The sequence below is a fragment of the Pseudomonas sp. P20 genome (assembly GCF_016463925.1).
Lineage (GTDB): Bacteria > Pseudomonadota > Gammaproteobacteria > Pseudomonadales > Pseudomonadaceae > Pseudomonas > Pseudomonas aeruginosa.
In genome coordinates this window covers 394,442-440,139 of sequence record NZ_JAEMVM010000010.1, presented here as the reverse complement: position 1 = coordinate 440,139, position 45,698 = coordinate 394,442, and the positions used below count along the sequence as shown (strand labels likewise).

The window sequence follows — 45,698 nt, the reverse complement described above, 5'->3', positions numbered from 1 at the left end:
TCGCACGCCTACAAACAGGCCACGGTTGAGCGGCCGGATATCCCGAATCGGCTGAACCGCGAATTCGCGACCGAGCATCCCAATCAGGTGTGGTGTGGCGACATCACCTACGTCTGGGCGCAAGGCCGTTGGCACTACCTGGCCGCGGTGCTGGATCTGCATACCCGGCGGGTGATCGGCTGGGCGTTCTCGGCCAAGCCGGATGCCGAACTGGTGATCAAGGCCCTGGACATGGCCTACGAACAGCGCGGCAGGCCACAGCAGGTGCTGTTCCATTCAGACCAGGGCAGCCAGTACGCCAGCCGCCTGTTTCGGCAACGGCTCTGGCGCTATCGGATGCAGCAGAGCATGAGCCGTCGGGGGAATTGCTGGGATAACTCGCCGATGGAGCGCCTGTTCCGCAGTCTGAAGTCGGAGTGGGTCCCGTCAACGGGTTACCTGACGGCGCAGGAGGCCCAACGGGACATCAGTCATTACCTGATGCACCGCTACAACTGGATCAGGCCGCATCAATTCAACGACGGGCTACCGCCTGCGGTGGCCGAAGAAAAACTCAACCCACTGTCCGGGATGGGTTGACCACTACAAGATCGGATAGTGGCCATTTGCCCTGGAACAGTGCAAAATCCCCGCAATAGATCGGGACTTCAGGGAAGAATACGATGGCATGGCAAGTCATACTCCAACTCGACGAGCAAGCCTACTCGCCCGGCGTCGTACAACGAGCGGCCTACAGCATCGCCAGGGACTTTGTCACAGAAGTCCGGATGCAGGGCCAGCGAACCACCCTTCTGGTCACCCCCAATCCGACCTCAGCCAACGCAGCCACGTTCTGCCCCGAGCAGGTCAAATCCCTGCTGCTCCAGCAGCTGAATGATTTCGTCCTGCGCGAACGAATCCAGCAGGAAACCGCCGGCATCAGAGAGGCTCTGATCCGCACGGCACTGGTCGGCTGTAGCTATTGAATGGGGAGCGTCATCGCCACGGACGGTAGCTACCGACTACTGCCCTTCCGCTTCATGCGCTTGAACGGCGATAGCACAAAGAATGTGCTGATCACCGGGGATACCGGCGAACACCTGTTCATCTCGGACCCGCAATTGCGTGAACTGCTGAGCAAGCGCCTGCGTCCAGGAACTTCGCTGTACAAAGACCTACTAGCCAGGCATTTCATCTATGAGCCCGGCAGGCATGACCCGCTGCCGGAGATGGCCGCACAATACCGCAGTCGCAAGGACTTTCTTCTACAGGGTCCCGCTCTGCACCTCTTCGTCGTCACCTTGCGCTGCAACCATACCTGCCAGTACTGCCAGGTCTCGCGAGCACCGCTTGCCGGTGGCGGTCACGACCTGTCCGAACAAGACGCTATGGCCGCAGTGGAGCGCTTGTTCGAATCCGCGTCCCCCACTCTCACTGTTGAGTTTCAGGGTGGTGAACCTTTGCTAGCCTTCGAGCGCATACGTCAGATCATCGAGCGTGTGGTCGAGCAAAACGAGACCGAACAGCGCGATATCCAGTTCGTCATCACCAGCACATTGCATCACCTGACTGATGAGATCCTGGATTTTGCCCAAAAGCATCGCATCCAGTTTTCGACGTCACTGGATGGGCCAGCCGCGCTTCACAATGCCAACCGGCCCACCCCGACGCGCGACTCTTACGCACGAACCCTTGAAGGCATTCATCGCGTTCGCGAGCGTCTAGGTCACGATGCAGTATCTGCACTCACGACACTAACCGCCAAAAGCCTGGAACAGCCGCGAGCGATCATCGACGAGTACGTAAAGGAGGGCTTCTCCAGCATCTCTCTCCGCCCGCTCAGCCCCTATGGTTTCGCCTCCAAAAGTGCTCAGCGTCTCGATTACCCGATGGAGCGGTACGTTCGTTTCTACAAGGAAGCACTTGCCTATCTGCTGGAGTTGAACCAGCAAGGCATCTACCTCTCCGAGGGCTATACCGCACTACTGCTGAACAACGTCTTGACGCCCTTCTCATCCGGCTACGTCGACTTACGTTCCCCCATGGGCGCTGGAATTGGCGCTCTCGTTTATAACTACGACGGCTATGTCTATCCATCCGATGAAGCCCGGATGCTCCTGGAGATGGGCGAAGATGGATTGCGACTGGGCACTGTTCGACAACCGCTGCGCGAGTTGCTGAACGCGCCCGTGATGAGTCTGCTGCTCGAGGCAGGCATCGCGGAAGCCTTGCCTGGCTGCAGCGATTGCGCGTTGGTCCCATATTGCGGCGCCGACCCCGTTGAACACTTTGCCCGCCAGGGTGACCCGATTGGGCATCGCGCCTTCAGTAGTTTCTGTGAAAAGAACATGGGGCTGCTTCAACACCTGTTTGGTCTGCTGCGGAATGGAGACGAGAGTACCCAGCGTGTCCTGCTGTCCTGGCTGACTCGCCGTTCCTTCGCTGATATCCCTCACGTCGGCTACAGGGGGTAGCTCATGCTGCGCAGAGAAACTCAATTCGACATCCAGAACCTGTCCGGCCCGCGCCTGCTGAAAGTCATCACTGCCAGCGAACTCATCGAGAAAGGCACAGCCGTCTGTGCCGGTCATGCAACGTTCAACGACCTGGCACTCTGGGTCGAGGCACATGAGCTACGCGAACACCCTGGTCTACGAGCGCTACCGGTAGGCGCCTTCCTGTGCCCGGACCAGGACGCGCCGGATTTGCCCAATGCGGTATTGCAGCTTCGGGCACCGAAAGATCCACATGTCGTGCGCCCCGGGGACGTCATTGCGCTCTCGCCGGCCAGCAACCTTGTGCGCGTGCTGTATCGGCGTGGGGCCAACTCCAACCTGCTGTTCATCACCGATCGCTGCAACAGCTTGTGCCTGATGTGCTCACAGCCACCGAAGGACATCGATGACCGCTGGCACATCAAGGAAAACCTTCGCTTGATCGACCTGATGGACGCAGGTGAGGAGCACTTCGGCATCAGCGGCGGCGAACCGACACTGTATCGCGAAGGGTTGTTGGAGATTCTCGCCAGGTGCAGGGCCGTGCTGCCGGAGAAATCGATCCACTTGCTCAGTAATGGCCGGCTGCTAAAGGACTCCAGCTGGATACCCGAATTGAAACAGTTGGAGCACCCAAGCCTGAGCTGGGGTGTCCCACTCTATGGCGATAATGCCGACGACCACGATCACGTCGTCCAGGCGCCTGGAGCCTTCAGCGAAACCATGCAGGGCCTATACAACCTCACCCGAGCCAACCAAGTCGTAGAAATCCGCGTGGTACTCAGTCGTCTGACCACACCCAGGTTACCTGAGCTGGCCCATTTCATATTTCGCAACCTTCCTTTCGTTCGCCACGTGGCTCTGATGGGTATCGAAAGTACCGGCCTGGCGAAGAAGCATTATGAGGAGCTCTGGATAGACCCATTGGATTATCAAGAGCAGCTCAGCCAGTCCGCCTTTTTCCTGCACAACCGTGGCATCCCGGTTTCTATTTACAACCTGCCCTTGTGCGTATTGCCTGCGCAGTTGTCGCACTTTGCTCGGCAAAGCATTTCCGACTGGAAGAACCTGTTCATCGACGCCTGCCAAAGCTGCGCTGCAGCAAGTCACTGTGCAGGCTTCTTCAAATCCCACACCGACCGCTGGCAAAGCCGCGGTATTCGTCCGTTTTCCACGGAAGAGTTCGCCACTTATGCAAGGAGTGCTTCATGAGTTTGCTTGATCGTTGGAAGATTCTGATCGGCCACATCACCCTCCTGCCGGTCGCCGGCACTGCTTTTGCTCAAGCCAACCAGCTGCCTCTCGCCGACACAACCTGGGAGCCACGCAGCGACGCGCAACCGCCCGTATTCATGAACACTCTGAACGCCCCCGATGCCGTAAACATCTATGCCGCGCACCGCTCGCACAGTTCCCACCGGTCGCATAGCTCACACAGCTCGCATTACAGCGGATCGGGTGGGTACAGCGCCCCTCGCTACTACAGCCCACCGGCCGCTCCCACGCCGAGTTACACCCCGAACAGCTACTACACCACGCCCAGTACTTCGAGCAGCAGCAGCCGATCAAGTACCAACTTCAACAGCCCCGCATCGCCCTCCGTGGATACGACGACCAAGACCGTACCCGCGCGTCCCGCGGCGGGCGAGCTGTCCAACCTGGTGATGCGTGTGCAGACCGCGCTGATGGTGCGCAAATACTACGAAGGTGCGATCGACGGAATCTTGGGCAAGACAACTCGCGGCGCGCTGATGTCCTTTCAGATGGACAGTGGTCTGGACATCAACGGCCGGATGGATACATCGACGCTGAATGCGCTGGGCATCCGTATTCCTTGACCAGAGGCGAGACGACCAGAACATGACAATGCATGACATCAAGTCCAATCTTTATCCCTGCGCCCATTGCGAAGGCAGCGGAACCTGCCGCAACGGAGAGCAGCAGCTGTCCTGCGCGGTATGCATCAAGGAGAGCGAGCTGAAGGGAAAAAGCTTTGCAGGATTGCCCTGCATGGTGTGCGGTGGGATCGGCCAGGCTGAACCGAAGACCGAACGCATCAATAAGCGCATTCCAGCACTCGTCGGATTCATAGTCGTTTTTATGCTGCTTGGCGGCGTACTGATTTGCGGGGTTCTACAGAGCCGCTACTTTAGCGAAGTACTAGCATTCGCCGGCCCCTTGATCGGTAGCGTACTGGCGTACTACTACTCTGCTCAGCGCCATTTAACAAACTAGCGTCGCGATGCAATGCCGGTCATCAAGCATCCGCGCTTCAAGCGTTGAGCCAAGGCTCCATCGTTTCACTGCTGTACTCGGTCCTCCAGGCTGTGAGAGCTTTGTGATTACCACCCGTGGTCTCGGCGGTTTTGGATCAGAAGCTGGTCGCAGCCAAGGGCCGCGCTCGGCCAGGAGCGGACAGTCATCCCAGGGGATTGGTTTCGCCTGCGAAATCATGCCATATAGCTACCTTTCATCAGGGATGAGTACTGCGTTGGCGGAAATGGCCAAGATAGGCGTCCCTGCCTCGTCATGAGCAACAGGGAGCCTAATCGTGTATCTATCCGTCTTGAAACTAGAAAATTTCCGCCAGTTTGGCCAGGCTAACTGCGGCTTGGAAGTCACCTTTAACCGAGGTGTTACCGCGTTGGTCGGGGAAAACGATGCAGGTAAAACAGCCGTCATCGATGCGATCCGGCATGTACTGCAAACCCGTGATGCCGAATACCTGAAGCTTCAACTCCAAGACTTCCATATCGATGACAGCGGAGCTCAGGCCAGCACCATCACGCTGAGGTGCACATTAGATGGTTTGAGTAAGGCCGAACTGGGAGCGTTCGCTGAGTATGTCACCTACAAAAACGGCGTAGGTCGTCTACACATCCATTGGTCAGCCACACGTGTCCAAGGCTCAACTCTAACCCGCAGATGGGTGGATATTTCAGTGCGTTCTGGTGAGAACGGGGAAGGGCCGTCCCTGGATGCGGGGGCCCGTCTTCTGCTCGCCACTGCGTACTTGAAACCATTACGTGATGCAGAGCGCGAGATGTCGCCAGGCCGCAATTCCCGGCTCTCTCAGGTCTTGAGCAGCTTCCCAAGCATCGATGTCGGAAGCGCTTTCGATACCGCGACCCCGCCTGCTAGCCCCGTCGATGCAGAAGCGTTGAGCATTGCTGGCATGGGCGACTACATGCGCTATCTGGTGAATAAGCACAGCGCTATCGTCAGTGCTGAACATGCCATTAACCAGAACTACCTGGCCCCGCTTTCTCTTGCGGGACAGCCTCTGACAAGCCGTATCAGTTTCGGCGAGGGGGGGACCGAGGATGCGAGGCTCAAACAGATCCTTGAGCGCTTGGAGCTTGGGTTGCTTGATCACGCTTCGGGCGAGTCCCGGGGCGTTTATGGTTTGGGCTCAAACAACGTACTGTTTATGGCCTGCGAGCTCCTCCTGCTTGGAAAGGAGCCAGACGGCCTGCCGCTTCTATTGGTAGAAGAGCCTGAGGCTCACCTGCACCCGCAGCGGCAACTACAGCTCATGGAGTTTCTTGAGAAGGCCGCGAAACCTGCGGACGGTTTGAGACCGGTTCAGGTGATTCTGACCACTCACAGCCCGAATCTGAGCTCAAAGATTCCGATCCAGAATCTTATTCTCATGCATCGAGGGCGCGCTTTCTCGCTGGCTGAAGATCAGACCTGCTTGGGCGCCGATGACTATCGATTCCTCAGTCGCTTCCTGGACGTCACGAAAGCAGGATTGTTCTTCGCCAAAGGACTATTGGTGGTGGAGGGCGATGCTGAGGCGATCCTTCTGCCAGCCCTTGCGCGTAGGCTTGGAAAAGACCTGACCAAGCATGGTGTGTCGGTGATCAATGTGGGCGGCGTGGGGTTGCGTCGCTACTCCAAGATCATGCAGCGCCGAGATACGAGCAAGGGTGAAATCTCCATTCCGACGGCCTGCATTACCGACATGGATGTCATGCCCGACTGCGCGCCTGAGATTCACGAATTGGTAACGGGGCCAACAGATCCCAAGTGGAACAGTACTACCCGTCGCTGGAAGGCTGTGCGAGATTTCGGCGCGACTGCTGTAGAGCAAAAAGCCGGTATGGCTGAGCACCGCCAGAAGCGAATGGCAAGCGACGGGCAGTGCGTTCGAACCTTCGTTGCTGACCACTGGACACTTGAATATGACCTGGCCTTTTCCGGTCTTGCGCGGGAAGTGCACGCAGCGGCTTATCTCGCGATCAACGAGGAAAAGGTTGATCAGGGAAAGGTGACTAGAGCAGCTCTTTTGGTTGAAGCTGAAACCGCATTCAAGGCCATCGAGACAGCCCACTCCACCAAGGAGGCGAGGTGTTCCGCTGTCTACAAACTGGTCAAGAAAGCCTCCAAAACCATCACTGCCCAGCACCTGATCGACCTGATAGAAGAGCGTTTCGAAGCTAAGAAGCTAGATGCGGCAACTCTGCGTGGCTCGCTATCAAAGTCTGTGATTCACGCGATCGAATACGCCACCAGTGGCTTAGCTGTACCGCCGACGGGGTCTACGCTCACACCGGTTGCCATGGGCACGGTAGCTGGCACCTCAGCGGCTGTTGAGGAGAGCGAGGAATGAACCTGGCCCAGCTCATCAATCCGATAACCGATGGCGATGTGGAGTGGGTCACCAAGCTCATGAAGCTGGAGGCGTTGGACGAGCCTCGACGCAGCTTCCTGAAATCCATGAGCACACTGGACGTCTCTGCTTGCCCTGGTAGCGGCAAGACCACATTGGTGGTGGCCAAGCTGGCTATCCTCGCTCGCCATTGGAAGAGTCGAACTCAGGGGATCTGCGTCCTTTCACATACCAACGCAGCTCGGGAGGAAATTGAGCATCGCTTGGGAGGCTCGGAGATTGGGCAGCGCCTGCTTCGCTACCCACATTACATCGATACCATCCATGGCTTCACTGGGCGATTCCTTGCTTCACCGTGGCTGCGATCGAAGGGCATTCCACTCACTGCCATCGACGATGAACTTACGCATGCCGCCCGCCGGAAAGCACTGAAACCCTGGGAATACGCGGGCATGAAGAAAACGTTCGAATCGGCGTTCATCAAAGTGGAAAGTTTGCGCTTAAAAACTGTCGATTTCGACAACCCGCTCACCGGTTGGAGTCTGAAATTCGGGGCTCATACGGACACCTATAAAAATGCCTGCAAAGCGATGACTCATGCAGCGAAGACAGGGCATTTTTGCTTCGATGAAGTGTTCGTCTTGGCTGATGCGCTGCTGGTTGACGAGCCTGAGGTAGCGAGCGCTTTGCGAGCTCGCTTTCCCTGTGTTTTGGTCGATGAGATGCAAGATACGCGGTACGAGCAGGCCAACATCTTGAGCAAAGTTTTCCCGCGTCAGGATCCAGATGTTTGTGTCATCAGGGTTGGGGATCCCAACCAGGAAATCTTCGAAGTGAAGGTGGAGCTACCAGAGCCGTTTCCTGATCAATCGAGCACCATGGAAATCGCTAGTAGCTTCCGTTTCAATCAGTCGATCGCGTCCATCGCCAATCCCTTTGCCTACCTGCCGATCACTGGCGGCCTGGTAGGGTTACGGCAGAGTGGTGCAAACCAGCCTGCTCCCAACACCATCATCGTCTTCCCTGATGGCGACGTGAGTAATGTCCTGGATGCCTATGGGCAGCTGTTGATCCAGCACCTACCTGCAGGTGTCCGGACATCAGGTGTCTATGCGGTTGGAGCGGTACATCGACTGGAGAATGACAAGCCAGAGCACTACCCCAAAGCGGTTGAGCATTACTGGGCTCCGTATCAGTCAGAGGTTAATAAGCCTTCGTTCAAGCCGCGTACGTTTTCAGAGGGTGTGCACATCGCTCGTCGCTATGTTGCTAGGGATGCAACTGCGGCTCTAGGCGTGGAACTGATAGCGTCCTGCCTATTAAACCTGGTGCGCCTGGCGTTTCCCAGGGACGCGATTGTGGCCAGGTCTCGCAGTCATCAATGTGTCGAACAGCATCTTGCCGGTCGTGCTGGAGTGGTCGCCGCTTATCGCGGATGGCTCGAACGGCTGTTGTTCAGCCCCGCTGGTATTACCCAGGCGGAATGGGATGCAACGGTTGCCTCAGGCTTGATGGATCTTGCTGCGGATTTGGTCTTTTCTGATCAACTGCTGGCAGCAGCGGATGCTGAAGCCTATCTCGCCTGGTCAACTGCCCCTCTGGTAGAAGACCCAGGTGACAACGGTGGTGCGCTTCTCAACACATACAGGTTTGAGGTCGGTTCTGAGAGCGTCAACATCCGGTTGTCTTCGATTCACGCCGAGAAGGGTAAAACGCATGCTGCCACCCTGATTCTGGAAACGTACAACCGCACTCACTTCGTCAACAAGCTCTTGCCGTGGCTCGAAGGCAAAGCCTCAGCTGCTAAGCGTCCGAACGAGGCCGCAAAGAAGAGCATGATGCTCATGTACGTAGGGATGACCAGGCCGACCCACATGCTCTGTCTGGCCATGCGAAAAAGCGCGATGGGTGAGGGTAAAGCCGAGACCAAGAGGAGGGCAGCACTGCAGCAGGCAGGCTGGGCAATTATCGACATTTGATACGAACACATGGTTCGCCGTTTAGATCAATTGGCCGGTTTGAGCCTGTCGCATCAGGCATAAGTCGGCCATGAGCAGCCGTTTAGAGTAGAGAAAAAACCTGTCCCCTTTTCAACCGGTGACAGGCAGGAGGGCCGCGGGCTCGGCGCTCTGGTGCAGTGAGCCGATGTTTTCAGAGGACTTTGCTCCGCGATCAGCGAAGCATACGAAAGGCGACCGTCCTCATTTATCGAAGCCCTGTAGGCTGGTAGCAGGACCTCGGCTTGAGGCGAGTTCGGTGAGGCCACTGGCGCGGGCACTAGCGACCGGGTTTGAACGCCAGGAAGTCCTCCATGGCGTGGAACTCCAACTGCTTGGCCTTGCGCGTGGGAGACAAGTACGCCGCAATGTCGTCAAAGATGGCATCGGGATCCTTCAGGTCTGTATCTGTGTAGACAATGATGGGGATACCACGTTTGCGGAAATAGGCCTTGAGCTTACGCATTTCCTTCTCGAAGTTTGCCTGAGCCTCTTCATTGATTTGCTTTTGGGTCTTATCACGGGTGCCCTCCAGTCTGCCATGGGTTGACCAGGGCGAAAGCTCGAACCCGACCTTCGACAGGGTAAAAGGATCAATGATGGTGAAGTCGAGGCGATGCTCATGGCGCGCCACCTTTCCACCATAGCGCAGTTCTGGAATCAACAGTGGCACATCCAGTGGGTTCTCGCTATTGAGCACGAAATTGCAGTAGCGCCTGGCAATCGCCATTTCATGTTCGGAGCCGGAGTTGCGCACCAAGGTCTGGCGGAAGAATTTCAGGTAGTGATCGACGGAGGGAAATTCGATGCGATCATCTTCATCGGGTATCACGAATCCAGTCTGCAGGATGTGCCCGATGGTCCAGTAGTTCGGTTTGAAATGTCGAATTTCACTTTTATCGTTCTCCCAAGCTCCATTCTTGAACCGGGGGGTCACCAGGATGCCGTAGGACGCATTCTTTTGACCTATCCATATCTCCGCATCCTCCACTTCCGGACGCTTGCGGGCCAGAGCATCGAACTGACGCAGGTAGGTTCGAGTGAGGAAAAGCTTGAACCAGCGACGCACCGTCTTGGAGCTCTTGATATGCGCGTGGGCCTCGTAATAGGGGTTGCCAGGCCGCGCGGCAGGTCCGAGGTTCTCCAGAACATCAAGGAACCCACGGAGATAAAGCGTAATGAACTGCTCGGGCGAATCGATGACTTCGTTCTTGATGTCGATGTACTCGGCGTGCTTCCCGCCATAAGTGGCGTTCAACGAATGTTCGCTGGGATAGCCGGTGATATCTAAGACGTCCTCCTTGAGTTCATTTATCTGCGCCGTGAGTTCGTTAATCTGGCGATTGCGCTGCGTTTTTACCGGGTCTCTGGGGGCCACCGTAACTGTCCCTTTCCTTGGTCGTCACGCCGCGGGGGGCATAGCCCGTAGCGCGGAGCTGGAGTGCGGCGATTCGCGGTTGAGAATCCATGAATTTTCGCACGCACGGGCCAATGTCACCACCCCGCGCAGGGCAAAGAGCGCCGAGTTAGACTGGCAAGAGCATCACTAGTCGACAGGCTGCAGGGCAGGCAAGACTTGCACTAGGTGCAATCAGCACAAGACGCCGCAGGTCCAATCCATAGCCACTCCCAGTCGGCCAATAAGGCTCTTTTACGCGCTGAGCACAGCGCGCGTATAAAGCCGAGGGGGGGCTTCGCGCTGCGCATAGTGGAGGCTTGCGTCCGCGACTGTTCGGCAATACGCAGCATGGCGTCCAGGTTGTCGATGCACCACAGACCATCGATGCACAAGAGGCGGTCGGTCAGCGCCGCTTCGAGCAGTTGCGGGATGGTAGCCGAAAAGAACCCCGCTCCGCGGACGCCGGGCTCAGGGTCCAATTGTAGTTGCACTACAGGGAGATCCGTGAAACAAGGCCCGAAGCGCCCTCGGGGGGGAATTTGACTCCAAACTCTGCCCGCAGGCGCTCTTTTGCCGTGCTCTTGGTCAGGGTCATGTAGCGGTCGTGCCGCATCAACCACAAGGCTTTGATACCCTCGACCCGGTAGCGTTCTTGACGGCGGCGATAATCGCGCAATGACTGATATGAGCGCTGGATCTCGAAGGCCAGCTTGACGCCATCGCACTCTGCCCAAACGTCGGCTTGCCATCTCCCGGAGTTTCCAACTCCAGACATCTCCAAGGTGGCCCCGCAGCCAAGGTTCTCCAGCACGCTGCGAACCATGATTTTCGCTGCCAGATGCCATTGGCTCTCTTCGGATGCACTACAGGCACTGCCTGCATGTGCAGAGAAGGGATGGCCGTTAGGACTGAGCTTTGGAACGGCGGGAGCCGGGCAGCAGGGCATGAGCAATTCACCCATCTGATAGCTCACTTGAAGCTGCATCCATTGGGCAGGCGTCATCCGTAGGGCGTTGGCTACCCCACGACCATCGGCAAACCTGGCTTCAATCACCATTACCATTCAGGCGCATCCCCAATCGTGGCCGGCATTGACAGGCAGTTTATCGGTCGCTCTGGCATCAATCAGACTTGTCGGTTTCTTCAGAGGGCCTGAACGTCCGTGATGATTGCAGGTCCGTCGTTGTTGAAACCGACCAGATCGCCGCCATCGATATAGCTTTCCAAGAAGCTGAAGACCGACTCGATAGGGTCAGACCATCTCGCCCTAATCGCATGGGCAAACCACCTGAACTCGTCATCGCCGGGGAAGTCCTCAAACCCAGGCCCGTTCAGGAAAAGCCATTTGAAACACCTTATTGTTTGCGAGAAGTCCGTCACGATGAAATGGGATTTTTCGATCATCAAGAGGACTCGGTCAACACCATTGTGGCGAGTCTCTTCAAACCAGATTTGCTTCTGGTTGCCCTGCACGGTACCGATTCCAAAGACACAGAACTCCTGTTTAATGCCCCAGTACTTTTCGCTCCGGAACTTGGTTCCATAGATTCCCTCCACCTCGCCGAAAATGGCCACTGACCCGCCATTGAAGCTATTGTCCAAGATCAGGCACAGGTCGGAGTAGGCGATGAGTTTTGGTACGCTATCTTGAGATGCGTGAAAAGGAAAAATTTCTGTGAATCTGTCATTTAACCGGTGGCTAAGGGCGGAGTCCCTTCCTGAGATATGGAAGGTAAACGAGTCCAAATCCCTATTGAAGCAGATCCCATACAAGCCCTCCAGCCGCTCTAGGAGCTCAATGACGAGGTGTCCTCCGAGCTTTTGGTTGAAGAAGCTGGCCAAGAAATATTGAACTCCCCAATTCTGTACATATGACTCAACGTCGTTGAAGAAATTGAGAGGGAGATTTCCCCTCAATAAGCTCAAGCTCCACTGCGGAAACTCTCTGAAATTCCGAGGCGAGTAGGCGAGCTGTTTGTGCGAGTCGATACACTTCAAAACGCTGTAAAAGTGGGTGGCCCAATAGGATCTGGCATTTCCAATTAGGATTGGAGCCACGGGCGTAAGAATGCTGCGCTTGTTGCTTCTCATGGTGGAGCCGCTCGACAATTATTGCGTGTATACAAAACGCGGTAATGTAGCAAAAGCTGGTTGGCGTGGGGTGTAGTGGTCAATCAGTCCGTATATGGACTCCCCCTCATTGCAAGCTCCCGTCACTTTGGCGCCCGTGCCGACTGCACACGTATATCCGGCCTCTGATTTCGGCATCGTCTTCTGATGCTGGGCCATGATGGGCTATTCGCGCGCGGGCTCCCAATCGCTTCTACGTGCTCTGCGCACATGGACATTTGAGGGGTTTGCTCGCGCCGGTTCGACCGGTTTGCCATCGTTCAGGTTGCTTCGCAATCGTGGGTGACGGTCATTCTCTCGTAGCGTTTTGACTGATAGTGAGTCAGGCCGCAGTCCGTTCCGGCTGGTAGGCAGTGCCATCGCGCAGCATCGCCCAGGCCATGCGCGCGGTCTTGTTGGCCAGCGCGATGGCGGCCACGTTGGTGTGCGATCGTTCAGCCAAGCGGACGGCCCATTGGCTCAGCCGGTCATCCTTGGATGAAGCTGTGCGCAGCACGGATCGAGCGCCATGAATCATCAGTGTTCGCAGGTAGGCATCGCCGCGTTTGCTGATGCCCAGCAGTCGATCTTTGTCACCGGAGCTGTGCTGCCTCGGTGTCAATCCCAGCGAGGCAGCAAACTGTCGACCATTGGCAAACTGACGGGTGTCACCGATGGCCGCGACGAGGGCGGTGGCGATCATCGGGCCGACGCCGCGCAGTTGCTGCAAGCTCTGAGCGCTCGACTCATTGGCCGCAATCCCGGATATCTCGCAATCCAGCTCCTTGACCCGTTCATCCAGCATGCGCAAGTCGCGCCATAACCCATCCAGCAAATGCCGAAAGCGCAGCGTTAAACCGTTGTCTGCATCCTCCAGCCAGCAGGGAATGGCGCGTCGCAATGCACACAGTTCTTTCGGTGCAATCAGGCCGTACTCTGCGACCAGGCCACGAACCTGGTTGGCCTTGGCGGTGCGTTGCTCAATCAACCCTGCTCGAATGCGATGTGCCGCCTGAATGTCCTGCTGTTCAACCGTCTTGATCGCCACGAAGCGCATGCTGGGCCGGCTCATTGCCTCACAGATTGCTTCCGCGTCATTGGCGTCGTTCTTGTTGCTCTTCACGTAGGGCTTCACGAACTGGGGCGCGATCAACTTGACCCGAAATCCACGCGCCTCAAGTTGCCGAGCCCAATGATGGGCTCCACCGCAACTCTCCAAGCCAATCTCACAATCGGGCTCGGCCTTCTCCAGGATCGCTTGAAGCCAGCGTTCGCGAGATAACCGCTGCCGCCAGACAGGCCTCTCTTGCAGTCGACGCCGTGGATCTGGAACACGCTCTTGGCCAGGTCGACCCCAATGCGCATAAGCTTCATGTCTGGACTCCTTCTCATCAGTGACTGCGGTTCGCACCTTCAGTCTGGCACTCGAAGTGCCGAGGTGAGGGGGAGTCCATCCCATTGCTTCTGGCCGGCTGCTGCCTGTTGCGACAGGCCGGAGTCGACCCATAGCTGTCGCTCATGGACGGTAGCAATCGGCTATAGCCATTAGCTGCACCCGACGGCCTACAGCAGGCTGCGTTGAAGGAATTGCTAGCCAGCACCGGCGGCGACCATTTGGTAGTAGCTCAGATAAATTTGGCCTGTTTGTGCTGCATGCCGCTTTTTTCTAAGAAGCAAACTAACGAAGTCGATTCGCTCTTCCAGAACGGCCATTAGATCCCCTCCGTCGACTAGCAATATTGAGGCACCACCCGCTTGGTGCGCAGAAACGCCGTCTCCCGAAAAACCATTGATCGACAGGAAGATGCCCAGTGTATTTTCGAGCTTGGTCCTCACTTTGTCGGAAAAGACTGCTAGGTCAGCTTTATTGACGGGTTCTTTCTGCCACTTGGCCTCGAAGAGGTACTCAGTTCCGTCCAGAGAGAACGCTCCATCGATTTGCTCGCCAAGATTCTTGAATGAAGCCTTAGGGTCGAGATCGAAGAGTTCGAACAACTCATACATGACGCGCTCAAGTTCGAAGCCTCGGCTTTGTGCGTTGTCAGAACTGACCAATGCCATATAACGAGCCTTGATGGCTTCTAGCTTCTGCCGCACAGCCGCGTTTTCACGCAGCTTTTTGGCAGCGAGTTCCTGCCTTCGCTTTATTTCATCCTGCTCCTTTTTGATATCTTTGTGAGGCTCCACTAGTTGTTTAAGCTGATTGACTGCATTCCTCGCCTTCTCCACTTTTTGCGGACCATCATCAAGGGGCTTCAAATGTGAAAAATCAGTTATCTTGCAGAGCTCGTAGCAGACCTTTGTTAAGTCACCAAGATGAGATGCTGGATTCGCATACAGAAAATCGACAACATCAGAGGCAATTTGACGCTTGTAGTTCTCCCAGTTGAAGTTGTTGAGAATGCCTGGATTGGATAAACAAAGCTGTAGAAAGCCACGAAGTTCTGACTTATACCAGTAGACCGAACACAGCGCTTCTTTGAGCGCCATGACTCCGGCAGGTGAAAGCTGCTTTGCCATGTGATTCTCCCTTTGTAGTGATGGCCGACTTCTGAGTCCGCCGGCGGTCGAAGGCTGCCCGGTGGAACGAGAGGTTAGCCATTGTCGGATTCGGCGCCGGAACTACCGATAAAGTAGAAGTCTCGATCGATACATGCGCTTTCAAGTTGTTGCATATTGGCGGGCTCTAATCTATACAAAGGCATGTCGTGAAATAGCCATCGGCGCTGCCCCGAATATCTTGAATTTATATCTAGAGCAACAGCTTTGAAATAGAATTTTCCATTGTGAGCAGCATCCACGATGTAGGCTCTTCCATTCTTCGAGCGGCGCAGTTCCAGACTCATAGTATTCTGACCTTGCCTTGCCAGAAAATTAAAAGTCTGTTCTAAACGCCCACCTCGGCTGGCGGCTTCGATCACAAAGAGACCGGGCGAATAGTAATTTTCTGGCAACTCACTTGCAAAAACGAACTGCTTAGAGTCTTCCGGGCTGCGACAAAGATAGAAAACTGAATACATCAGACCTTACTCCGGATGACGGCGGAGCCGTTAAGAAGATCCTCAGCCGCCACGCTCTCAAACTTGTACTGCTCTGCGTCGACTCGTGTGGTGCCAACAATTGGTGACCACACCACGTTCCCATTGAATGTGTGGGTGCGTGTTGCATTTGCCTCTCGGATTTCATCTCTGTGCCTAAGGGCATCAATTCGAGAGAGCAGTAGAGGGTCTAGGTCAAAGAAGTCGCTGTCGCTGACTTCGATGTGGAGAACTGCTCCATCAAGTCCATGCCGATTAGCGGCCCAAGACTTCGCCACCCAGAGGTGTTCTCCCGTGTAGAATCCCATTCCGAGCTCACCTCCTCCTTTTTTAATTTCGATCCTGCCCGAGACGAGATCGTTGGCCGTTGTGTCCGATGTTCCGTGGTAGCAGTCAATGGGCATAGGTAAAAATGTCTAACGATTAGTCTAACAGGCAGACAAAAATTAAGATCTTTGTCTGCCTAGGGAATGAAGTGAACAACAGTTTAGCGCATTGCTACATGCCTACACTACTGACCTGTAAAAGTCATGCAGCGCTGCAGAAGCTGCGATGCACGCTCGAAATTTTCTTGCTGTTCTTGCATTTGATAAGCCCACTTTAGGCCGTGGAAGAAGTTATTTCTGAAACGCAAGACAATAATAAGCATGGCTGCTAGCTCGTCTCCTGGTGACGCTGAATTTCCTGATAGGATCGAACGAACTAAATCCGGTTCATCGTTATCTCGCAAATGCAGATATTCGAATCTACGGGTGGGCTCGCCATTTTGAAAATAGCGAGCCTTGAAGTATTCAAGATGTGGGATAAGCCAATTTTCCTTGAGATGACCTTGCTCTTCCCAATGCTGGGATTTTCTTATTATTTTCTTAGCTGATGCCGCAGAGCCCAAAACTTGCGCCTCGAATAAAGTCCACATGATTGTGAACGTATTCATTGCTTCAATCTCTTCTGGGGATAGCTGGCTAAAGCCTGGAGCGAAGCGCTCTATCGATTCTTTTACACTCACGCTGCCTCCTTGGCACATAACACGAGGTGTTGAAGCCAGCGAACTGCTTTAGAATAGAGGGGAGCTGGTGAAGCAGTGGATTAAATACACCACTTCTGCAGATCCCTTGGCTGGCGGTGTTTAGGCTTGCCCAAGGCTAACCTTAGAGAGAGCCGCTCACAATCCCTGTCCTCATGATCTGTAACGACTGACTTCTCTTGGCCGATTGCTGCCAGTCTTCACTGGATCTTCGGGAACCCCAAGCACTCGAAATCGCCATGCAGCTCAATGGTGAAAGATGGCACATTGCCAACAAAATACCCTTCCCCGCTACCGTTGTTTTATCGTTGTTGTCAGCCCCCGATCTGGCGGAAAAGCCCGCTCCATGAATCGTCATGGAGCCTCCCATGTTTCAACTCCTTTCCTGGATATCCAGGAAGCCTTCCCCCACCCCACCAACCAAAGCTGCCTCAGGGGGATTCCTCCCTCCTCTGAGCAGTATGGAGCTGCTCGGCACGCCTCGCCGCCGGCAGCTACTGGAGAACATCTGGCAGCGCGCCTCGCTATCCAAGCAGCAATTCGAGGAGATCTACCGGCGGCCACTGGCCAACTATGCCGAGCTGGTCCAACAGCTCCCAGCTTCGGAAAACCATCACCATGCCCATCCAGGCGGGATGATCGATCACGGCTTGGAGATCGTGGCCTACGCACTGAAGGTACGGCAGACCTATTTGCTCCCGATCGGCGCAGCGCCGGAGTCACAGTCAGCTCAGGCTGAAGCCTGGTCGGCCGCCGCGGCGTATGGCGCCCTGGCTCACGACATAGGCAAGATCGTCGTAGACCTGCAGGTTGAGCTGCAGGACGGCAGCACATGGCACCCTTGGAACGGACCGATCAACCAGCCTTACCGCTTCAAGTACGTGAAGTCCCGCGAATACCAGCTTCACGGCGCTGCCTCAGCACTCCTCATCCACCAACTGCTACCGCGCACTGCACTCGACTGGCTCAGTCGCTTTCCAGAGCTGTGGGCTCAATTGATCTATCTGTTCGCAGGGCAGTACGAGCACGCCGGGATCCTCGGCGAGATCATCGTGAAGGCAGACCAGGCCTCAGTCGCGCAGGAGTTGGGAGGTAATCCGGATCGAGCGCTGGCTGCACCGAAGCAGTCGCTGCAACGGCAGTTGGCAGACGGCCTGCGCTTCCTGGTGAAGGACAAGTTCAAGCTGAATCAGCCGGGCGGCCCGTCCGACGGGTGGCTGACTCAGGACGCACTCTGGCTGGTAAGCAAGCCTGCGGCCGATCAGTTGAGGGCCTACCTACTGGCTCAGGGAATCGAAGGGGTCCCCTCCTCCAACAGCACGCTCTTCAACATGCTTCAGGACCAAGCCATCATTCAGACCAACGCCGCGGACAAAGCCATTTGGACGGCCACGATAGACAATGGCGCCGGGTGGAAAAACAAGCTCACGCTGCTCAAGATCGCTCCAGCCTTGATTTGGACAGACCCTGCCGAGCGTCCCGCGCCCTACGGCGGATCACTCGTCGTTGAAGATGGAAGTACCTCCACGGAAAAGTCGGAATCGACCTGCGAAATCCCCATCGAACCAGTTGAACAGCCACAGGTACTAGAAGCCAAGATGACGCTCCGCCAACCTGCGCCGAGCGTTGCGAAACCGTCAAACGAGATGCGGGCGATTGCGAAGCCCACAACTGATGTTCAGGAAGAAACAGACGATTTGTACGCGCTTCTTGGTAGTATCAATTCGCCATCAGAAGAGCTAGTCACTAGCCGCGACTCACCGGCTGCTACTCCTACGAACACTCGCGGGGAGGAGAACCTACAGCAGCCATTAGGAACCGCGGAGCCAGCAGATTGCGCTCCCGAAACAGTTAAAGACGTATTTATGCCTAGCAGAAGCACTGATCTGGGACAGAGATTCGTTGGCTGGATGAAATCTGGCATCACGGCCCGTCGCCTGTTCATCAACGACACCAAGGCTTTGGTGCATACCGTCGACGGGACCGCCATGCTGGTCACGCCAGGAATCTTCAAGCGTTATGTCCAAGAGCATCCAGAGCTCGAAAAGCTGGCCCAGGCCAAGGATACGACCGGCTGGAAGCTGGTGCAGCGCGCGTTCGAGAAACAAGGGCTTCACCGGAAGACCAGTAAAAACCTGAACATCTGGACCATCAAGGTTTCTGGTCCTCGCAAGACGAAGGAGCTCAAGGCTTACCTGCTCCAGGATCCCAAACTGCTGTTCCCTGTGCAGCCTCTGGACAACCCAAGCCTCACGGTCATCACCGATGCCGAAGTAGGTGTGGAATGACGCCGCAGCAGCTCACCGAGGAGTACATCTTCGCGCACGATCTCCGAGAAGCCAGCGCGAAGATCTACCGCGCCGCGACCAAGGCGCTGCTCAAGCACTTCGGCCCTACGGCAACCGTACAGGAGGTGGACCACAGGTCTGTGCTGGGATGGCGGCGCAAGGTCCTGGAACAAGGCCTGTCGAAGCGGAGCTGGAACACGTATTCGAATCATCTGCGAACTATCTGGGGGTATGCCATCGAGCACGAGCTGGTGACGCACTCCCAAGTCAACCCGTTCAGAAAGACCACCGTCACCCCCCCCAGGCGAGCAAGCAAAACCGTCGCAGCCGAAGCCATCCTGCGCGCCCGCAATTGGCTCAACATGCAGGTCGGCGCCGAGCGCTGCACCGGCGATCGCGCACGCATCACTCCCGCCTGGTTCTGGCTTTGCACGTTTGAGGTCTTCTACTACACCGGCATCCGGTTGAACGCGCTACTGTGCATCCGCAAGCGCGACATCGACTGGGATAATCAACTGATCCTCATCCGCGGCGAGACAGAGAAAACTCATAAAGAGTTCGTAGTGCCAATAACGGAGGGGCTTGTGCCTCACCTATCGAGGCTCCTGCAAGAGGCCGATAGAGCCGGATTCGCCGATGACGACCAGTTGTTCAACGTCAACCGGTTCTCTCCGCACTACAAGAGCAAGGTGATGAACTCCGACCAGGTCGAAGCCATGTACCGGAAGTTGACCGAGAAGGTTGGGGTGCGGATGACCCCGCACCGTTTCCGGCACACCCTGGCCACCGACTTGATGAAGGCACCCGAGCGGAACATCCACCTCACGAAGTGCCTGCTCAACCACTCGAACATCCAGACCACGATGAGCTACATCGAGGCCGACTACGATCACATGCGTGCCGTGCTGCATGCTAGAAGCCTGGCCCAAGGCGCGCTGGAGAATGTCAGGAAGGTGGATTTCAGCGGCTCCCCGCAAGCCTCTGCCAAACCGAAGCCATGCGGGCAACCTCTCGCTCGAGTGAGTGAAGCGCCGCCACCGGAGGTCAGGACAGAGCCTGCAGAACCAAGGGAGCACACGTCAGGGACAGGCATTCAGGGAGGCCCAACCGCGTGGGAAGCAGAAGCGCTACCACAGCCACCTGACACCTTCGAGCAAAGCGTGCTGTTCACTCTGATGGCTCAACACTTATCGAACCGTGCCGCCTCGGCATCCGCGGCTCCCGCTGCAACAAGCGGATCGGGTGGATGGGGATCTGCCGCCCGAAGCAGTCTCGCCTAGCGATACCGGTACTGAGGGGCCGGCTACCGGACGAAAAGTAGCCGCGCCTCCCAGCAGATCGCTAGGCCTGTAGGAAGAATCTGGAATTACCGAGAGCGCCTGGATTCCAGCGCCTGCATGTTGGCAGAGCCGCGGAATTTCAAGGCCGAAACCGCAGTACCCTCTGTAATCGCTGATTACGTCGGGGGCGCATTGCTACGCCTGCAGAATGGATTCAGGACCTTAGAAACAGAAAAGCCCACCTTGATAGGCGGGCTATTCCATATTGACATCACGTCAATGCGGGCCTAATGTTCGGCCCAGACGGCTGCTGGACAAGTAAAAGGTGCAACACCCCTTCCTAGGCCTGCGCAACTCGCCCCTCTGAAAATGGTGGGTCGTGTAGGATTCGAACCTACGACCAATTGGTTAAAAGCCAACTGCTCTACCGACTGAGCTAACGACCCAACGCGAGGCGTATAATACTGATTTCTAACGTAAAAACAACACCTCTCGCGAATTTTTTTCAGAAATATGGCGTCGGGTCGGAAATACCAGCCGCCGCGAAGCCATCCGCACGCAGCCGGCAGCTATCGCATTTACCGCACGCACGTCCCTGCTCATCGGCTTGATAACAGGACACCGTCAGGCCGTAATCCACCCCGCGCGCCACGCCCGCCTGGATGATCTGCGCCTTGGACAGATACTGCAGCGGCGCCTGGATGCGGAAGCCATTGCCTTCCACGCCCGCCTTGGTTGCCAGGTTCGCCATGCGTTCGAAAGCCTCGACGAACTCAGGGCGACAATCCGGATAACCAGAGTAATCCACCGCATTCACACCGATGAAGATGTCACGGGCATCCAGGACCTCGGCCCAGCCCAGGGCGAGCGAGAGGAACACCGTATTGCGCGCCGGCACGTAAGTCACCGGTATACCTTCGCTAGGCGACTCGGGCACCGCGATGCTCTCGTCGGTCAATGCCGAGCCGCCCATGCCATTGAGGTCGAGCCCTATCACCTTGTGCTCGATCACGCCCAACTGCCGGGCCACGCGCTCGGCGGCCTGCAGCTCGGCACGATGGCGCTGGCCGTAGTCGAAACTCATGGTGTAGCAGGCGTAGCCGTCGGCCTTGGCCATGGCGACAACGGTGGCGGAGTCGAGGCCGCCGGAGAGCAGGATGACCGCTTTCTTCTGATTCATGATGGATTCCTCGTCTCAATGGCCCGGTTCGTCGTTCCAGAGAATCTTGTGCAGTTGCAATTGCAGGCGGACCGGCAGGTTGTCGGCCACGATCCAATCGGCCAGTTCTCGCGCGCTGACCTGATGGTGGCTCGGCGAGAACAGGACTTCACCGGCACGCTGGTCGAGGCGGTACTCGATCAGCTTGGATACCGCCCAGTCGTAGTCCTCTCGCGAACAGACGACAAACTTCACCTGATCGTTGTCGGTCAGCAACGGGATATTTTCGTATCGGTTGCGTCCGACCTCGCCAGATCCCGGCGTCTTGAGGTCGAGAACCTTGCTTACGCGCGGGTCGACCCGTGACACATCGAGGGCCCCGCTGGTTTCCAGGGAAACCTCGTAGCCGGCGTCGCAAAGCCGCTCCAGCAGAGAAATGCAATTCGGCTGGGCCAGCGGCTCCCCGCCGGTCACGCAGATGTAGCGAGGCTTGTAGGTGGCAACCCGCTCGAGAATAGCGTCCAGGCTAACGACGTCGCCGCCGCTGAAGGCATAGGCGGTATCGCAATAGTGACAGCGCAGGGGGCAGCCGGTCAGGCGCACGAAGACCGTCGGCAAGCCGGCGGTACGTGTTTCCCCCTGCAACGAGTAGAAAATCTCGGTGATGCGCAGGGTCTGTTGCATATTCAGCCACGGGCGTGACGACTGAACAGGTCGTCCGCCTCCGTTGCGGTAAATGAAGGGGCGCCACGGAACGTATCCTGTCGTGGCACTCGAAATCCCGGAAGGTCTCGCGAGGAGAGGCACGAAGATCAGCCGAGCTGAAACCATGCAGCTTCACGGGGGCGCAGATTCTAACGAAAAAACCCGCGACAGGCGCGGGTTTGTTCATCGGGAACGGGGTCAGCGAAGGTTCTTCAGGTCGCGCTGCGCCAGTTGGGCGGCCGAAGTGCCCGGGTACTGGGAAATGACCTGCTGGAGGATGCCCTTGGCCTTGTCGTTGTTACCCAGGCGACGCTCGACGTCCGCCAGCTTGTACAGCGAGTCGGGCACCTTCTGGCTGCTGGGGTAGCTCTGGCTGACCCGCGCGAAAGCCTGGCCGGCACCTTGCAGGTCGCCCTTGGCCAGGTTCACCTCGCCGAGCCAGTACTGGGCGTTGCCGGAGTACTGGCTGTTCGGGTACTTGCGCAAGAAGGCATTGAACGCCTGGCTCGCCTTGTCGAAATCCTTGCTCTTTATCAGGTCGAAGGCCGCGTCGTAGTAGAGCTTCTCCTTCGCCGGGTCGCCCGGCTCGCTACTCGGCGCCGGTGCGTTGTTGCCTGCGGGAGCCGCAGGCGCCCCATTGGCGTTGATGGCGCCAGCAGGTGCGGGATTCTGTGCAGCGGGAGCGCCACCACCGGAAATCCGACGGTCGAGGTCCTGGTAGCGTTCCAGGCTTTCCTGCTTGAGCTGCTGGATCTGGTTCTGCTGTTCCTCGAGCGTGCCACGCAGGCGAGCCAACTCGTCCTGCATCTGCTGGAGCTGCATGAACAGTTCGCCCTGCACGGAGGTGGGGGTTGTCACCCCACCTCCGGCAAAGGCGCCGCCGGCACCTGCCGTGCCATACCCGGAAGGAGGAACGTTGCCGCCATTGTTGGCGGCAACGCCGTCATACACAGGAACTTCCGCCCAGGCCGCTAATGGCAGGCTGAGCGCGAGGAACGTCAGGACACGCAGGTGCTTGGGCATAACGACTTCTTACTTCTTCAGCTCGACGCGACGGTTCTGAGCCCAGGACTGCTCGTCGTGGCCGGTAGCGACCGGACGCTCTTTACCATAGGAAACCAGTTCCAGCTGGGCCGGCGAAACGCCCTGCAGCACCAGGTAGCGCTGAACGGCCTTGGCACGACGCTCGCCCAGAGCCATGTTGTACTCGCGGGTGCCGCGTTCGTCGGTGTGGCCTTCCAGCACTACGCGCTGACCGCTGCCTTTCAAGTCTTTCGCGTGTACGTCCAGAGCGCGCATGGCTTCCGGCTTCAGGTCGGAGCTGTCGTACTCGAAGTAGAAGGTGGTGATCGCACGCAGAGCGGCTTCGTCGCTCAGGCTGCCGTCAACGGCACCGCTGTTGGCGCCATAGCCTGCGTTCGGGTCGACGCCGCCATTGGCACCTTCACCGGAAGCATCGCCGCCCTTGGAGGAGCAACCCACAGCCACAGCCATGGCCAGAGCCAGCGCAGCAAATTTGCCGAATTTCAGCATTTCCATCATGTAACTCCTAATGAACCCCAGTGTATAAGTTTGTAACCGTTGGCGACCGTCAGTTCAGGTAAGGGGACCAGGAAGGCTCGCGCACATCGCCCTGAGCGGTAGGGAGAGGTATCCGTACGCGTCCGTTGATGGATACGAGCATCAGCACGCCCCGGTCCTGCTGGCGGGTGGCGTAGATTAGCATGGTGCCATTGGGCGCAACAGTGGGCGAATCGTCCAGAGTGGTGTTCGACAGCACCCGCAGATTGCCGCGCTGGAGGTCCTGGGCGGCGATCTGGAAGTTGGTGTAGCCCTGCTGGCGGTGGACCATTACCAGGGTCTTCTCGTCGGCCGAGAGTTTCGGGTTGGCGTTGTAGTTGCCGATGAAGGTTACCCGGTCCACGGCACCGCTGTTCACGTTCATTTTGTAGATCTGCGGCTTGCCGCCACGGTCCGAGGTGAAGTACAGGGTAGAGCCGTCCTTGCCCCAAAAGGGTTCGGTATCGATCGCCAGGTTGTTGGTCAGGCGGCGCAGGGCGCGGCTGCCAAGGTCCATGACGTAGATTTCCGGGTTGCCGTCGCGCGACAGGACGAAGGCCAGGCGGTTGCCGTCAGGGGAGAATGCCGGAGCGCCATTCAGGCCCTCGAAATTGGTGATCTGCTCACGACGGCCAGTATCGACGTACTGGATGAAGATACGCGGGCGCTTCTGTTCGAAGGAGACATAGGCGATACGGCGGCCATCGGGCGAGAAGCGCGGCGACACGATGGGCTCGCGCGACTGCAGCAGGGTCACCGGGCGGGCGCCGTCGTAGTCGGAGCGCTGCAAGGTGTAGCGGGTGTTGTCGACCGAGAAACGCTCGGCGGTGACATAGAGCATCTTGGTGGAGAACGCGCCCTTGATACCGGTGAGCTTCTCGAACGACTGGTCGGCGATGTAGTGCGACATGTCGCGGAGCTGATCGGTGCTGCCGGTCACGCTGCCGGTCAGGACCTGCTGCTCGGTGCCGACATCGAACAATGCGTACTGCACCTGCAGGCGTCCGCCGGCAGGCACGATGTTGCCGACCATCACGTAGTTGACGCCAACTGCCTTCCAGTCACGGAAGATCACTTCGCTGGCCTGCGCCGGCTGGCTGATCATGTTCTGCCGGGGCAGCGGCTCGAAGTAGCCGGAGTTGCGCAGGTCGTTGCCGATGATATTGGACATGTCTTCCGGCAACACGTTGCCCCCCTGGAAGCCGAACGGCACCACGGCGATGGGAATGGCACGGTCGTTACCGCTGGAGATCACCAGCGGGTCGGCAGCCTGCGCAGCACCTGCCACCAGGGCCAGGGCGAAGAGCGCAATGCGAATCAGGGTACTCACAGACTCAAATCCTCCGGTTTAAAGATGATGCGGCGCTGACGATACAGGCTGTCGAAGGTAGCCCGCGGCAATTGCTGCATCTCGGGAATACGGCCGACGTTGCGCACCGCCGCCACCGCCGAACTGTCGAAAGGCTTGTCGCCACTCGAACGGCTGACGCTGGCATTGGTGATGGTACCGTCCGGCAGCATTTCGATCAGTACTTCTACGCTCATTCCATTACGCGCCGATGGAGGACGCCGCCACTGCTGGCTCACCAGGTTGACGATCAGGTCGTCGAGACTGCCGGTGACCTCGCTGCCCACCTCGTCGGCCAGGGCCTGCTGGCGCTCGGTCGTATCCGAAAGCAACTCGGCCAATGCCTGCGCCTTCTTGTCCTCGGCAGCCTTGCGGGCTGCCGCGGCAGCGGCGGCGGCCTTTTTCTTGGCGGCCTCGACGGCGGCTTTCTTCTTCGCCGCTTCCGCAGCAGCCTTCTTCTTGGCCTCCTCGGCCGCTTTCTTCTTCGCGTCCTCGGCTGCCTTTTTCTTGGCGTCCTCAGCGGCCTTTTTCTTGGCCTCGTCCTCGGCGCGCTTCTTGGCTATGTCAGCCTGCTTCTTCTGTTCGGCGGCCTTGGCCTCGGCAGCTTTCTTGGCTTCATCGGCCTTTTTCGCCTCGGCGGCTTTCTGGGCCTCGGCCTTTCGAGCCTCGTCAGCCTTCTTTTGTTCCGCCGCTTTCGCAGCAGCGACCTGCTGCTGTTCCAGCTTTTGTTGCTCGAGTTTCTGCTGCTCGAGCTTCTTCTGTTCGAGCTGCTCGACTTCGTATTGCTTGGAGGCGGTCTTCTTCGCCTCGCCAGCGATCTTCTGGTTGGTCTGTGTCGTCGCCTGGCTCTTCGACTTGAGCTGGTAGAGCGTGGCCTGCACGATCGGCTTGGAGGGAGGAAGCTCCGGAGCAAACGCCCAGCTGACGAACAGCATGGCGAAGATCAGAACGTGCAGGACCACCGCCAGGACGACGGGCCAGAAATAACTCTCGGAAGGCGAGCGTTCGAACTGTTGCTTCAAGATCAGGGGGCCTCGGTAATCAACCCGACGTTGGGCACACCGGCCTGCTGCAAGGCACCCATGGCGCCAACCACCGCACCATAGTTCACCGCCTTGTCGCCGCGGATGAATACCTGGGTGTCCGGACGGGCACTCATGATCTTGGTGACTGCATCGGTCATCTGTTCCAACGACACGGCACTATCGGTCTGTTTTTCAGTATCCACTTCGCTGCCGACGTTCCAGTAATAGGAACCGTCGGCCTTCACCGAAAGGGTCAGGACCTGCTTGTTGTTGTCCTGAGGCAACGCCTCGCTGGACACCTTCGGCAGGTCGACCTTGACCCCCTGGTTAAGCATCGGTGCGGTCACCATGAAAATCACCAGCAGTACCAGCATCACGTCGATGTAAGGCACCACGTTCATTTCCGCGACCGGCTTGCGCTTGTGACGAACCCTTGCCATATCGGCTTACCTCTCAGTCGTCTTAGTCGTCGCTGGTGTGCACCTTGCGGTGCAGGATGGCCTGGAACTCGTCGGCGAAGGTGTAGTAACGACCGATCAGCATCTCAGAACGTGCGGAGAAGCGGTTGTAGGCGATGACCGCCGGGATCGCGGCGAACAGGCCGATGGCGGTAGCGATCAGCGCTTCGGCGATACCCGGGGCGACGGTGGCCAGGGTTGCCTGCTGCACGGTGGCCAGGCCACGGAAGGAGTTCATGATACCCCAGACGGTACCGAACAGGCCGACGTACGGGCTGGTGGAACCGACGGTTGCCAGGAATGGCAGGCTGGCTTCGAGTTTCTCCTCCTCACGGGAGATGGCCACACGCATGGCGCGCGCCACGCCCTCCATCACCGCATCGGGATCGACGCCGGGCTGCTGGCGCAGACGGGAAAACTCCTTGAAGCCGGCACGGAAGATCTGCTCGACGCCGGAGTCCGGGTCCGGATTGCTACCGGCCTGGCGGTACAGCTTGGACAGGTCGATGCCCGACCAGAAGCGTTCTTCGAAAGCATCCAGTGCCTTCTTGGCGGCGCGCATGGCATTGCCGCGCTGGAAAATCATGATCCAGGATGTGACCGAGGCGGCCACGAGGGTCAGCATGACCAGCTGCACCACGATACTGGCGTTGCTGATCAGGCTCCACATGGAGGTATGGTCGACGACGTTCGGTTCCACTTTAATCTCCTGCTGAAAAAGAATCCGGGCTTCCGGCAAAAGCCGCACGCAACGTTTCGGGGATAGCACGTGGCTTCAGGGTGTCCGCTCGCACGCACGCCACCAGGAACCGCCCCTCGCAGAGCAGGACGGAGTCCGACGCTCGACGAACCTGTTGACGAAACTTCAGGCTCGCCCGGTTCAACTCCTCGACCTCGGCGCTGACAAGCAGTTCATCATCGAGCTTGGCCGGGGCGTGGTAACGCGCCTCGGCGGAGTGCACGACGAACAGCAGATTGTCGCCGACCAGTTGCGATTGGGCGAACCCCAAAGCTCGCAGCCGCTCGGTCCGAGCCCGTTCCATGAACTTGAGATAGTTGACGTAATAGACGATGCCGCCGGCATCCGTGTCCTCGTAATAGACCCGGAAACGCTGCTGGAACGGCTTTCCCCCGTGTTGCGCGCGCATACTCTAGAACCAAGTCCCGGCTTTGCCAATCGGCAATCGCCCACAAATGCAATTAATTACCATCTTCAGACGTGAACAGATCCGTCGTCACCCCCGGCCCCAACCTTTTCGGAATATTCAGGCCAAAGTGCAGGTACGCATGGCGTGTTACCACGCGCCCCCGCGGTGTCCGCATGATGTAGCCCTGCTGGATCAGATAGGGCTCCAGTACATCTTCGATCGTGTGCCGCTCCTCGCTCAACGCCGCAGCCAAGTTGTCGATTCCTACAGGCCCGCCATCGAACTTGTCGATCATGGTCAGCAACAGACGACGGTCGAGGTGGTCGAAGCCACGCTCGTCGACATCGAGCAGGTTCAATGCCTTGTCGGCGATCACCCGGGTAATGTCGCCCTGCCCCCGGACCTCGGCGAAGTCGCGTACCCGGCGCAGCAGGCGATTGGCGATTCGCGGCGTACCGCGGGCGCGCTTGGCGATTTCCGCCGCGCCCTGCGGCTCGATCTCCAGGCCGAGAATGCCGGCCGACCGACTGACGATGGTCGCCAAGTCCTCGACGTTGTAGAACTCCAGGCGCTGGACGATACCGAAGCGATCGCGCAGTGGATTGGTCAGCATGCCGGCACGGGTGGTCGCGCCGACCAGGGTGAACGGCGGCAGGTCCAGCTTGATGGAGCGGGCCGCGGGCCCTTCGCCGATCATGATGTCCAGCTGGAAATCTTCCATGGCCGGATACAGCACTTCTTCGACGATGGGCGAAAGACGGTGGATCTCGTCGACGAACAGGACGTCGCCGGCCTCCAGGTTGGTCAGCAACGCGGCGAGATCGCCGGGACGCTCGAGCACCGGCCCGGAAGTACTCTTGATGGAAACGCCCATTTCCTGGGCGATGATATTCGCCAGGGTCGTCTTGCCCAGCCCCGGCGGACCGAAGATCAGCGTATGGTCGAGCGCCTCCTGGCGGCCGCGCGCGGCATGGATGAACAGCTCCATCTGCTCGCGCACGCTGGGCTGGCCGATGTAGTCGGCCAGCTTCAGCGGGCGAATGGCGCGGTCCAGCTGCTCATCACGTTCGCGACCGGAAACGGCGGATATGAGGCGATCAGGCTCGATCATCGGACGCCACCTAGACCATGCCCTTCAGGGCCTGGCGGATCATTTCTTCGCTGGACAAATCCTCTCCCGGTACGGCTGCGACGGCACGACTGGCTTCCTGTGGCTTGAAGCCGAGGGCGATCAGCGCGCTGACTGCATCGGCCTCGGCGCTTGAGACTGTAGCGCTGGCACGGGGTTCCATCACCAACGGTGCAATCGTGGGCATGTTTTCCCAAGCCTTGAAGCGGTCCTTCAACTCCACCAGCAGGCGCTCGGCGGTCTTCTTGCCAACACCGGGGATCTTCACCAGGGTGGAGGTGTCCTGTGCCTGGACGCAACGCACCAGTTCGTCCACTTCCAGGCCCGACATCAGCGCCAGGGCCAGTTTCGGACCCACGCCGTTGAGCCGGATCAGCTCACGGAACAGCTCTCGCTCGCGCTTTTCGGCGAAGCCATAGAGCAAGTGCGCATCCTCACGCACAACCAGATGGGTATGCAAGGTCACCGGCTCGCCCACCGAAGGCAACCGATAGAGAGTCGTCATCGGCACTTCCACTTCATAGCCGACGCCATTCACATCGAGGATCAGGTGTGGCGGCTGTTTCTCCGCCAGGGTGCCACGCAAGCGTCCGATCACGAAGAGCTTTCCTTATTCAAAGACGCAGGCGCCCGCCACGTCGGCGTGCGCCCACCAGGCCATGGGGGACCAGACTCTGTTGGGTATGGGCATGACACAGGGCGATGGCCAGGGCGTCGGAAGCATCTATCTGCGGTTTCTGGGTCAGCTTCAACAGATGCATGACCATCATCTGCACCTGCTGCTTGTCTGCACCGCCGGTCCCCACGACTGCCTGCTTGACCTGCGAGGCGGTGTACTCCGCCACGCTCAACCCCTCCTCCATTGCCGCGACGATGGCCGCCCCCCGCGCCTGCCCCAGCTTCAGGGCCGAATCGGCGTTGCGCGCCATGAACACCTGCTCGATGCTCAGGGCCGTCGGGCCATGGGTGCGGATCACCTCGCGGACGCTGCGAAACACCACGTGTAGACGCTCGTGCAAGGGGCCATTACCGGTCCGTATACATCCGGACGCCACGTATTCGCAACCGCGCGCCGTTTCCCGCACCACGCCGAAGCCGGTGATGCGCGAGCCCGGGTCAATCCCTAGAATCAAAGTCATAAGCTGGATACTAAAAGCCGGAAGCGGGGTTCGAACGCATCAAGCGTACCCCACTTCCGGCTTCGCGTTATCGCTCCGATCGGCTCAGCCGAGCTGCGCCATCACGTCGTCCGGGATATCGGCATTGGAATAGACGTTCTGCACGTCGTCCAGGTCCTCGAGCATGTCGATCAGCTTGAGCACCTTCTGCGCGGTTTCCAGGTCCAGGGTCGCGGTGGTCGAAGGGATCATGGTGACTTCGGCTTCGTCGCCCTTGAATCCGGCGGCGGCCAGCGCCTCGTTCACGGAAATGAAGTCGGCGAAGGTGGTGAACACGTCGATGGAGCCATCGTCGTTGACTACCACGTCATCGGCGCCGGCCTCCAGAGCCGCGTCCATCAGCGCTTCCTCGTCCACGCCGGGAGCGAAGCTGATCTGTCCCTTGCGCTCGAACATGTAGGCGACCGAACCATCGGTGCCCAGGTTGCCGCCACACTTGCTGAAGGCATGACGCACTTCCGCAGCTGTACGGTTGCGGTTGTCGGTCATCGCCTCGACGATAATCGCTACGCCGCTCGGCGCATAGCCTTCATAGGAAAGCTCGACCATGTTGTCGGCATCGTTGGAGCCGACGCCGCGTGCAATGGCACGATCGATGGTATCGCGGGTCATGTTGGCGGTCAGCGCCTTGTCCACGGCCAGGCGCAGACGCGGGTTGTCCGCCGGTACGCCGCCGCCCTGCCTTGCAGCGACGGTCAGCTCACGGATCAGCTTGGTGAATATCTTGCCTTTCTTGGCATCTTGCCGCTCTTTGCGGTGCTTGATGTTGGCCCATTTAGAATGACCAGCCATAACTCACTCCGTATTGCTCTCTCGGCAGGAGGCGCCGCAAGCGGCGCCACCGCGGGTTGATTCGAATCACTCGGCCTTCGGCTGCTCGCGCAGGCGAATGTGCAGCTCGCGCAGGGCCTTGCCGTCCACGGAACCCGGTGCCTGGGTCATGACGTCGCCAGCGCTCTGGGTCTTCGGGAAGGCGATCACTTCGCGGATCGACGATGCACCGGTCATCAGCATGACCAGGCGATCCAGGCCGAAGGCCAGGCCGCCATGCGGCGGCGCACCATACTTGAGCGCGTCGAGCAGGAAGCCGAACTTCTCTTCCTGCTCCGCCTCGTCGATGCCCAGCACGCGGAACACCGCCTGCTGCATGGACTTGTCGTGGATGCGGATGGAACCGCCACCCAACTCGGTGCCGTTGAGCACCATGTCGTAGGCGCGGGAAAGCGCCGCGCCCGGATTGGCCTCAAGCTCGGCCGGGGTGCACTTGGGCGAGGTGAACGGGTGGTGCAGCGCGGACAGCGAGCCGTCGTCGTTCTCCTCGAACATCGGGAAGTCCACGACCCACATGGGCGCCCACTCCCGGGTGAGCAGCTTGAGGTCATGGCCGACCTTGATACGCAGCGCGCCCAGGGCATCGCAAACGATCTTGGCCTTGTCGGCGCCGAAGAACACGATGTCGCCGTCGACCGCGCCAACGCGATCGAGGATCACGTTCAGGTTGGCCTCGGGGATGAACTTCACGATCGGCGACTGCAGACCGTCCACGCCCTTGGCGCGCTCGTTGACCTTGATGTAGGCCAGGCCCTTGGCACCATAGATGCCGACGAACTTGGTGTAGTCGTCGATCTGGCTGCGCGGCATGGAGGCGGCGCCCGGTACGCGCAGGGCGGCGACACGCCCCTTCGGATCGTTGGCCGGACCGGAGAAGACCTTGAACTCCACTTCCTTCAACTGGTCGGCGACGTCCACCAACTCCAGCGGAATGCGCAGGTCGGGCTTGTCCGAACCGTAGCGGCGCATGGCCTCTTCGAACGGCATGTGCGGGAACTCGTCGAACTCGACGTCCAGCACTTCCTTGAACAGCTGGCGCACCATCTTCTCGGTGATGCCGATGATGTCGCTCTCGTCGAGGAAGCTGGTCTCGATGTCGATCTGGGTGAATTCCGGCTGGCGGTCGGCACGCAGGTCCTCGTCACGGAAGCACTTGGCGATCTGGTAGTAGCGATCGAAGCCGGCGACCATCAGCAGTTGCTTGAACAGCTGCGGCGACTGCGGCAGGGCGAAGAAGTGGCCCGGGTAGGTACGGCTCGGCACCAGGTAGTCGCGCGCGCCTTCCGGCGTCGGCCGGCCGAGGATCGGGGTCTCGACGTCGAGGAAGCCGTTGTCGTCCAGGTAGCGGCGAATGCTGCTGGTGATGCGCGCGCGCAGCTTCAGCTTGGCAGCCATCTCCGGACGACGCAGGTCGATGAAGCGGTAGCGCAGGCGGGTTTCCTCGCCCACATCGGAATATTCATCCAACGGGAACGGCGGAGTCTCGGCCTGGTTCAGCACTTCCAGTTCGTAGCCCAGTACCTCGATGGAGCCAGACGCCATGTTCGGGTTGCGCGCGCCTTCAGGGCGCAGGCGCACCTTGCCGGTGATCTTCACCACGAACTCGCTGCGCACCCGGTCGGCCTTGGCGAAGGTTTCCGCACGGTCCGGATCGAACACCACCTGGGCCAGCCCCTCGCGATCGCGCACATCGAGGAAGATCACTCCACCATGGTCGCGGCGGCGGTGAACCCAACCGCAAAGGGTGACTTCCTGGCCGTCCAGGCTCTCGTTCAGTTGGCCGCAATAGTGGCTGCGCATCATGGTGTGGTTCGCTTCTCGTAAGTCTTGGATTCTGTGGAGCCGCCGGCTGCCTGGCGACCATTGCCGGGCTCTCGCCGGCCCTGACCGAGCACCGGAACCATCGGTACGCCCCCGGAAGGACATCTCCCGCGCTGCCCGGTGAACGGCAACGGCGAAGCACCCGCATCCGGGTCCACTTCGCATTGAAGGCGGGGATTATAGCCTGAAAAATCCATGGCTTGCAGCCAGCCCAGCCGGCCTGTCACGCGGGAAGCCAGGCCGTTGAACGGAAGCATTTCGCCGCACCCTGCGAACCATTCGCTTGACCGGGCAGTCGGAATAGATTCTCCCTATCGCCGCCTTTGACATAGACCAAGAGCGCTGGGAAAAACCCTGTGTTAGCCTCACTCCAACTGTTTCGGAGTGCCCCATTCACAAGGCCGACTGAAAGGAGAACGCCATGGAAATCAATATCGGAATCGGCGAACAGGATCGCGCAGCCATTGCCGAGGGCCTGTCGCGGCTACTGGCCGACACCTACACCCTCTACCTGAAAACCCACAACTTCCACTGGAACGTCACCGGCCCGATGTTCAATACGCTGCACCTGATGTTCGAAGGTCAGTACACCGAACTGGCCGTTGCCGTGGACGACATCGCCGAGCGCATCCGGGCCCTGGGCTTCCCGGCGCCCGGCACCTACGCCGCCTACGCCCGCCTGTCGTCCATCAAGGAAGAGGAAGGCGTGCCGGAAGCCGAGGAGATGATCCGGCAACTGGTCCAGGGCCAGGAAGCCGTGGTGCGCACCGCCCGCAGCATCTTCCCGCTGCTGGACAAGGTCAGCGACGAACCCACCGCCGACCTGCTCACCCAACGCATGCAGGTACATGAAAAGACCGCCTGGATGTTGCGCAGCCTTCTCGCCAGCTGATCGTCGATCGCTCGATAGAAAGCGGGGCCCGCCTCAGGGCCCCGCCCTCCCCTCCGGCGCCAACCGCTTGATTTGAGTAGCCTCCTGCTTTCCTGTTAAATAGCCGCCGTGCGTCACACGCATAGGCCGGCCGTCCTTCCGCACCTTTCGTTTCATGCACCGAAGCGCTGTCCGGCTACTTGATCGTTACCCCATCAAGGTGAACTCATTGACATGTTGAAAATCGTCCTTCTGGTCACGGGCGTCGCCGCCCTATTGCTGTCCTTCATTCCCAGCCTAAGAACCGAAGCCACACCCTTCCTGCAACATCCCGATGCCATCTACCTGGCCATTCTGGGCCTGATCAACCTGCTCTTCGCTCCCGTACTGCAATCGTCACATCCAACCCGCCCGCTGCAGGCCGGCGCAGCCGCCCTGCTGGTCCTGGGCGTCGTCCTGCAGGCACTGATCCTGCTGGCGCCGCTGCCGACCATCGCCGACCAGCCGGCGATCGTCCTGCCCCTGCTAAGCCTGGTGCTGGCCACGGCCCTGCAACTGGCGGGCAGCCTGAAGCCCGGCAAACCGGTCTCGCACAGCGCCAGCGCCCCGACGGCCCTCGGCGGCAGCCAGGACAGCGGCAACCGGGAGACCGGTACCGTGAAGTGGTTCAACACCTCAAAAGGTTTCGGCTTCATTTCCCGCGATTCGGGCGAGGACATCTTCGTCCACTTCCGAGCGATTCGCGGCGAAGGCCACCGCATCCTCATCGAAGGCCAGCGCGTGGAGTTCTCGGTGGTACAACGGGACAAGGGCCTGCAGGCGGAAGACGTAATCGCCTCCCGCCGCTGACCGCCGCGAAAAACAGAAAACCCGCCGAACGGCGGGTTTTTTGTGCATTCAATAATGGGGAGGAGGCGCTTCGTCTTCCCCCGCCTCGCCCACCAGCCCCTGGACGTCTTCCAGACGCTTGATCAATGCCGCGACCTGAAGCTGCAGTCGCTCGATGCTGCGCTGCTGCTCGACCACCACATCGTTGAGAGCCTGCAAAGTGTCATCCTGGAAAGCCTGGCGGCATTCCAGGTCATCCATGCGCGCGCCCAGCTCCATCTAGGCCTCCCCGGCAAAACGGAAGCCATCGGTCAGCACCATCCGCAACTTGCCGCGGATCGCCTCGACCTGCTCGGAAGAATAAGGCTGAGCCGGATGGCGCCCCCAGACAGGGCCGGGCCAGGCGTCGTCGCCACGTCGCCGGACGATCACGTGCATGTGGAGCTGGCTGACCACATTGCCCAGGTTAGCGACATTCATCTTGTCCGCACGGAAGGTGTCCTTGAGCACCTCTGCCAGCAGCGTGGCCTCGCGCCACAGCGCCTGCTGGTCATCGACATCGAGCTGGAACAGCTCGGTGACATCCTCCCGCCTCGGCACCAGGATGAACCACGGATAGCGGGCATCGTTCATCAGCAGCAGGCGGCTGAGGGGAAAGTCGCCGAGCAACAGGGTGTCCTGCTCCAGCCGGGGATCCAAAGCGAACATACTGACCTCTCCTGTTCGACCGTCATTCATGGACAGCTTAGCCCCTCCTTCCGAGAAGGGACCCGCCATAACTGCCGCGCAGGATACTTCGCCGCCCGGCCAAAGCAAGCCCGCACATCCGACCGCCCCAGCTTGGCGCGCCTCTCCTGCCGAACGCCCCATAAGATGCCGGTCGAATGAATACAGCGCGATGCCGAACATAAGACATGCCGTGGATACAAACGCATTCGCCACAGACAACTCGATGGCAACCAACCCTTGAAGCAGACGGATTACAAACAGGTTTCAAGGCATGATTCGTTTGCTTTCAAACAGAATAGCTTCGCTCTCGAAGAGACCAACTGGAATACATAGGCGAAGCCGTTTTCCAATTTGTGCACGGAGTTTGCTTATACCTCTTTCATCACAGTAAGAGGGGCCGTACGGAACATGACATTTTTATTACAAGACCCCGCCAATCGGGAAAAGCGACTTGAGAAGCGACCTCAACAAGAGTGACCAAGCCCGCGACATACGTCATTTTTTCAACTGCGCACCTACGCAGATGCGACATACGTCATGCAATTTTGCGACAACGCCGTAAAGAATCCGTCGCTTCGGAACCTCAACTATCGCCAAGAAACACTGCGTGCTATAAGTTAGCGCCGACAAGAAGAACTAGCCGTCACTGCGGCACTGTGATGGCAGAGATAATTTCAAAACCAAAGGAGCAATCACAATGAAAGTGATGAAGTGGAGCGCCATTGCACTGGCGGTTTCCTTCCGCAGGTAGCACTCAGTTCGCCGTGGCCGACGCATTCGTCAGCGATCAGGCCGAAGCGAAGGGGTTCATCGAAGACAGCAGCCTCGACCTGCTGCTCCGCAACTACTATTTCAACCGTGACGGCAAGAGCGGCAGCGGGGACCGCGTCGACTGGACCCAAGGCTTCCTCACCACCTATGAATCCGGCTTCACCCAAGGCACCGTGGGCTTCGGCGTCGATGCCTTCGGCTACCTCGGCCTGAAGCTCGACGGCACCTCGGACAAGACCGGCACCGGCAACCTGCCGGTGATGAACGACGGCAAGCCGCGCGACGACTACAGCCGCGCTGGCGGCGCCCTGAAGGTGCGCATTTCCAAGACCATGCTGAAGTGGGGCGAAATGCAACCTACCGCGCCGGTCTTCGCCGCCGGCGGCAGCCGCCTGTTCCCGCAGACCGCGACCGGCTTCCAACTGCAGAGCAGTGAATTCGAAGGGCTCGATCTCGAAGCGGGCCACTTCACCGAAGGCAAGCAGGGCACCACCACCAAGTCGCGCGGCGAACTCTACGCAACCTATGCAGGTCAGACCGCCAAGAGCGCGGACTTCGCCGGCGGCCGCTACGCGATCACCGACAATCTCAGCGCCTCCCTGTATGGCGCCGAATTGAAAGACATCTATCGCCAGTATTACCTGAACACCAACTACACCATCCCGCTGGCATCCGACCAGTCGCTGGGCTTCGACTTCAACATCTACCGCACCACCGATGAAGGCAAAGCCAAGGCCGGCGACATCAGCAACACCGCCTGGTCCCTGGCCGGCGCGTACACCCTGGACGCGCACACCTTCACCCTGGCCTACCAGCAGGTGCATGGCGACGAGCCGTTCGACTACATCGGCTTCGGCGAGAACCGTTCCGGCGGCGGCGGTGACTCGATTTTCCTCGCCAACTCCGTGCAGTACTCCGACTTCAACGGCCCCGGCGAGAAATCCTGGCAGGCCCGCTACGACCTGAACATGGCCTCCTACGGCGTTCCCGGCCTGACCTTCATGGTTCGTTACATCAACGGTAAGGACATCGACGGCACCAAGGTCGACTCCAGTTCCTCCTACGCGGGCCTGTACGGCGAGGACGGCAAGCACCACGAGACCAACCTGGAAGCCAAGTACGTCGTCCAGGCCGGCCCGGCCAAGGACCTGTCGTTCCGTATCCGCCAGGCCTGGCACCGCGCCAATGCCGACGAAGGTGAAGGCGACCAGAACGAGTTCCGCCTGATCGTCGACTATCCGCTGTCGATCCTGTAATCGACCGACAGGCAACGAAAAAACCCGGCATCGCCGGGTTTTTTCTTCTCGGCGGCAACGCGCCTATAAAGGAAGGGCGTAGGTACCGGTCACATGGGCCACCAGGTCTTCCTCATTACTCTGCGAAAACACTCCGACCTCGCAGACGACCTGGCGCCGCCCCAGCTTGAGGATGCTCGCCTCGGCCAACAGGTCCTCGGGCCTGGGCTTGCTGAGGAAGTTGATGTTCAGGTTCGAGGTCACGGCCATCTCGACCGCCCCGAGACGCCCGAGAATGACCGCGTACATCGCCGCGTCGGCCAGCGCCATGATGGTCGGGCCGGACAACGTTCCACCGGGACGCACCAGCTTGCCGTGAAAAGGTATGCGCGCCAGCGCATGTCGTTCGTCGAGACGCTCGACACGAAAATCGATGTCCTCGGCCATGGGCAGCCCCATGCGGATCAACGCCTGTACCTGCGCCGCGTTCATTGCCTGCTGACTCCTCATCATCGATGGCCGGCGCCCTGTACGCAGCCAGACCGGCACCGTACAATGCCCAGCCATTCCTCCCGATACAACCGACATAACGGCCAAAGATGCGTACCAGTCAGTATCTGCTTTCCACGCTCAAAGAAACCCCCGCCGACGCGGTGGTAATCAGCCATCAACTGCTGCTTCGCGCCGGCATGATCCGTCGCCTGGCCTCGGGTCTCTACACCTGGCTGCCAATGGGCCTGCGGGTACTGCGCAAGGTCGAGACCATCGTCCGCGAGGAAATGAACGCTGCCGGCGCCCTGGAAGTGCTGATGCCGGCGGTGCAGCCGGCCGAGCTGTGGCAGGAGTCGGGGCGCTGGGAGCAATACGGCCCTGAGCTGCTGCGCCTGAAGGACCGCCACGAGCGCGAATTCTGCGTAGGCCCGACCCACGAAGAAGTGATCACCGACCTCGCGCGCAACGAGCTGAACAGCTACAAGCAACTGCCGATCAACTTCTATCAGATCCAGACCAAATTCCGCGATGAGATCCGCCCGCGCTTCGGCCTGATGCGCGGACGCGAATTCATCATGAAGGATGCCTATTCCTTCCACCTGAGCCAGGACTCGCTGCAGCAGACCTACGACGGGATGTACCAGGCGTACAGCAAGATCTTCTCCCGCCTCGGCCTGGATTTCCGTCCCGTGCAAGCCGACAACGGCTCCATCGGCGGCAGCGGCTCCCATGAGTTCCACGTGCTGGCCAACTCCGGCGAGGACGATATCGTCTTCAGCGACAGCTCCGACTACGCCGCGAACATCGAGAAGGCCGAAGCCGTGCCGCGCGAGAGCGCCCGCGGCAGCGCCACCGAGGACATGCGCCTGGTCGACACGCCCAACACCAAGACCATCGCGGCCCTGGTGGACGGCTTCCAGCTACCGATCGAGAAAACCATCAAGACCCTGGTGGTGCATGGCGCCGAAGAAGGCACCCTGGTCGCCCTGATCGTCCGCGGCGATCACGAACTCAACGAAATCAAGGCCGCCAACCAGCCGCTGGTCGCCAGCCCGCTGGTATTCGCGTCGGAGGCCGAGATCCGTGCCGCCATCGGCGCCGGCCCCGGCTCGCTGGGCCCGGTCAACCTGCCGATCGCCTGCATCGTCGACCGCTCCGTCGCCCTGATGAGCGATTTCGCCGCTGGCGCCAACATCGAGGACAAGCACTACTTCGGCGTGAACTGGGAGCGCGACCTGCCGCTGCCCGAGGTCGCCGACCTGCGCAATGTCGTCGAAGGCGACCCCAGCCCGGACGGCAAGGGCACCCTGGTGATCAAGCGCGGCATCGAGGTCGGTCATATCTTCCAGCTTGGTACCAAGTACAGCGAAGCGATGAAGCTGAACGTCCTGAGCGAACAGGGCAAGCCGGTCAACCTGATCATGGGCTGCTACGGCATCGGCGTATCCCGCGTGGTCGCCGCCGCCATCGAACAGAACCATGACGAGCGTGGCATTCTCTGGCCAAGCGCACTGGCGCCGTTCCAGATCGCCCTGGTACCGCTGAAGTACGAAACCGAGAGCGTCAAGCAGGCGACCGACAAGCTCTATGCCGAGCTGACCGCAGCCGGTTTCGAAGTGCTGCTGGACGATCGCGACAAGAAGACCAGCCCCGGGGTGAAGTTCGCCGACATGGAGCTGATCGGCATTCCCCACCGCATCGTGATCAGCGACCGCGGCCTCAACGAAGGCGTCCTGGAATACAAGGGCCGCCGTGACAGCGAGTCGCAGAACCTGCCGATCGGCGAACTGATGTCGTTCATCACCGAAAAACTCAGCCGCTGAGCGTAACGATGCCCACCGGAAGACCCCTGCGCCTATTCGCCGCCGCCCTGTGCGGCGGCCTTCTGCTGAGCGGCTGCGCCAACCAGTTGCCGCAGCGTAGCGAGCATGAGGAGCGCGTCGAGCGGAAGCTGCTCGAACACACCCTGCAAGTCGATGTCGGCCAGCCCGATGTGCTCGAACTGCCGCAGCGCCGGGTCCGGATCAACGACCAGAAGTCCTTCGAGGTCACCGAGTTCGAGGTGACGCGCCGTTACGACCGCTATACGCCGTACCAGGCCTGGCGGGAGATCTACGAGATCCCGTTGGGCGCGGTGGCGCTGGTGGCCGGCGTCGGAGCGAACATCGTCAACGTGGTGACCTTCGGCAGCGTACCGGACAACATCACCCACGGCTGGATCAACTACGGACTGGCCGGGGTGAATCCGTTCATGAACGTGGAATCCAACGGTCGCGCCGAACAGAATCTCGCGAGCATCGACGAGAAACAGCGCGACAAGCGCCTGGAATACTCCAGCCTGCCCTGGGCGGAGCGTCCGGTCCTGGTCAGTTCCGGCAAGGAACTCAACGAACTGCTTACCGACCGTCATGGCGTGCTGCGCCTCAACCTGCTCGACAGCCCCTTCGCCGAACAGGACATCAGCCGCATCTCGCAGATACACCTTTCGGTGAGCGACCCACAGGATGGTACCCGCGCCGATGCCAGCCTCCGCGTCAGCCGCAGCCTGCGCGGCAAGCTCCTGGAAGCTCACGCCCTGATCTATGACGACCTGGAAGGCGATGACGTCCACCACTGGGTCCATCGGGTGAAACGCCTCGCGGAGCTGGGCCTGGAAGAAGAAGCCAGCGAACTGGAACAGAGCCTGATCGAGCTCACGCGCAACGACCCCGAACTGCAGCAGCAGTTCATGCATGCCCTGCTCCGGGATGCCGGTCGCCTGGCCGCGGACCCTGGCGAGACGCCCTGACGGCGAACTCGCCTCGTCAGCGACGGACGACGAAGCCAGCGATCCCCTGCAGCGGCATTTGCTCGACCTCGACCGCAGAGACCTCCGCGTGCCGCGGGCCCCGCCCCAGCCATCGCTCCAAGGCTTTCGCCCGGTCCTCCTCGCCCTCCCAGACGACTTCGACACGCCCGTCATCCAGGTTTCGCACCCAACCGTCGAGTTCGAGGCGATCAGCCTCTTCCCGGGTCGCCTGACGGAAACCGACGCCCTGTACCCGGCCGCCGACATAGGCATGCAAGCAGATCCTCGCCATCAGCGTCCCTCCCGCAAAGCCTCGAGCTGTTTCAATATGCCATCGGCCGTCTGCTCGCCCAGCAGACGCTGACGCATTTCCCCCCGAGCATCGACGATATAGGTGACGGGCAACGCTTCGCTGCGAGGGAGCTTGAAGCGAGGCGCCGGATCATCGGCCAGCACGGTGAAGCGAATCCCCATGCCATCGGCCGACTTCTTCAACTCGGCATCGCGCAGGCCATCGAAATTCACGCCAATGACGCGCCCGCCCTGCCCTTCCAGCACCTGCGCAAGGCGATTCATCTCCGGAATCTCGGTCCGGCAGGGCGCGCACCAGTCAGCCCAGTAATTGACCACCAGCCAATGCCCGTCCAACTGCTCCGCAGCGACAGGACGCCCGTCCTGGTCGACTCCGTAATCCGCCGAACAGCCCGCGAGAAACAACACCGCAGCAGCGCCCAGCGGGCGTAGCCAACTCCCCATGTCAGGAACCTCTCGAGTCAGGAAAACTTCGGCCGGACCAGGGCAACCCGGCGCGGCACTATGGCGAGACCTTACTGGAAGCCATCCACCTCTGCAAAACCGAGTGGAGACGAATATGGGAAGAAGAAGCCCCGATACTTCCTACAAGGCACAAAGTGCGAGGAGAGTCACGACGATCGCCGTCGAACCGCACAGTTTGACGCAAAGGACCACCCCTATAATCCGCGTGCCACACACGACACGACGACTCAACCGGCCGTATGCCCAGGCATCGGCAGGATCGACTTGGGGAGAAGTCGAGAGCGACGAGTCCGAAGCCCTTTTAAACGGACACACTGCTGCTTATGAAAGACCATCTGATCGGAAGCGTCCCCGCACACCTGGTGGATGCCGCACGCCCGACCCTGACAGCCCACGAGGGCCTGGTCGCGGACTACAACATTGCCGCCTGGCTACATCTTCCGGATGCCTGCGACCTGCTGGTGTCACTGGTGGTCAGCTATCTGGATGGCGGGCGCCAGCGCGAAGTGGCGGTGGATCACGGACGAATCGACCGCCAGCAACGCATCCTGCTTTCCGGCATTGCCCGCCTGCCCGTACGGCAGAAAGTGGAGAACATGCAGGTACGCCTGAAGTCGGCGACGGCCTTTTCCCGACTGGTCGTGGAGGAGTTCTTCGTACAAGCGGTGGAGCAGGAAAACAGGTCCCAGCAGGTGTCCGAAGCTTGAGCCGGATCGCTCAGCCCTGGCGCACCTGATCGAGCAGGGGTTCGTCCCGCGCTTTCTCAGGCGACGGTTCGTTGACGCTGCGCGCCGGCACCAGCGACTCCGGCCAACTGCTGAACTGCAGCCCGGTAATCCGGTTCAAACGCTCAAGCGCTGCCTGCTCATCCTTGTGATGCAAATGGACGACCTTGTTCGACATTGGGAGCATGAACGGGAACCTCGGCGGAACTACGGAGTGAAACGACTGTCACACGAGGGTTTGCCAGAAGCGTGCCAACAGCGCTTTCCCTGCGCTTGCTGGGGTTCCTCCGGCAGCATGCAGCGCCTCATGCACATCGTTCGCCGCAAACTGACACTTTACGTCACCTTCGCTCCCGAGGTTCCGTCCGCCAGCCAGTGGGCCAGGCTTTCTCCGAACAGCGCCTCCTGCTCCACCTGCAAGCGCTCCATGGCCTGCTGGAACGGCGGATACCACGCCTCGTCCAGATTCGCAGGCATGCGCTCTCGGCTAGGCATGGGCCAGGGGCAGCGATTCAGCAAGCGATGCAGACTGTAGGCGCCAAGATCCCGGCACAGCACCCACTCGCCTCCGCCGGCGCGACAGACGAACTGCTCCTTCTCGAGAAAGTCCAGCAGTTCCTCCCACTCATCCTCGGGCAACAGCCAACCCGCACGATGCAAGTGGGTCAGGCGCAGCGACTGTCCAAGCTGCTGGCGCTGGTGGAACACCCTCAGCACGCCGAGCAGGACGATCAGCTTGGGCAGCGAGCGCCGCCGCCAGAGACGGGAAGAAGAGAGATTGCAGACCAGCACCGCGCCGAACAGAACGATCATCCAGGAAAGATAGATCCACAGCAGGAAGATAGGCACGGTGGCGAAGGCACCGTAGATCAACTGGTAGCCGGGAAACAGGCTTACGTACAGCCCGAACAGGGTTTTCGCGGCTTCGAACAGTACCGCGGTGAACACGCCGCCCATCAGGGCATGGCGCACCGGGACCCGGGCGTTCGGGACCGCCGAATAGAGCAGGGTGAAGGCCGCCACGCTGAACGCCAGCGGCATCAGCCCCAGCAGCGTCTCCGCGCCCGGCAACGCGTCCGGGCCATGGAGCAGCGACAGCGAAGTGATGTAGGTGGTCACGGCGAAGCCGGCCCCCAGCAACAATGGGCCCAGGCTGAGGATCGCCCAGTAGAGGAGGAACCGCCCGACACCGCGGCGTGGCTGGCGAACCCGCCAGATCTCGTTGAAGGCTTTCTCGATGGTCACCAGCATGGTGAAGGCGGTGACTGCCAGAAAGACCACCCCGACCCAGGTCAGGTGCCGGGCCTGGGTGGTGAAACTCTTCAGGTAGGTTTCCACCGCTTCTCCAGCGGAGGGCACGAAATTGCGAAAGATGAAAGTCTGGATCGACTCGCCCATGCCATGGAATGCCGGAATCAGCGAAAGCATGGAAAACATCACCGTCATCATCGGCACTACCGCGAACAACGTGGTGTAGGTCAGCGCCGCCGCGCTGTTGGGAGCCTTGTCGGTGACGAAGCGATGAGCGAGGAAGCGAGCGAACTCGACCCCATCGTTGAAATGTTCGCGCATGCCCTCTCCTTGAAGTCGCGCCGGTTCTTCGCCTCTCGGGGCGGTACTTCGCGCCGACGGGTTCAGTCCTGGTCGACGAGGCGGTTAGAATAGCCGTCACTTCACCGGCCATGCGACCCCTGACATGAGCGAACTGATCCTGTTGCACAATCCGCGCTGCTCGAAATCCCGCGCAGCGCTCGAACTGCTCGAAGCCCGCGGCCTGCAACCGCAGGTGGTGCGCTATCTGGAAACCCCGCCGAGCGCCGCCGAGCTGAAAGCGATCCTGGCCAAGCTCGGCATTCCCGCCCGCCAGTTGCTGCGGACCGGGGAGGACGAATACAAGGCCCTCGGCCTGGATGAGCCCAGTCTTGGCGAAGAGGCCATCATCGAGGCAATGGCCAGGCATCCGAAGCTGATCGAGCGCCCGGTGCTGGTCGCGGGTGACAAGGCGGTGGTTGGCCGGCCTCCGGAAAGAGTCCTGGAGATCCTCGCTTGAGCAGTCCCTACATCCTGGTGCTGTACTACAGTCGCCATGGCGCTACCGCGGAAATGGCCCGGCAGATCGCCCGTGGCGTCGAACAGGGCGGCTTCGAGGCGCGCGTACGCACGGTTCCCGCGGTATCCACCGAATGCGAAGCGGTCGCCCCGGACATCCCCGCGGAGGGGGCGCTGTACGCAACCCTGGAGGACCTGAAGAACTGCGCGGGCCTGGCCCTCGGCAGCCCGACCCGCTTCGGTAACATGGCTTCCCCGCTGAAATACTTCCTCGACGGTACCAGTAGCCTATGGCTGACCGGCGGCCTGGTCGGCAAGCCGGCAGCGGTCTTCACCTCCACCGCCAGCCTGCACGGCGGCCAGGAGACCACTCAGTTATCGATGCTGTTGCCGTTGCTGCACCACGGCATGCTGGTCCTGGGCATTCCCTACAGCGAACCCGCCCTGCTGGAAACCCGCGGCGGCGGCACGCCTTACGGCGCCAGCCACTTCGCCGGCGCCGATGGCAAGCGCAGCCTCGATGAGCACGAACTGACCCTGTGTCGCGCGCTGGGCAAACGCCTGGCGGAAACCGCCGGCAAGCTGGGGAGTTGAAATGGCCCGCAAGAACAAACCGCTGCCCGAAGTAGTGTGGCTGCAGCCGCGCCTGGCGCTCAGCCGCGCCATCAGCCTGGGAAGCTTCGTCGGCCTGGTCCTGCTCATCCTCATTCGCGACCTGATCTACGCGGACGCCCATGGTGCGGCGAGCTGGGTGCCCTGGCTGGTCCTCGCCTTCAAGCTGCTGCCGCTGCTGGTGGTGGCCCCCGGACTGCTCATGGGCAGCGCGCGCGGGCATGCCTGGGCCTGCTACGTGGTCAACCTGTATTTCATCCTCGGCGTACTCGCCGCCTTCGATCCCACGCAGCGCCTGTTCGGCTGGGCCGAAGTGCTACTCAGCGTGACCTTGTTCTGCGCCGCGCTGCTCTATACGCGCTGGCGATTCCAGTACGACCGACGGGTCGCCGGGGAACGCTGATGGTAAGGCAGGAGCCCCCTCCTGCCCTGCCGACCGCCGGGAAGCCTGCGGACAGCGCTCCAGTATTGCCGGCGCATGGATGGAGAGACGGATAGAAGGCGGTCACTTCCTGCCGCAAGCGAAACCCAAGGACTGCGGCACGGCCATGCGGGAGTTCGCCGACGGACTGTCGACGCTTACCAGCCGAGGGTTTCCTTGAGGAAAGGAATGGTCAGCTTGCGCTGAGCCTGGAGCGAAGCGCGATCCAGTTGCTCCAGCAGATCGAACAGAGAGTTCATGCTGCGCGAACCGCGGTTGAGGATGAAACGACCGACTTCATCGGTCAGATGCAGGCCACGACGGGATGCCCGCAGTTGCAGGGCACGAAGCTTGTCCTCGTCGGAAAGACCGTGCAACTGGAAGATCAGCGCCATGGTGAGGCGGGACTTCAGGTCCGGCAGCTTGACCTGCAGCTCCCGGGGCGACTTCGATGCCGCCAGCAGCAGGCGCCGACCGGTATCGCGCAGTCGATTGAACAGGTGGAACAGCCCCTCTTCCCACTCTCGCTTGCCAACCAGCACATCCAGGTCGTCGATGCAGACCAGCTCGCACTGCTCGAGATCGTCGAAGATTTCCGGGCCGTACTGCACCAGATCGGCCATCGGCAGGTAGATGGTTCGCTCTTCGAACTGCTCGAAACGCAAGCAGGCCGCCTGCAACAGGTGGCTGCGGCCGACGCCGTCGTGTCCCCAGAGGTAGATGAGGCTTTCCGCCCAGCCAGCCTCGGCTTCGCACAAACGCTCGACATATCCCAGTGCCGCGGCATTGGCACCGGGATAGTAGTTGGCGAAGG

Annotated in this window: 46 protein-coding genes, 1 tRNA gene and 4 pseudogenes (1 of these 51 cut by a window edge); 19 read left to right on the top strand and 32 right to left on the bottom strand. The window is 59.7% G+C overall.

What is annotated here, in order from left to right; translation table 11 throughout:
• The 6 genes and pseudogenes from JHD77_RS16560 to JHD77_RS16535 form a co-directional block, all read left to right on the top strand.
• Positions 1–579: pseudogene (locus tag JHD77_RS16560) on the top strand (IS3-like element IS222 family transposase); the annotation flags it as partial.
• 83 nt (positions 580–662) lie between these two features.
• On the top strand, positions 663–965 hold the full coding sequence (gene hxsD, locus JHD77_RS16555; protein ID WP_023123902.1) for a His-Xaa-Ser system protein HxsD: 303 nt from the start codon (positions 663–665) through the stop codon (positions 963–965).
• Positions 966–2,453: a His-Xaa-Ser system radical SAM maturase HxsB gene (hxsB, locus tag JHD77_RS16550; protein ID WP_019726886.1), complete on the top strand. Its 1,488-nt coding sequence runs from the start codon at positions 966–968 to the stop codon at positions 2,451–2,453. It abuts the gene before it with no gap.
• Between the two features lie 3 nt (positions 2,454–2,456).
• The gene (gene hxsC / locus JHD77_RS16545) at positions 2,457–3,686 is read left to right on the top strand and encodes a His-Xaa-Ser system radical SAM maturase HxsC (RefSeq protein ID WP_019726887.1); all 1,230 of its coding nucleotides are present in this window, start codon (positions 2,457–2,459) and stop codon (positions 3,684–3,686) included.
• Positions 3,683–4,312, top strand: a complete 630-nt coding sequence (gene hxsA / locus JHD77_RS16540; protein ID WP_023132232.1) for a His-Xaa-Ser repeat protein HxsA — start codon at positions 3,683–3,685, stop codon at positions 4,310–4,312. The genes hxsC and hxsA overlap by 4 nt, the downstream gene beginning before the upstream one ends.
• Before the next feature lie 28 nt (positions 4,313–4,340).
• Positions 4,341–4,709, top strand: a complete 369-nt coding sequence (locus JHD77_RS16535) for a molecular chaperone DnaJ (protein ID WP_223697230.1) — start codon at positions 4,341–4,343, stop codon at positions 4,707–4,709.
• A gap of 37 nt (positions 4,710–4,746) precedes the next feature.
• Here the strand turns inward: JHD77_RS16535 and JHD77_RS33095 are convergent.
• Positions 4,747–4,824, bottom strand: a pseudogene (locus JHD77_RS33095) (transcriptional regulator); the annotation flags it as partial.
• Between the two features lie 201 nt (positions 4,825–5,025).
• Between JHD77_RS33095 and JHD77_RS16530 the strand changes: the two are divergent.
• Positions 5,026–7,089 (top strand): ATP-dependent nuclease, encoded by a 2,064-nt coding sequence (locus JHD77_RS16530; protein WP_031685019.1) that lies wholly within the window; start codon positions 5,026–5,028, stop codon positions 7,087–7,089.
• A complete protein-coding gene (locus JHD77_RS16525; RefSeq protein ID WP_031685017.1) occupies positions 7,086–9,068 on the top strand; it encodes a UvrD-helicase domain-containing protein in 1,983 nt (660 codons plus the stop codon). Before JHD77_RS16530 ends, JHD77_RS16525 begins: the two co-directional genes overlap by 4 nt.
• A 298-nt stretch (positions 9,069–9,366) precedes the next feature.
• Here the strand turns inward: JHD77_RS16525 and JHD77_RS16520 are convergent, their stop codons facing one another.
• The 8 genes and pseudogenes from JHD77_RS16520 to JHD77_RS16485 form a co-directional block, all read right to left on the bottom strand.
• Positions 9,367–10,464 carry a hypothetical protein gene (locus tag JHD77_RS16520; RefSeq protein ID WP_023132238.1) on the bottom strand — a complete coding sequence of 366 codons (1,098 nt, stop codon included), beginning with the start codon at positions 10,462–10,464 and terminating at the stop codon, positions 9,367–9,369.
• Between the two features lie 511 nt (positions 10,465–10,975).
• Positions 10,976–11,548, bottom strand: a complete 573-nt coding sequence (locus JHD77_RS16515) for a competence protein CoiA (RefSeq protein WP_223697232.1) — start codon at positions 11,546–11,548, stop codon at positions 10,976–10,978.
• 80 nt (positions 11,549–11,628) lie between these two features.
• On the bottom strand, positions 11,629–12,576 hold the full coding sequence (locus JHD77_RS16510) for a hypothetical protein (protein ID WP_023132236.1): 948 nt from the start codon (positions 12,574–12,576) through the stop codon (positions 11,629–11,631).
• Between the two features lie 361 nt (positions 12,577–12,937).
• Positions 12,938–13,968: pseudogene (locus JHD77_RS16505) on the bottom strand (IS110 family transposase).
• Between the two features lie 216 nt (positions 13,969–14,184).
• Entirely contained in the window at positions 14,185–15,114 is a 930-nt protein-coding gene (locus JHD77_RS16500) for a hypothetical protein (protein ID WP_023132233.1), read from the bottom strand.
• A 74-nt stretch (positions 15,115–15,188) separates the two neighbouring features.
• Positions 15,189–15,614 (bottom strand): hypothetical protein, encoded by a 426-nt coding sequence (locus JHD77_RS16495; protein ID WP_124082625.1) that lies wholly within the window; start codon positions 15,612–15,614, stop codon positions 15,189–15,191.
• Positions 15,614–15,940, bottom strand: coding sequence for a hypothetical protein (locus JHD77_RS16490; protein ID WP_031637855.1), 327 nt, complete (start codon positions 15,938–15,940; stop codon positions 15,614–15,616). The genes JHD77_RS16495 and JHD77_RS16490 overlap by 1 nt, the downstream gene beginning before the upstream one ends.
• Before the next feature lie 203 nt (positions 15,941–16,143).
• On the bottom strand, positions 16,144–16,638 hold the full coding sequence (locus JHD77_RS16485) for a hypothetical protein (RefSeq protein ID WP_126709954.1): 495 nt from the start codon (positions 16,636–16,638) through the stop codon (positions 16,144–16,146).
• A 386-nt stretch (positions 16,639–17,024) separates the two neighbouring features.
• Here JHD77_RS16485 and mobH point away from each other — a divergent pair, with 386 nt between their 5' ends.
• Together mobH and JHD77_RS16475 are read left to right on the top strand one after the other, a co-directional pair.
• Positions 17,025–18,944, top strand: a complete 1,920-nt coding sequence (mobH, locus tag JHD77_RS16480) for a MobH family relaxase (RefSeq protein WP_023132239.1) — start codon at positions 17,025–17,027, stop codon at positions 18,942–18,944.
• Entirely contained in the window at positions 18,941–20,224 is a 1,284-nt protein-coding gene (locus tag JHD77_RS16475; protein ID WP_070136192.1) for a site-specific integrase, read from the top strand. Before mobH ends, JHD77_RS16475 begins: the two co-directional genes overlap by 4 nt.
• 370 nt (positions 20,225–20,594) lie before the next feature.
• Here the strand turns inward: JHD77_RS16475 and JHD77_RS16470 are convergent.
• The 15 genes from JHD77_RS16470 to aspS form a co-directional block, all read right to left on the bottom strand.
• Positions 20,595–20,670: transfer RNA gene (locus JHD77_RS16470), tRNA-Lys, on the bottom strand.
• 59 nt (positions 20,671–20,729) lie between these two features.
• The gene (gene queC / locus JHD77_RS16465; protein WP_003111415.1) at positions 20,730–21,404 is read right to left on the bottom strand and encodes a 7-cyano-7-deazaguanine synthase QueC; all 675 of its coding nucleotides are present in this window, start codon (positions 21,402–21,404) and stop codon (positions 20,730–20,732) included.
• Positions 21,405–21,419: 15 nt separating this feature from the next.
• Complete coding sequence (queE, locus tag JHD77_RS16460; RefSeq protein WP_003111416.1) at positions 21,420–22,067, bottom strand: 7-carboxy-7-deazaguanine synthase QueE; 648 nt, start codon at positions 22,065–22,067, stop codon at positions 21,420–21,422.
• 219 nt (positions 22,068–22,286) lie between these two features.
• Positions 22,287–23,111, bottom strand: coding sequence for a tol-pal system protein YbgF (gene ybgF, locus JHD77_RS16455; protein ID WP_025297304.1), 825 nt, complete (start codon positions 23,109–23,111; stop codon positions 22,287–22,289).
• 9 nt (positions 23,112–23,120) lie between these two features.
• The gene (gene pal, locus JHD77_RS16450) at positions 23,121–23,627 is read right to left on the bottom strand and encodes a peptidoglycan-associated lipoprotein Pal (protein WP_003111417.1); all 507 of its coding nucleotides are present in this window, start codon (positions 23,625–23,627) and stop codon (positions 23,121–23,123) included.
• A gap of 52 nt (positions 23,628–23,679) precedes the next feature.
• The gene (tolB, locus tag JHD77_RS16445; RefSeq protein WP_003086128.1) at positions 23,680–24,978 is read right to left on the bottom strand and encodes a Tol-Pal system beta propeller repeat protein TolB; all 1,299 of its coding nucleotides are present in this window, start codon (positions 24,976–24,978) and stop codon (positions 23,680–23,682) included.
• Positions 24,975–26,018, bottom strand: coding sequence for a cell envelope integrity protein TolA (tolA, locus tag JHD77_RS16440; protein WP_003117096.1), 1,044 nt, complete (start codon positions 26,016–26,018; stop codon positions 24,975–24,977). Before tolA ends, tolB begins: the two co-directional genes overlap by 4 nt.
• 2 nt (positions 26,019–26,020) lie before the next feature.
• On the bottom strand, positions 26,021–26,461 hold the full coding sequence (gene tolR / locus JHD77_RS16435) for a protein TolR (RefSeq protein ID WP_003086126.1): 441 nt from the start codon (positions 26,459–26,461) through the stop codon (positions 26,021–26,023).
• Between the two features lie 22 nt (positions 26,462–26,483).
• Positions 26,484–27,179, bottom strand: coding sequence for a protein TolQ (gene tolQ / locus JHD77_RS16430; protein WP_003086125.1), 696 nt, complete (start codon positions 27,177–27,179; stop codon positions 26,484–26,486).
• Position 27,180: 1 nt separating this feature from the next.
• Positions 27,181–27,627, bottom strand: a complete 447-nt coding sequence (gene ybgC / locus JHD77_RS16425; protein WP_003086124.1) for a tol-pal system-associated acyl-CoA thioesterase — start codon at positions 27,625–27,627, stop codon at positions 27,181–27,183.
• Between the two features lie 52 nt (positions 27,628–27,679).
• A complete protein-coding gene (ruvB, locus tag JHD77_RS16420) occupies positions 27,680–28,738 on the bottom strand; it encodes a Holliday junction branch migration DNA helicase RuvB (RefSeq protein WP_003086123.1) in 1,059 nt (352 codons plus the stop codon).
• A 10-nt stretch (positions 28,739–28,748) separates the two neighbouring features.
• The gene (gene ruvA / locus JHD77_RS16415; RefSeq protein WP_003086122.1) at positions 28,749–29,354 is read right to left on the bottom strand and encodes a Holliday junction branch migration protein RuvA; all 606 of its coding nucleotides are present in this window, start codon (positions 29,352–29,354) and stop codon (positions 28,749–28,751) included.
• Between the two features lie 16 nt (positions 29,355–29,370).
• The gene (ruvC, locus tag JHD77_RS16410; protein ID WP_003112575.1) at positions 29,371–29,895 is read right to left on the bottom strand and encodes a crossover junction endodeoxyribonuclease RuvC; all 525 of its coding nucleotides are present in this window, start codon (positions 29,893–29,895) and stop codon (positions 29,371–29,373) included.
• Positions 29,896–29,979: 84 nt separating this feature from the next.
• Complete coding sequence (locus JHD77_RS16405; protein WP_003086107.1) at positions 29,980–30,726, bottom strand: YebC/PmpR family DNA-binding transcriptional regulator; 747 nt, start codon at positions 30,724–30,726, stop codon at positions 29,980–29,982.
• A gap of 66 nt (positions 30,727–30,792) precedes the next feature.
• Complete coding sequence (gene aspS, locus JHD77_RS16400) at positions 30,793–32,568, bottom strand: aspartate--tRNA ligase (RefSeq protein ID WP_023129069.1); 1,776 nt, start codon at positions 32,566–32,568, stop codon at positions 30,793–30,795.
• Between the two features lie 439 nt (positions 32,569–33,007).
• Here aspS and JHD77_RS16395 point away from each other — a divergent pair, with 439 nt between their 5' ends.
• Positions 33,008–33,478, top strand: coding sequence for a Dps family protein (locus JHD77_RS16395; RefSeq protein ID WP_003086103.1), 471 nt, complete (start codon positions 33,008–33,010; stop codon positions 33,476–33,478).
• 213 nt (positions 33,479–33,691) lie between these two features.
• The gene (locus tag JHD77_RS16390) at positions 33,692–34,306 is read left to right on the top strand and encodes a cold-shock protein (protein WP_015648241.1); all 615 of its coding nucleotides are present in this window, start codon (positions 33,692–33,694) and stop codon (positions 34,304–34,306) included.
• Between the two features lie 48 nt (positions 34,307–34,354).
• Here JHD77_RS16390 and JHD77_RS16385 read toward each other — a convergent pair whose 3' ends face one another.
• Together JHD77_RS16385 and JHD77_RS16380 are read right to left on the bottom strand one after the other, a co-directional pair.
• The gene (locus JHD77_RS16385; RefSeq protein ID WP_015648240.1) at positions 34,355–34,564 is read right to left on the bottom strand and encodes a SlyX family protein; all 210 of its coding nucleotides are present in this window, start codon (positions 34,562–34,564) and stop codon (positions 34,355–34,357) included.
• A complete protein-coding gene (locus JHD77_RS16380; protein ID WP_003086095.1) occupies positions 34,565–34,993 on the bottom strand; it encodes an HIT family protein in 429 nt (142 codons plus the stop codon).
• A gap of 718 nt (positions 34,994–35,711) precedes the next feature.
• Between JHD77_RS16380 and JHD77_RS16375 the strand changes: the two are divergent.
• Positions 35,712–37,041 (top strand): annotated as a pseudogene (locus JHD77_RS16375) (OprD family porin).
• A 63-nt stretch (positions 37,042–37,104) separates the two neighbouring features.
• Here JHD77_RS16375 and JHD77_RS16370 read toward each other — a convergent pair.
• Complete coding sequence (locus tag JHD77_RS16370; RefSeq protein ID WP_003086091.1) at positions 37,105–37,512, bottom strand: PaaI family thioesterase; 408 nt, start codon at positions 37,510–37,512, stop codon at positions 37,105–37,107.
• 107 nt (positions 37,513–37,619) lie between these two features.
• Here JHD77_RS16370 and JHD77_RS16365 point away from each other — a divergent pair, with 107 nt between their 5' ends.
• Together JHD77_RS16365 and JHD77_RS16360 are read left to right on the top strand one after the other, a co-directional pair.
• Positions 37,620–39,335, top strand: a complete 1,716-nt coding sequence (locus JHD77_RS16365) for a proline--tRNA ligase (RefSeq protein ID WP_003109948.1) — start codon at positions 37,620–37,622, stop codon at positions 39,333–39,335.
• A gap of 8 nt (positions 39,336–39,343) precedes the next feature.
• Positions 39,344–40,300 carry a hypothetical protein gene (locus JHD77_RS16360; protein ID WP_003102379.1) on the top strand — a complete coding sequence of 319 codons (957 nt, stop codon included), beginning with the start codon at positions 39,344–39,346 and terminating at the stop codon, positions 40,298–40,300.
• Between the two features lie 16 nt (positions 40,301–40,316).
• On the opposite strand, the gene JHD77_RS16355 is transcribed toward JHD77_RS16360, so the two are convergent.
• Both JHD77_RS16355 and JHD77_RS16350 read right to left on the bottom strand, forming a co-directional pair.
• Positions 40,317–40,592, bottom strand: a complete 276-nt coding sequence (locus JHD77_RS16355) for an acylphosphatase (RefSeq protein ID WP_003102385.1) — start codon at positions 40,590–40,592, stop codon at positions 40,317–40,319.
• Positions 40,592–41,056 carry a TlpA disulfide reductase family protein gene (locus tag JHD77_RS16350; protein ID WP_003102387.1) on the bottom strand — a complete coding sequence of 155 codons (465 nt, stop codon included), beginning with the start codon at positions 41,054–41,056 and terminating at the stop codon, positions 40,592–40,594. The genes JHD77_RS16355 and JHD77_RS16350 overlap by 1 nt, the downstream gene beginning before the upstream one ends.
• Positions 41,057–41,400: 344 nt before the next feature.
• Between JHD77_RS16350 and JHD77_RS16345 the strand changes: the two genes are divergently transcribed.
• Positions 41,401–41,784, top strand: coding sequence for a hypothetical protein (locus JHD77_RS16345; RefSeq protein ID WP_003109947.1), 384 nt, complete (start codon positions 41,401–41,403; stop codon positions 41,782–41,784).
• A 10-nt stretch (positions 41,785–41,794) separates the two neighbouring features.
• On the opposite strand, the gene JHD77_RS16340 is transcribed toward JHD77_RS16345, so the two are convergent.
• Complete coding sequence (locus JHD77_RS16340) at positions 41,795–41,980, bottom strand: hypothetical protein (RefSeq protein WP_191519464.1); 186 nt, start codon at positions 41,978–41,980, stop codon at positions 41,795–41,797.
• 158 nt (positions 41,981–42,138) lie between these two features.
• Positions 42,139–43,374: a YihY family inner membrane protein gene (locus tag JHD77_RS16335; RefSeq protein WP_003117099.1), complete on the bottom strand. Its 1,236-nt coding sequence runs from the start codon at positions 43,372–43,374 to the stop codon at positions 42,139–42,141.
• A 124-nt stretch (positions 43,375–43,498) separates the two neighbouring features.
• On the opposite strand from JHD77_RS16335, the gene arsC reads away from it, so the two are divergent.
• The 3 genes from arsC to JHD77_RS16320 are packed head-to-tail and all read left to right on the top strand — an operon-like array spanning position 43,499 to position 44,866.
• Positions 43,499–43,852: an arsenate reductase (glutaredoxin) gene (gene arsC, locus JHD77_RS16330; protein ID WP_003112580.1), complete on the top strand. Its 354-nt coding sequence runs from the start codon at positions 43,499–43,501 to the stop codon at positions 43,850–43,852.
• Positions 43,849–44,445 carry an NAD(P)H:quinone oxidoreductase gene (gene wrbA / locus JHD77_RS16325; protein WP_003102394.1) on the top strand — a complete coding sequence of 199 codons (597 nt, stop codon included), beginning with the start codon at positions 43,849–43,851 and terminating at the stop codon, positions 44,443–44,445. The genes arsC and wrbA overlap by 4 nt, the downstream gene beginning before the upstream one ends.
• 1 nt (position 44,446) lies before the next feature.
• Positions 44,447–44,866 (top strand): DUF2069 domain-containing protein, encoded by a 420-nt coding sequence (locus JHD77_RS16320; protein ID WP_003102396.1) that lies wholly within the window; start codon positions 44,447–44,449, stop codon positions 44,864–44,866.
• 176 nt (positions 44,867–45,042) lie between these two features.
• Here the strand turns inward: JHD77_RS16320 and hda are convergent, their stop codons facing one another.
• Positions 45,043–45,698, bottom strand: the 3' portion of a protein-coding gene (gene hda / locus JHD77_RS16315) for a DnaA regulatory inactivator Hda (RefSeq protein WP_003102398.1). The gene runs 49 nt beyond the window's last position; the window shows 656 of its 705 coding nt (coding positions 50–705); the start codon falls outside the window, past its right edge; its stop codon occupies positions 45,043–45,045.

What these genes read in the sequence shown, in the direction of transcription:
- hxsD (WP_023123902.1), top strand. Translation starts at nt 663, where the DNA reads ATGGCATGGCAAGTCATACTCCAACTCGACGAGCAAGCCTACTCGCCC.
- hxsB (WP_019726886.1), top strand. Translation starts at nt 966, where the DNA reads ATGGGGAGCGTCATCGCCACGGACGGTAGCTACCGACTACTGCCCTTC.
- hxsC (WP_019726887.1), top strand. Translation starts at nt 2,457, where the DNA reads ATGCTGCGCAGAGAAACTCAATTCGACATCCAGAACCTGTCCGGCCCG.
- hxsA (WP_023132232.1), top strand. Translation starts at nt 3,683, where the DNA reads ATGAGTTTGCTTGATCGTTGGAAGATTCTGATCGGCCACATCACCCTC.
- JHD77_RS16535 (WP_223697230.1), top strand. Translation starts at nt 4,341, where the DNA reads ATGCATGACATCAAGTCCAATCTTTATCCCTGCGCCCATTGCGAAGGC.
- JHD77_RS16525 (WP_031685017.1), top strand. Translation starts at nt 7,086, where the DNA reads ATGAACCTGGCCCAGCTCATCAATCCGATAACCGATGGCGATGTGGAG.
- JHD77_RS16515 (WP_223697232.1), bottom strand. Translation starts at nt 11,548, where the DNA reads ATGGTAATGGTGATTGAAGCCAGGTTTGCCGATGGTCGTGGGGTAGCC.
- JHD77_RS16510 (WP_023132236.1), bottom strand. Translation starts at nt 12,576, where the DNA reads ATGAGAAGCAACAAGCGCAGCATTCTTACGCCCGTGGCTCCAATCCTA.
- JHD77_RS16500 (WP_023132233.1), bottom strand. Translation starts at nt 15,114, where the DNA reads ATGGCAAAGCAGCTTTCACCTGCCGGAGTCATGGCGCTCAAAGAAGCG.
- JHD77_RS16495 (WP_124082625.1), bottom strand. Translation starts at nt 15,614, where the DNA reads ATGTATTCAGTTTTCTATCTTTGTCGCAGCCCGGAAGACTCTAAGCAG.
- JHD77_RS16490 (WP_031637855.1), bottom strand. Translation starts at nt 15,940, where the DNA reads ATGGGATTCTACACGGGAGAACACCTCTGGGTGGCGAAGTCTTGGGCC.
- mobH (WP_023132239.1), top strand. Translation starts at nt 17,025, where the DNA reads ATGTTTCAACTCCTTTCCTGGATATCCAGGAAGCCTTCCCCCACCCCA.
- JHD77_RS16475 (WP_070136192.1), top strand. Translation starts at nt 18,941, where the DNA reads ATGACGCCGCAGCAGCTCACCGAGGAGTACATCTTCGCGCACGATCTC.
- queC (WP_003111415.1), bottom strand. Translation starts at nt 21,404, where the DNA reads ATGAATCAGAAGAAAGCGGTCATCCTGCTCTCCGGCGGCCTCGACTCC.
- queE (WP_003111416.1), bottom strand. Translation starts at nt 22,067, where the DNA reads ATGCAACAGACCCTGCGCATCACCGAGATTTTCTACTCGTTGCAGGGG.
- ybgF (WP_025297304.1), bottom strand. Translation starts at nt 23,111, where the DNA reads ATGCCCAAGCACCTGCGTGTCCTGACGTTCCTCGCGCTCAGCCTGCCA.
- pal (WP_003111417.1), bottom strand. Translation starts at nt 23,627, where the DNA reads ATGGAAATGCTGAAATTCGGCAAATTTGCTGCGCTGGCTCTGGCCATG.
- tolR (WP_003086126.1), bottom strand. Translation starts at nt 26,461, where the DNA reads ATGGCAAGGGTTCGTCACAAGCGCAAGCCGGTCGCGGAAATGAACGTG.
- ybgC (WP_003086124.1), bottom strand. Translation starts at nt 27,627, where the DNA reads ATGCGCGCGCAACACGGGGGAAAGCCGTTCCAGCAGCGTTTCCGGGTC.
- ruvB (WP_003086123.1), bottom strand. Translation starts at nt 28,738, where the DNA reads ATGATCGAGCCTGATCGCCTCATATCCGCCGTTTCCGGTCGCGAACGT.
- ruvC (WP_003112575.1), bottom strand. Translation starts at nt 29,895, where the DNA reads ATGACTTTGATTCTAGGGATTGACCCGGGCTCGCGCATCACCGGCTTC.
- JHD77_RS16405 (WP_003086107.1), bottom strand. Translation starts at nt 30,726, where the DNA reads ATGGCTGGTCATTCTAAATGGGCCAACATCAAGCACCGCAAAGAGCGG.
- aspS (WP_023129069.1), bottom strand. Translation starts at nt 32,568, where the DNA reads ATGATGCGCAGCCACTATTGCGGCCAACTGAACGAGAGCCTGGACGGC.
- JHD77_RS16395 (WP_003086103.1), top strand. Translation starts at nt 33,008, where the DNA reads ATGGAAATCAATATCGGAATCGGCGAACAGGATCGCGCAGCCATTGCC.
- JHD77_RS16390 (WP_015648241.1), top strand. Translation starts at nt 33,692, where the DNA reads ATGTTGAAAATCGTCCTTCTGGTCACGGGCGTCGCCGCCCTATTGCTG.
- JHD77_RS16385 (WP_015648240.1), bottom strand. Translation starts at nt 34,564, where the DNA reads ATGGAGCTGGGCGCGCGCATGGATGACCTGGAATGCCGCCAGGCTTTC.
- JHD77_RS16380 (WP_003086095.1), bottom strand. Translation starts at nt 34,993, where the DNA reads ATGTTCGCTTTGGATCCCCGGCTGGAGCAGGACACCCTGTTGCTCGGC.
- JHD77_RS16370 (WP_003086091.1), bottom strand. Translation starts at nt 37,512, where the DNA reads ATGAACGCGGCGCAGGTACAGGCGTTGATCCGCATGGGGCTGCCCATG.
- JHD77_RS16365 (WP_003109948.1), top strand. Translation starts at nt 37,620, where the DNA reads ATGCGTACCAGTCAGTATCTGCTTTCCACGCTCAAAGAAACCCCCGCC.
- JHD77_RS16360 (WP_003102379.1), top strand. Translation starts at nt 39,344, where the DNA reads ATGCCCACCGGAAGACCCCTGCGCCTATTCGCCGCCGCCCTGTGCGGC.
- JHD77_RS16355 (WP_003102385.1), bottom strand. Translation starts at nt 40,592, where the DNA reads ATGGCGAGGATCTGCTTGCATGCCTATGTCGGCGGCCGGGTACAGGGC.
- JHD77_RS16350 (WP_003102387.1), bottom strand. Translation starts at nt 41,056, where the DNA reads ATGGGGAGTTGGCTACGCCCGCTGGGCGCTGCTGCGGTGTTGTTTCTC.
- JHD77_RS16345 (WP_003109947.1), top strand. Translation starts at nt 41,401, where the DNA reads ATGAAAGACCATCTGATCGGAAGCGTCCCCGCACACCTGGTGGATGCC.
- JHD77_RS16340 (WP_191519464.1), bottom strand. Translation starts at nt 41,980, where the DNA reads ATGTCGAACAAGGTCGTCCATTTGCATCACAAGGATGAGCAGGCAGCG.
- JHD77_RS16335 (WP_003117099.1), bottom strand. Translation starts at nt 43,374, where the DNA reads ATGCGCGAACATTTCAACGATGGGGTCGAGTTCGCTCGCTTCCTCGCT.
- arsC (WP_003112580.1), top strand. Translation starts at nt 43,499, where the DNA reads ATGAGCGAACTGATCCTGTTGCACAATCCGCGCTGCTCGAAATCCCGC.
- JHD77_RS16320 (WP_003102396.1), top strand. Translation starts at nt 44,447, where the DNA reads ATGGCCCGCAAGAACAAACCGCTGCCCGAAGTAGTGTGGCTGCAGCCG.